The organism is Kaistia hirudinis (assembly GCF_014196455.1).
Classification (GTDB): Bacteria; Pseudomonadota; Alphaproteobacteria; order Rhizobiales; family Kaistiaceae; genus Kaistia; species Kaistia hirudinis.
On the sequence record NZ_JACIDS010000006.1, the window covers coordinates 285,054 to 341,920 of the forward strand.

Annotated in this window: 49 protein-coding genes (2 of these 49 cut by a window edge); 27 read left to right on the top strand and 22 right to left on the bottom strand. The window is 67.8% G+C overall.

Annotation, left to right across the window (positions count from 1 at the left end):
• The 5 genes from GGR25_RS22895 to GGR25_RS22910 all read left to right on the top strand — a co-directional run.
• A protein-coding gene (locus GGR25_RS22895) for an ABC transporter ATP-binding protein (RefSeq protein ID WP_183401200.1) crosses the window boundary here: on the top strand, nt 1-1,003 show its 3' portion. Its footprint begins 113 nt before the window's first position; only the last 1,003 of its 1,116 coding nucleotides appear in the window; its start codon lies off the left edge, out of view; its stop codon occupies nt 1,001-1,003.
• Nucleotides 1,004-1,190: 187 nt separating this feature from the next.
• Nucleotides 1,191-2,699: a GMC oxidoreductase gene (locus GGR25_RS24850; RefSeq protein WP_246410248.1), complete on the top strand. Its 1,509-nt coding sequence runs from the start codon at nt 1,191-1,193 to the stop codon at nt 2,697-2,699.
• Entirely contained in the window at nt 2,696-3,457 is a 762-nt protein-coding gene (locus tag GGR25_RS22900; protein ID WP_343068155.1) for a 3-ketoacyl-ACP reductase, read from the top strand. Before GGR25_RS24850 ends, GGR25_RS22900 begins: the two co-directional genes overlap by 4 nt.
• 67 nt (nt 3,458-3,524) lie before the next feature.
• Nucleotides 3,525-5,159: a GMC family oxidoreductase gene (locus GGR25_RS22905; RefSeq protein ID WP_183401202.1), complete on the top strand. Its 1,635-nt coding sequence runs from the start codon at nt 3,525-3,527 to the stop codon at nt 5,157-5,159.
• 20 nt (nt 5,160-5,179) lie between these two features.
• Nucleotides 5,180-5,488, top strand: coding sequence for a Dabb family protein (locus GGR25_RS22910; protein WP_183401203.1), 309 nt, complete (start codon nt 5,180-5,182; stop codon nt 5,486-5,488).
• 106 nt (nt 5,489-5,594) lie between these two features.
• Here the strand turns inward: GGR25_RS22910 and GGR25_RS22915 are convergent, their stop codons facing one another.
• From GGR25_RS22915 to GGR25_RS24585, 3 genes are read right to left on the bottom strand one after another with little or no spacing between them, the layout of a single operon-like run.
• Nucleotides 5,595-8,864: an error-prone DNA polymerase gene (locus GGR25_RS22915; RefSeq protein WP_183401204.1), complete on the bottom strand. Its 3,270-nt coding sequence runs from the start codon at nt 8,862-8,864 to the stop codon at nt 5,595-5,597.
• The gene (locus GGR25_RS22920; RefSeq protein WP_246410249.1) at nt 8,861-10,315 is read right to left on the bottom strand and encodes a Y-family DNA polymerase; all 1,455 of its coding nucleotides are present in this window, start codon (nt 10,313-10,315) and stop codon (nt 8,861-8,863) included. Before GGR25_RS22920 ends, GGR25_RS22915 begins: the two co-directional genes overlap by 4 nt.
• Complete coding sequence (locus GGR25_RS24585) at nt 10,281-11,159, bottom strand: ImuA family protein (RefSeq protein WP_246410250.1); 879 nt, start codon at nt 11,157-11,159, stop codon at nt 10,281-10,283. The genes GGR25_RS22920 and GGR25_RS24585 overlap by 35 nt, the downstream gene beginning before the upstream one ends.
• 189 nt (nt 11,160-11,348) lie before the next feature.
• Here GGR25_RS24585 and GGR25_RS22925 point away from each other — a divergent pair, with 189 nt between their 5' ends.
• Nucleotides 11,349-12,182 carry a sugar phosphate isomerase/epimerase family protein gene (locus GGR25_RS22925; RefSeq protein WP_183401206.1) on the top strand — a complete coding sequence of 278 codons (834 nt, stop codon included), beginning with the start codon at nt 11,349-11,351 and terminating at the stop codon, nt 12,180-12,182.
• Here the strand turns inward: GGR25_RS22925 and GGR25_RS22930 are convergent.
• Together GGR25_RS22930 and GGR25_RS22935 are read right to left on the bottom strand one after the other, a co-directional pair.
• Nucleotides 12,170-12,847: a DnaJ domain-containing protein gene (locus GGR25_RS22930; protein WP_183401207.1), complete on the bottom strand. Its 678-nt coding sequence runs from the start codon at nt 12,845-12,847 to the stop codon at nt 12,170-12,172. The two genes, GGR25_RS22925 and GGR25_RS22930, sit on opposite strands and share 13 nt — an antisense overlap.
• 95 nt (nt 12,848-12,942) lie before the next feature.
• The gene (locus GGR25_RS22935) at nt 12,943-15,378 is read right to left on the bottom strand and encodes a transglycosylase domain-containing protein (protein WP_183401208.1); all 2,436 of its coding nucleotides are present in this window, start codon (nt 15,376-15,378) and stop codon (nt 12,943-12,945) included.
• 185 nt (nt 15,379-15,563) lie between these two features.
• Between GGR25_RS22935 and GGR25_RS22940 the strand changes: the two genes are divergently transcribed.
• The 3 genes from GGR25_RS22940 (at nt 15,564) to GGR25_RS22950 (ending at nt 19,952) form a co-directional block, all read left to right on the top strand.
• The gene (locus tag GGR25_RS22940; protein ID WP_183401209.1) at nt 15,564-17,771 is read left to right on the top strand and encodes a primosomal protein N'; all 2,208 of its coding nucleotides are present in this window, start codon (nt 15,564-15,566) and stop codon (nt 17,769-17,771) included.
• Nucleotides 17,772-17,872: 101 nt separating this feature from the next.
• Nucleotides 17,873-18,850: a nucleoside hydrolase gene (locus GGR25_RS22945; protein ID WP_183401210.1), complete on the top strand. Its 978-nt coding sequence runs from the start codon at nt 17,873-17,875 to the stop codon at nt 18,848-18,850.
• 40 nt (nt 18,851-18,890) lie between these two features.
• On the top strand, nt 18,891-19,952 hold the full coding sequence (locus GGR25_RS22950; RefSeq protein WP_183401211.1) for a hypothetical protein: 1,062 nt from the start codon (nt 18,891-18,893) through the stop codon (nt 19,950-19,952).
• Nucleotides 19,953-19,961: 9 nt separating this feature from the next.
• Here GGR25_RS22950 and GGR25_RS22955 read toward each other — a convergent pair whose 3' ends face one another.
• Entirely contained in the window at nt 19,962-20,864 is a 903-nt protein-coding gene (locus GGR25_RS22955; protein ID WP_183401212.1) for a carbohydrate kinase family protein, read from the bottom strand.
• A 139-nt stretch (nt 20,865-21,003) separates the two neighbouring features.
• Here GGR25_RS22955 and GGR25_RS22960 point away from each other — a divergent pair, with 139 nt between their 5' ends.
• The 4 genes from GGR25_RS22960 to GGR25_RS22975 all read left to right on the top strand — a co-directional run bounded on the left by GGR25_RS22960 (nt 21,004) and on the right by GGR25_RS22975 (nt 24,811).
• A complete protein-coding gene (locus tag GGR25_RS22960) occupies nt 21,004-23,052 on the top strand; it encodes a M3 family metallopeptidase (RefSeq protein WP_183401213.1) in 2,049 nt (682 codons plus the stop codon).
• A 93-nt stretch (nt 23,053-23,145) separates the two neighbouring features.
• Nucleotides 23,146-23,349, top strand: a complete 204-nt coding sequence (locus tag GGR25_RS22965; protein ID WP_183401214.1) for a hypothetical protein — start codon at nt 23,146-23,148, stop codon at nt 23,347-23,349.
• Nucleotides 23,350-23,406: 57 nt separating this feature from the next.
• The gene (locus GGR25_RS22970) at nt 23,407-23,739 is read left to right on the top strand and encodes a hypothetical protein (RefSeq protein WP_183401215.1); all 333 of its coding nucleotides are present in this window, start codon (nt 23,407-23,409) and stop codon (nt 23,737-23,739) included.
• A 115-nt stretch (nt 23,740-23,854) separates the two neighbouring features.
• Nucleotides 23,855-24,811 carry a YihY/virulence factor BrkB family protein gene (locus tag GGR25_RS22975; RefSeq protein WP_183401216.1) on the top strand — a complete coding sequence of 319 codons (957 nt, stop codon included), beginning with the start codon at nt 23,855-23,857 and terminating at the stop codon, nt 24,809-24,811.
• Nucleotides 24,812-24,817: 6 nt separating this feature from the next.
• Here GGR25_RS22975 and GGR25_RS22980 read toward each other — a convergent pair whose 3' ends face one another.
• Both GGR25_RS22980 and GGR25_RS22985 read right to left on the bottom strand, forming a co-directional pair.
• Nucleotides 24,818-25,249 carry a type II toxin-antitoxin system HicB family antitoxin gene (locus GGR25_RS22980; RefSeq protein ID WP_183401217.1) on the bottom strand — a complete coding sequence of 144 codons (432 nt, stop codon included), beginning with the start codon at nt 25,247-25,249 and terminating at the stop codon, nt 24,818-24,820.
• 8 nt (nt 25,250-25,257) lie between these two features.
• A complete protein-coding gene (locus tag GGR25_RS22985; protein ID WP_210300068.1) occupies nt 25,258-25,530 on the bottom strand; it encodes a helix-turn-helix domain-containing protein in 273 nt (90 codons plus the stop codon).
• Nucleotides 25,531-25,704: 174 nt separating this feature from the next.
• On the opposite strand from GGR25_RS22985, the gene GGR25_RS22990 reads away from it, so the two are divergent.
• Nucleotides 25,705-26,574 (top strand): NAD(P)-dependent oxidoreductase, encoded by an 870-nt coding sequence (locus GGR25_RS22990; protein WP_183401219.1) that lies wholly within the window; start codon nt 25,705-25,707, stop codon nt 26,572-26,574.
• Between the two features lie 63 nt (nt 26,575-26,637).
• On the opposite strand, the gene GGR25_RS22995 is transcribed toward GGR25_RS22990, so the two are convergent.
• Complete coding sequence (locus GGR25_RS22995) at nt 26,638-28,062, bottom strand: mannose-1-phosphate guanylyltransferase/mannose-6-phosphate isomerase (RefSeq protein WP_183401220.1); 1,425 nt, start codon at nt 28,060-28,062, stop codon at nt 26,638-26,640.
• A 255-nt stretch (nt 28,063-28,317) separates the two neighbouring features.
• Here GGR25_RS22995 and GGR25_RS23000 point away from each other — a divergent pair, with 255 nt between their 5' ends.
• From GGR25_RS23000 to GGR25_RS23010, 3 genes are all read left to right on the top strand, one after another.
• A complete protein-coding gene (locus GGR25_RS23000) occupies nt 28,318-30,378 on the top strand; it encodes an ATP-dependent helicase (protein ID WP_183401221.1) in 2,061 nt (686 codons plus the stop codon).
• A gap of 61 nt (nt 30,379-30,439) precedes the next feature.
• A complete protein-coding gene (denD, locus tag GGR25_RS23005; RefSeq protein ID WP_183401222.1) occupies nt 30,440-31,423 on the top strand; it encodes a D-erythronate dehydrogenase in 984 nt (327 codons plus the stop codon).
• 156 nt (nt 31,424-31,579) lie between these two features.
• Nucleotides 31,580-32,356: a hydroxypyruvate isomerase family protein gene (locus tag GGR25_RS23010; protein ID WP_183401223.1), complete on the top strand. Its 777-nt coding sequence runs from the start codon at nt 31,580-31,582 to the stop codon at nt 32,354-32,356.
• Here GGR25_RS23010 and GGR25_RS23015 read toward each other — a convergent pair.
• Genes GGR25_RS23015 through GGR25_RS23025 form a run of 3 tightly spaced genes read right to left on the bottom strand, consistent with a single transcriptional unit; the run spans nt 32,346 to nt 33,903 of the window.
• On the bottom strand, nt 32,346-32,786 hold the full coding sequence (locus tag GGR25_RS23015; RefSeq protein ID WP_183401224.1) for an EVE domain-containing protein: 441 nt from the start codon (nt 32,784-32,786) through the stop codon (nt 32,346-32,348). The genes GGR25_RS23010 and GGR25_RS23015 overlap by 11 nt on opposite strands.
• A 1-nt stretch (nt 32,787) precedes the next feature.
• The gene (locus GGR25_RS23020; RefSeq protein WP_183401225.1) at nt 32,788-33,156 is read right to left on the bottom strand and encodes a VOC family protein; all 369 of its coding nucleotides are present in this window, start codon (nt 33,154-33,156) and stop codon (nt 32,788-32,790) included.
• A 48-nt stretch (nt 33,157-33,204) separates the two neighbouring features.
• Nucleotides 33,205-33,903, bottom strand: a complete 699-nt coding sequence (locus GGR25_RS23025) for a helix-turn-helix transcriptional regulator (protein ID WP_183401226.1) — start codon at nt 33,901-33,903, stop codon at nt 33,205-33,207.
• A 204-nt stretch (nt 33,904-34,107) separates the two neighbouring features.
• On the opposite strand from GGR25_RS23025, the gene GGR25_RS23030 reads away from it, so the two are divergent.
• From GGR25_RS23030 to GGR25_RS23060, 7 genes are all read left to right on the top strand, one after another.
• Complete coding sequence (locus tag GGR25_RS23030) at nt 34,108-35,460, top strand: extracellular solute-binding protein (RefSeq protein ID WP_183401227.1); 1,353 nt, start codon at nt 34,108-34,110, stop codon at nt 35,458-35,460.
• Between the two features lie 123 nt (nt 35,461-35,583).
• Nucleotides 35,584-36,468, top strand: coding sequence for a carbohydrate ABC transporter permease (locus GGR25_RS23035; RefSeq protein WP_183401228.1), 885 nt, complete (start codon nt 35,584-35,586; stop codon nt 36,466-36,468).
• Nucleotides 36,469-36,475: 7 nt separating this feature from the next.
• Nucleotides 36,476-37,390, top strand: a complete 915-nt coding sequence (locus GGR25_RS23040) for an ABC transporter permease subunit (protein ID WP_183401229.1) — start codon at nt 36,476-36,478, stop codon at nt 37,388-37,390.
• A 16-nt stretch (nt 37,391-37,406) separates the two neighbouring features.
• A complete protein-coding gene (ugpC, locus tag GGR25_RS23045; RefSeq protein ID WP_183401230.1) occupies nt 37,407-38,507 on the top strand; it encodes a sn-glycerol-3-phosphate ABC transporter ATP-binding protein UgpC in 1,101 nt (366 codons plus the stop codon).
• A 20-nt stretch (nt 38,508-38,527) separates the two neighbouring features.
• A complete protein-coding gene (locus GGR25_RS23050) occupies nt 38,528-39,445 on the top strand; it encodes a sugar phosphate isomerase/epimerase family protein (protein WP_183401231.1) in 918 nt (305 codons plus the stop codon).
• A gap of 11 nt (nt 39,446-39,456) precedes the next feature.
• Nucleotides 39,457-40,494 (top strand): endonuclease/exonuclease/phosphatase family protein, encoded by a 1,038-nt coding sequence (locus GGR25_RS23055; protein WP_183401232.1) that lies wholly within the window; start codon nt 39,457-39,459, stop codon nt 40,492-40,494.
• Nucleotides 40,495-40,580: 86 nt separating this feature from the next.
• The gene (locus GGR25_RS23060) at nt 40,581-41,678 is read left to right on the top strand and encodes a choloylglycine hydrolase family protein (protein WP_183401233.1); all 1,098 of its coding nucleotides are present in this window, start codon (nt 40,581-40,583) and stop codon (nt 41,676-41,678) included.
• Between the two features lie 6 nt (nt 41,679-41,684).
• Here the strand turns inward: GGR25_RS23060 and GGR25_RS23065 are convergent, their stop codons facing one another.
• The 3 genes from GGR25_RS23065 to GGR25_RS23075 all read right to left on the bottom strand — a co-directional run bounded on the left by GGR25_RS23065 (nt 41,685) and on the right by GGR25_RS23075 (nt 44,483).
• Nucleotides 41,685-42,377, bottom strand: coding sequence for a M48 family metallopeptidase (locus GGR25_RS23065; RefSeq protein WP_246410203.1), 693 nt, complete (start codon nt 42,375-42,377; stop codon nt 41,685-41,687).
• 172 nt (nt 42,378-42,549) lie between these two features.
• Nucleotides 42,550-43,014 carry a DUF2852 domain-containing protein gene (locus GGR25_RS23070; RefSeq protein WP_183401235.1) on the bottom strand — a complete coding sequence of 155 codons (465 nt, stop codon included), beginning with the start codon at nt 43,012-43,014 and terminating at the stop codon, nt 42,550-42,552.
• A 107-nt stretch (nt 43,015-43,121) separates the two neighbouring features.
• Nucleotides 43,122-44,483, bottom strand: a complete 1,362-nt coding sequence (locus GGR25_RS23075; protein WP_183401236.1) for an aminotransferase-like domain-containing protein — start codon at nt 44,481-44,483, stop codon at nt 43,122-43,124.
• Nucleotides 44,484-44,589: 106 nt separating this feature from the next.
• Here GGR25_RS23075 and GGR25_RS23080 point away from each other — a divergent pair, with 106 nt between their 5' ends.
• Complete coding sequence (locus GGR25_RS23080) at nt 44,590-45,006, top strand: DUF983 domain-containing protein (RefSeq protein WP_183401237.1); 417 nt, start codon at nt 44,590-44,592, stop codon at nt 45,004-45,006.
• 211 nt (nt 45,007-45,217) lie between these two features.
• A complete protein-coding gene (locus tag GGR25_RS23085; protein ID WP_183401238.1) occupies nt 45,218-46,603 on the top strand; it encodes an FAD-binding oxidoreductase in 1,386 nt (461 codons plus the stop codon).
• A gap of 45 nt (nt 46,604-46,648) precedes the next feature.
• On the opposite strand, the gene gyrB is transcribed toward GGR25_RS23085, so the two are convergent.
• The gene (gene gyrB / locus GGR25_RS23090) at nt 46,649-49,105 is read right to left on the bottom strand and encodes a DNA topoisomerase (ATP-hydrolyzing) subunit B (protein ID WP_183401239.1); all 2,457 of its coding nucleotides are present in this window, start codon (nt 49,103-49,105) and stop codon (nt 46,649-46,651) included.
• 237 nt (nt 49,106-49,342) lie between these two features.
• Between gyrB and GGR25_RS23095 the strand changes: the two genes are divergently transcribed.
• Nucleotides 49,343-49,939 (top strand): DedA family protein, encoded by a 597-nt coding sequence (locus tag GGR25_RS23095; RefSeq protein WP_183401240.1) that lies wholly within the window; start codon nt 49,343-49,345, stop codon nt 49,937-49,939.
• A 4-nt stretch (nt 49,940-49,943) separates the two neighbouring features.
• Here GGR25_RS23095 and recQ read toward each other — a convergent pair whose 3' ends face one another.
• The 6 genes from recQ to GGR25_RS23125 all read right to left on the bottom strand — a co-directional run.
• Nucleotides 49,944-51,749, bottom strand: coding sequence for a DNA helicase RecQ (recQ, locus tag GGR25_RS23100; RefSeq protein WP_183401241.1), 1,806 nt, complete (start codon nt 51,747-51,749; stop codon nt 49,944-49,946).
• 347 nt (nt 51,750-52,096) lie between these two features.
• A complete protein-coding gene (locus GGR25_RS23105) occupies nt 52,097-52,720 on the bottom strand; it encodes a LysE family translocator (protein WP_183401242.1) in 624 nt (207 codons plus the stop codon).
• A gap of 57 nt (nt 52,721-52,777) precedes the next feature.
• A complete protein-coding gene (recF, locus tag GGR25_RS23110; RefSeq protein ID WP_183401243.1) occupies nt 52,778-53,935 on the bottom strand; it encodes a DNA replication/repair protein RecF in 1,158 nt (385 codons plus the stop codon).
• Nucleotides 53,932-55,053 carry a DNA polymerase III subunit beta gene (gene dnaN / locus GGR25_RS23115; protein WP_183401244.1) on the bottom strand — a complete coding sequence of 374 codons (1,122 nt, stop codon included), beginning with the start codon at nt 55,051-55,053 and terminating at the stop codon, nt 53,932-53,934. Before dnaN ends, recF begins: the two co-directional genes overlap by 4 nt.
• A gap of 227 nt (nt 55,054-55,280) precedes the next feature.
• Nucleotides 55,281-56,792 (bottom strand): chromosomal replication initiator protein DnaA, encoded by a 1,512-nt coding sequence (gene dnaA / locus GGR25_RS23120; protein ID WP_183401245.1) that lies wholly within the window; start codon nt 56,790-56,792, stop codon nt 55,281-55,283.
• A gap of 28 nt (nt 56,793-56,820) precedes the next feature.
• Nucleotides 56,821-56,867: the 3' end of a rhodanese-like domain-containing protein gene (locus GGR25_RS23125; protein WP_183401246.1), read on the bottom strand. It continues 400 nt past the right edge of the window; the window shows 47 of its 447 coding nt (coding positions 401-447); the start codon falls outside the window, past its right edge — the gene reads right to left on this strand; its stop codon occupies nt 56,821-56,823.

Consider the following 56,867-nt stretch of genomic DNA (forward strand, 5'->3'; position numbering starts at 1 on the left):
CGGCTGCGGCAAGTCGACCCTGCTCTCCATGATCGCGGGTCTCGATTCCATCTCCGAAGGCGAGGTGCGGATCGCCGGCAAGCGCATGAACGAGCTGCACCCCTCGCAGCGCGACATCGCGATGGTGTTCCAGTCCTACGCGCTCTATCCGAATATGAGCGTCGCCGAAAATATCGCCTTCGGCCTCGAAATGCGGAAGGTGCCGAAGGCCGAGCGCGACAAGGCGGTCGCCGAGGTCGCCGAAATCCTGCAGATGGGCCATCTCCTGAAGCGCAAGCCGAGCCAGCTCTCCGGCGGCCAGCGCCAGCGCGTCGCCATGGGCCGCGCCCTCGTGCGCAACCCGCAGGTCTTCCTGTTCGACGAGCCGCTCTCCAATCTCGATGCCAAGCTGCGCGTCGACATGCGCACCGAGATCAAGCGGCTGCACCAGCGCATGAAGACAACGATCGTCTATGTGACGCATGACCAGATCGAGGCGATGACGCTCGCCACCCAGATCGCGGTGCTGCGCGACGGCGTCCTGCAGCAGTTCGGCACGCCGGCCGAGGTCTACAACAATCCGGCCAATGTCTTCGTGGCCGATTTCATGGGCTCGCCGTCCATGAACCTGATCCCCGCCGCGGTCCGCGCCGAGAACGGCAAGACCGTCGTGGCATTGCAGCGCGAGGGCGAAGGCGATCTGGTGCTCGATCCCGGCCAGGCCGGCGAGAAGCTCTCCGCCGTGCTCGGCAAGACGGTGCTGTTCGGAATTCGGCCCGAGGCGATTACCGACCATGACGGCGCGGATCGCAACGCCCGCACGCTGGTCGATGCCGAATGCCAGGTCGAGGTCGTGGAGCCGGCCGGCTCCGACACCTTCGTCGTGGCGCATCTCGGCGGCAAGCACGTGATCGCGCGCATGCGCTCCGACGTGCCGGTCCGCGCCGGCCATCGCGCGCCGTTCACCTTCAACATGGACAAGGCCGTGTTCTTCGACCCGCAGACCGAGCAGCGGGTGGCATGAGAATGGCTGCCTCGCTTTTCCATCTGCCGGGCGCGGCACCGGCCCGCCCTCTCCCCCCTTGTGGGGGAGAGATGGAGAGGGGGGCCTTTGCCCGGCACAGAGCGACGCTGTTCCCGATTTTCGCGCGGGCAGCGGGTTCCTCCTCCCCGACCCTCCCCCGCAAGGGGGGAGGGGTTAAGCCCGAGACCTGCCCATGACCCCCGACATCGTCATCATCGGCTCCGGCATGGGTGGCTCGACTCTGGCGGCGGGGCTGGTTGGCTCGGGTGCGAAGGTGCTGATCCTCGAAAAGGGCCAGCAGCTTCCCGATACGCCCGAAACGCGCGATCCGCGCGCCATCTTCCAGCGCGGCTTCTTCCGCCCGAAGGAGGTCTGGTACGACGCGGCCGATGGTTCGACGTTCAATCCCGGCAATTACTATTATGTCGGTGGCAATTCGAAGTTCTATGGCGCGGTGCTGATCCGCTATCGCGCCGAGGATTTCGCGGCGATGGAACATGAGGGCGGCGTCTCGCCGGCCTGGCCGATCGCCTATGACGTGATCGAGCCCTGGTACAGCCGCGCCGAGCAGCTCTACCGCGTGCGCGGCGCGCTCGGCGAGGATCCGACCGAGCCCTATCACTCGCAGCCCTATGCGTTCCCCCCGGTTCCCGACGAGCCGGCGCTCGCCGAGGTCCGCGCGCGGCTGAAGCAGCAGGGGCTGCATCCGGCCTCGCTGCCGCTCGGCGTCGATCACGAAGCCTGGCTCCGCCGGGCGAAGACGCCCTGGGACGCTTTCCCGGATACGCGCAGCGGCAAGATGGACGCGGAGACATGCGGCCTCGCTGCGGCGCTGAAGGATCCCGACATCACCATCGAGACCGGCGCCGATGTGGTCCGCCTGGTCGCCGGCGCGGGCGGGCGGATCGAGAAAATCGTCTATCGCAAGGATGGCGAACTGCGCGAACTGGCGCCGAAGCTCGTCGTGCTCTCGGCGGGCGCGGTGAAGTCCGCAGCGCTGCTGCTCGCCTCGAAGGACGAGCGGCATCCGAACGGGCTCGCCAATTCCTCCGACGTCGTCGGCCGCTATTTCATGAACCACAATTCGACGGCCATGATCGCCGTCGATCCGCGCTTCCGCAACGACGCCATTCATCAGAAGACGTTCGGTTTCAACGACTTCTACCTCTCCGACGGCAAGGGCGGCCGCCCGCTCGGCAATATGCAGCTGCTCGGCCGCGTCTCAGGCCCGGTCATGAAGGCCGGCGCACCGCGCGCGCCGGAATGGGCGCTGTCGCTGCTCGCTCGCCACGCGGTCGATTTCCTCGCGATGAACGAGGATCTGCCCGACCCCGAAAGCCGCATCCGCGTCGATGGCGAGAAGGTCGTGCTGCAATGGAAGCGCTCCAACATGGCGGCGCACCAGAAGCTGATCGACGTGATGAAGGAGCGCTTTCGCGCTGCCGGCTTCCCGATCGTGCTGACCAAGCCGTTCGACCGGCGCACGCCCTCGCATCAATGCGGCACGATCCGCTTCGGCTCCGACCCGGCGCAGGCGGCGCTCGACACGGATTGCCGCGCCTTCGACCATCGCAATCTCTTCGTCGTCGACGCGTCCTTCCTGCCGACTTCGGCCGCGGTCAATCCGGCGCTGACCATCGCGGCGCAGGCGCTGCGCACCGCCGATCACATCCGCCGCACGGAGCTCGCATCGTGAGCCGGCCCGTCGCGCTCGTCACCGGCGCCGCGCGCGGCATCGGCCGCGCCATCGCGCTCGCCCTCGCCGAGGGGGGCTACGACATCGCCGTCGCCGACCGGGCGGAAGCCGACCCCACTGCAACGCTCGATGCCATCGAGGCAGTCGGCGCGCGCGGTTATTTTGCCGGATTCGATTTGGCCGATCTCTCTGCGCATGAGGCGGCGCTCGCCGCGATCCGGGATGCGCTCGGACCGGTCGATCTGCTGGTCAACAATGCCGGCATGGGCGCCGTGGTGCGGGGCGACCTGCTCGATCTTGAGCCGGCAAACTTTGACCGCATCATGGACGTGAACCTGCGCGGCACGCTGTTCCTCACCCAGCGCGTCGTCGCTTCCATGCTCGCCGCACCCGCGGCGCATCGGCGCGCCGTCGTCACGGTCACCTCGATCTCGGCGAGCCATGCCTCGCCGGAGCGGACGGACTATTGCATCTCCAAGGCGGCGCTTTCGATGTTCGTCCAGAACCTGGCGCTTCGCCTCGCGCCGACCGGTATCGGCGTCTACGAGATCCGCCCCGGCATCATCCGCTCCGACATGACGGCGGCGGTCGCCGAGAAATATGACCGCCGCATCGCGGACGGGCTCGTCCCGGCCGGGCGCTGGGGCGAGGGCTCGGATGTCGCCGGCGCGGTCGTCGCGCTCGCCTCGGGCGCCTTCGCCTTTTCGACCGGCGCCGTGATCGGAGTCGACGGCGGCCTCGGCTTGGCGAGGCTCTGATGTTTCATTGGAACGTTCCAATTTCGCCAATGGCGGCTTGCGGGCGAAAGCGCCCGGGAGGTTTGAGATGACGGATTACATCATCGTCGGTGGCGGCCCGGCCGGCTGCGCCATCGCGGCGCGCCTCTCCGAGGATCCCGCGGTCAAGGTCGTGCTGCTCGAGGCAGGCCCGCGCGACAACAACCCGCTCTATCACTGGCCGGCGGGATTCGCGAAGATGACCAAGGGCATAGGCTCCTGGGGCTGGTCGACCGTGCCCCAGCGCCACATGAAGGACCGCGTCCTGCGCTATACGCAGGCCAAGGTCATCGGCGGCGGCTCGACGATCAACGCCCAGCTCTATACGCGCGGCAACCGGCTCGACTATGACGAGTGGGCGCAGGCCGGCTGTCGCGGCTGGTCCTATGAAGAGGTCCTGCCCTATTTCAAGCGAGCTGAGGACAATCAACGCTTTAGCGATGATTTCCACGCCTCGGGCGGCCCGATCGGCGTCTCCATGCCGGTCGCCCCGCTGCCCATTTGCGATGCCTATATGCGGGCGGCGCAGGAGATGGGCATCCCCTACAATTACGACTTCAACGGCGCCCATCAGGCCGGCGTCGGCTTCTATCAATTGTCGCAGAAGCATGCCCGCCGGTCCTCCGCCGCCACCGGCTATCTGAAGCCCGCCGCGGGTCGCGCCAATCTCACCGTGCGCACCGGCGTCCAGGTTCTGCGCATCCTCGTCGAGAAGGGGCGGGCGGTCGGCGTCGAGATTGCGGAAAACGGCGTCAAATCAAGGATTTCGGCGAATAGCGAGGTGATCGTCTCCTCGGGCGCTATCGGTTCGCCGCGCCTCTTGATGCTGTCCGGCATCGGCCCGGCGGATCATCTGCGCGCGGTCGGCGTCGATGTGGTGCATGACCTGCCGGGCGTCGGCGGCAATCTGCAGGATCATCTCGACCTCTTCGCGATCTGCGAATGCACCGGCGACGATACCTATGATTCCTATGCCAAGTGGTATCGCTCGGCCTATGCCGGGATCCAATATCTCCTGTTCAAACAAGGGCCTGTCGCCTCCTCGCTCTTCGAGACCGGTGGCTTCTGGTATGCCGATCCCGAGGCGCGCTCGCCCGACATCCAGTTCCATCTCGGCCTCGGCTCCGGCATCGAGGCGGGCGTCGCGAAGCTCCGGAATGCCGGCGTCACGCTGAACTCCGCGTTCCTCCGCCCCCGCTCGCGCGGCACCGTGCGCCTCGGTTCGGCCGATCCCGCCGCGGCGCCGCTGATCGACCCGAACTATTGGGAGGATCCCTATGATCGCGAGATGTCGATCAAGGGGTTGAAGCTGGCGCGCGAGATCTTCCGGCAGAAGGCGTTAGCGCCCTTCATCCTGGCGGAACGGCTGCCGGGGGACGGCGTTAGGACGGACCAGGAATTGTTCGACTATGGCTGCCGCCATGCCAAGACCGATCATCACCCCGCCGGCACCTGCAAGATGGGCGTCGACGAGCATGCCGTCGTCGATCCGCAGCTCAAAGTCCGGGGGATTGAAGGGCTCCGCGTCGCCGATTCCTCGATCATGCCGCAGGTCAATTCGTCCAACACCAATGCGCCCACGATCATGATTGGAGAGAAGGCGGCTGATCTTATCCGTGGCGCAATTCCTCTGCCGCGGGTTAGCATTGCGCCTGTCGAAGAAGCGCGGCCGCGAGTCGCCTGAGGAAAAGGGTAGGAACGCCAATGATCAGCCACTGCGTCTTCATCCGCTATCGCAAGGATGCGACGGACGCCATGCGCGATGATATCTACAAGGGCCTGCAGGCCCTGAAACCGCGCATTCCCGGGCTGGCCAGCATCGTCATCGGCGCCAATTCGAGCCCGGAAGGCCTCGACAAGGGCTTCTCGGAAGGCTTCATCGTGACGTTCCGCACGGCCGAGGCGCGCGACCGCTATCTCGCCGACGAGGAGCACGCCAAGGTCGGCGCCAAGATCGTCGCGGCGGCCGAAGGTGGCATCGAGGGCATTCTGGTCTACGACCTCGAATCCTGAGGGCGCTGGCGCGTCTTTGCTTGGGCGGGACGCCGGTGCGTGCTGAATCATCCAGACTATTCAAGGAGTTGTCAGTGCCAGCCGTCTCGATGGCGGCTGCAGTGCCTCAGTGAAAATCCCGCGATTTCGGGATGATCCGCACGTCGCGTGGATGGGCACCGCCATGCGGGCGCTTCGTTCCGCGCGGATATTGCGGATGCACGAACTCGTCCGCGCGGGAGAGGGTGAGCTTCGGCTTGTCGGCCTCGGAGAGGTGCCGGAGGTCGTCGGTGCGGTCGACGAGGTGGCCGGCCACCAGATGGATGATGCCTTCCGTGCTCTTCTGGATACGGCCCTCGACCAGCAGCAGGCGCGAGCCGAGGATCTGGCGGCGATATTCTTCGAACATCCGTGTCCAGATCACGACATTGACGATACCGGTCTCGTCCTCGAGCGTCATGAACACGACATTGCCCTTGCCGGGCCGCTGGCGCACCAGCACGACGCCGGCGCTGCGCGCCCGCGCGCCGTCGCGCAGCGCCGTCGTCTCGGCCGCGCTGAGAATCCCCTCCCGCGCCATCCGCGCGCGCAGAAACGACATGGGATGCGCCTTCAGCGAGAGGCGCAGCGTCTGGTAATCCGCAACGACATGCTCGGAAAGCGGCATGGCGGGCAGCGGCGCATCGCTCTCCTCGGCGAGTTCCGCGGCATCCGCGGCGGCGAAGAGCGGCAGGAGGCGTGAATCCGGCAGCCGCCGCACCGCCCACAGCGCCTGACGCCGGTCGAGGCCGAGCGAGCGGAAGGCGTCGGCATCGGCGAGCTTCTCATAGGCGCGCCGCTCCAGCCCCGTACGGCGCACCAGCGTTTCGAGATCGACGAAACCCACGCCGCGCGCCGCCGCGATACGTTCCGCCCAATCCTCGCGAAAGCCGTCGATCTGGCGAAAGCCGAGGCGCAGCGCGAGGCCGTCCGCCGTCGGCTCCAGGGCGTTGTCCCAATGGCTGGAGCCGATATCGACGGGGCGGATCGGGACGTCATGCTCGGCCGCATCGCGCACGATCTGCGCCGGTGCATAGAAACCCATGGGCTGCGAATTGAGCAGTGCCGCCGCGAAGGCGGCTGGGTGGTGGCATTTGATCCAGGCCGAGATGTAGACGAGCTTGGCGAAGCTGGCGGCATGGCTTTCGGGAAAGCCATATTCGCCGAAGCCCTCGATCTGCGAGAAGCAGTTTTCCGCAAAGGCCGGCTCATAGCCACGCGCGATCATGCGGCCGACCATCTTCTCCTTGTATTTGTGGATCGTGCCATTGTGACGGAAGGTGGCCATCGCCTTGCGCAGGCCATTCGCCTCGTCGCCGGTGAACTTCGCCGCCACCATGGCGAGCTTCATCGCCTGCTCCTGAAAGATCGGTACGCCGAGCGTGCGTTCCAGCACCTCTTTCAGTTCGTCCGGGTGGCCGTGCTCGGGCGCGGGCGCGGGATAATTCGCGGCTTCGATTCCCGCGCGGCGCTTCAGATAGGGATGCACCATATTGCCCTGGATCGGACCGGGCCGGACGATCGCGACCTGGATGACGAGGTCGTAGAACTTCCGCGGCTTCATGCGCGGCAGCATGTTCATCTGCGCGCGGCTCTCGACCTGGAAGACGCCGATCGAATCGCCCTTGCAGAGCATGTCGTAGACGACGGGATCCTCGGCCGGCACGGTGTGGAGCTCGTAATGGCCGCCGCCCGCACCCTCGATCAGGTCGAAGGCCTTGCGGATGCAGGTCAGCATGCCGAGGCCGAGAATATCGACCTTCATCATCTTGACCACGTCGATGTCGTCCTTGTCCCACTCGATGAAGGATCGGCCCTCCATCGCCGCCGGGCCGGTCGGCACGAGATCGCCGAGGAGCGCGCGCGTCAGCACGAAGCCGCCGACATGCTGCGAGAGATGACGCGGAAAGCCGCGCAGTTCCATGGCGAGGTCGATGGCGCGGCGGATCATCGGATTGGCCGGGTCGAGCCCCGCCTCGGCCACGAATTTCTCCTGGATCCCCGAGCCCCAGCCGCCGCCCCAGATGGTGCCGCCCAGCGCCAGGATCACGTCCTCGGACAGGCCGAGCGCCTTGCCGACCTCGCGGATCGCCGCCTTGGAGCGATAGGAGATGACCGTCGCGCAGATCGAGGCGCGCAGCCTTCCATAGCGGCGATAGATGTACTGGATCACCTCCTCGCGCCGCTCATGCTCGAAATCGACGTCGATATCGGGCGGCTCCTTGCGCTCGGGCGACAGGAAGCGGTCGAACAGCAGCTGATGCCGGACCGGGTCGACGGCCGTCACGCCGAGGCAATAGCAGACGGCGGAATTGGCGGCCGATCCGCGGCCCTGGCAGAGAATGCCGATCTCGCGCGCATAGGCGACGATGTCGTGCACGGTGATGAAATAGGCCGGGTAATCGCAGCGTTGGATGAGATCCAGTTCCATCGCCAGGGTTTCCCGCACCTGCTGCGGGATGCCGCCGGGATAGCGCTCCGCCGCGCCCTTCCAGGTGAGCGCTTCGAGATGCTGCTGCGGCGTCAGGCTGGGCGGCACCGGCTCGCGCGGATATTCATAGGCGATCTCGTCGAGCGTGAAGGTGATGCGCGCCAGAAGGCGCGTCGTCTCGTCGAGCGCTTCAGGGTGATCGCGAAAGAGACGCGCCATCTCGGCAGGCTTCTTCAGGTGCCGCTCGGCATTCGCCTCCAGCCGCCGCCCGACCTTTTCGATCGTGGTCTTCTCGCGGATGCAGGTGAGCACATCCTGCAGCGCCCGCCGTTCGGGGGCGTGGTAGAGCACGTCGCCGACGGCAATGAGCGGCACCCCGGCGCGTTCGGCAAGGCTTGCAAGCGCGGCGAGACGGCGGCGGTCATCGCCGCGCCGGTGCATGGCGGCGGCGAGCCAGACCCGTCCCGGCGCCAGGGCGGCGAGCCGGTCGAGCGCCGCCGCCGCGCCGTCGAGCGGGCCCTGCGGCGGCATCAGGACGAAGAGCGAGCCTTCCTGCGCCAGAGCGAGATCCGCGAAGAGGAGCTCGCATTCGCCCTTGATCGTCCGCTTCTTGCCGAGGCTCAAGAGGTGGGAGAGGCGGCTATAGGCCGGCCGGTCGGTCGGATAGGCGATGATATCGGGCGTGCCGTCGGCAAAGACGAGGCGCACCCCGACGACGAGGCGAAAGCCGCTCTGCCTTATGCCGTTTTCTTCCGAGCACCAGGCATCATGCGCCCGCACGATGCCCGCGAAGGTGTTGCGGTCGGCGATCCCGATCCCGGCCAGCCCGAGCGCCGCCGCGGTCTCCACCAGTTCGCGCGCATGCGACCCGCCCTCCAGGAAGGAGAAATTGCTGATCGCGGCGAGCTCGGCATAGGGCGCGCTCATGCGAACAGCCCGTGCATGTACCAGCGCGGCTGGGTGTTCGCGCTTTCATAGAGGCCTTCGCGATAGAGCCAGAAGCGGCGGCCGGTCTCGTCCTCGACGCGGTAATAGTCGCGCGTCGTCGCGGCGGCGTTCTCGGCCCTCGGGTCATGCGCCATCCGCCACCATTCCGGCGCGATTCGCTCCGGCCCTTCCGCATGGGCGATGCGGTGCAGCGCGCGGCGCCAGCGGAACTGGAAGGGCGGTCCGTCCGGCACCTCGGCGAGCGCCTCGACGGGCTCGGGCGGGTCGAGCAGCGTCAGGGGACGCAGCGGCGGTTCGCCTGGCAGCGGCGGCTCGCCCGCTGCGTCCTCGGCCTTGGACGGCGCGCCGTCGGCGAAGCGGATGGCCGGTACGAGGCGGGAGCGTCGCTCGGGCATATGGGTGTCGTCGCGCAGGAAACGCAGGATCGGCGCGGTTCCGAAGCGCGCGCCGAGCTGGTCGATCAGCTCGAAGAGGGCGCCTTCATCCTCGTCCGTGCCGTCGAGATCGCGCTGCACGGCGGCGATCGCCTCCGTGCGATAGGCGCCGAGCCGCACGAGGTCGAAGCCGAAGCCGGCATCGAGCGGATCGGACAGGGCATCGAGCCGTTCGGCGAAGAGGCGCATGAGCGCGCGCGGATCGCGGCTCGGCCGCGTGGTCGCGACGGCGATGCGACGGACGGCGCCGTCGACGCGGTAGAAGGACGCCTCGAAGCCGCGCCCGCCTTCGCCGCGCGCCTCAAGCCGCCAGCCGAGATCCTCCGCGAGGAAGCGCAGCGTCGCGGCGATGTCCTCCGTGCGCACGATGGGCTCGAAGAAGATCCGCTCGACGAGCAGTGCGGCGACGGGCCGGCGGGGCGAGATCGGGTGCTCGGCCGCGGCGGTGAGCTGGTCCAGCCGGGTCACGATCTGCGATCCGAAGCGGGCGGCGAGCGGCGCGCGCGGCCTTTCCAGCAGATCGGCGATCGTCTTGAGCCCGGCGCGGGTGAGCGCGAGGATCTCGTGGGGTTCCAGTTCCAGCGCCGCGACGGGGAGGTCGCGCACGGAAGCCGTCTCGTCGCCCGGCGCCACGATGCGCGGCTGCCCGGTACGGGCGAGGGCGCGGGCCGTCTCGCTCGCTCCGGCGATCGCGCCATGGGCGGTGAAGCCGGCCCGGGCGAGGCGGCCAAGCGCATCGCGCAGAAGCGCCTTCTCGCCCCCGAAGAGCGCGGCGACGCCCGTCAGATCGAGAACGAGTTCATTCCCGCCCCGCCGGGCGACTAGCGGCGTATAGCGGTCGCAGCCATCCGCCAGACGCTCCATCAATTGGTCATCGGCCGCGCTGTCGAAATCGGCGATGGCGGGATCGGCGATGCGGGCCCGGGCTTCGGCAAGCGCCAGCCCCGGCGTGAGGCCACATTCAAGCGCCGCCGGATCCGGCGCGGCGATGCGCATCGCGCCCTTGACCTTCTCGACGATCAGGAGCGGCGTCGTGGCCGGCAGATCGCGGAACGGCGCCCGCGGCAGGCGGCGCAGCCGGTCGGAAGCGAGGAAGGGAAAGCGGATCGCGCCAAAGCGGCGCGGGGTTGAAGCGGCTTTCATCGCGGCTCCATTCGAGGCGCCAGGGACCACCGGACGGCCCGTGGCGATGGCGCAGCAGCGTCAGGTCGAAAGTGGGGTGGCCCGGCGCGTTCATGGCCAGCGCGCGGGCCGGGGCGGCGCGCACCGTCCAGCGCGTCTCGGCGCTGCCGGGCGCGGGCTCTGCGGCGGGGCGCAGGAGAAAGAGCGTGACGCCGGAGGCCTCCGCGGCCAGCACGAGGCGGCGCTGCGTGGTCAGGTCGAGTTCCTTGGGCGAGCCCCAGGGCTCGATCAGCGCCGCGCCGACCGCGGTCGAGCGCGCCACCTCGATCCCCGCGCGCAGCACCGAGACTGCGTGCCGCAGGCGGACGAGCACGAGGCGCGCCGGATCGATGCCGAGCGCGGCGAGGCCGTCGGCGTGGAGTTCGCCGCCTTCGCGCATCGCCTGCTCCTGGCGGATCCAGACGACCGGCATCCCGGGCGGCGCGCAGGCGAAGGCGAGCAGCGCGGCGAAGCCGTCCGCCGCGGCCTGGTCACCGGCGGCGGCGGGGTAGAATTCATGCATCGCGCCGCAGGCAAGCCCGCCGCCGAGCTGCGCATCCACATCGCCGCGATCGACCGCGACGAGGCGCGCGGCGGATGGCCGCGCAACCTCGCCCGCCGCCTCGATCGCCGCAATGCGCTGCCGCAATGCGGAAAGGGTCGCCGCCTCCAAACCCATCCTCGTCACACGTCCTTCGTTCTCATTCATGTTCATGATTTGTTCTATAACGACTCCGGATGAGGAAAGAGTCAACGTGGCTCATTGTGCTCCAGGCGGGTCTCGCTCAATATCGCCGAGCCCCTGAGGCCGCCGAGCCATGATCCGTCTTGCGGGGGCAGCCGCCCACCTCCGTCCGAGAGAAAGCCGATGACGGCCCTTTCGCCGCCCCTCGCCGTTTCGAGCTGGAGCCTGCACCGGGCGCTTGGCCTCACCTTTCCTAACCGGCCTGACGCCGATGTCGCGATGCCCGCGCCGCAGCCGACCGATGGGAACGGCCGGATCTCTCTGTTCGGCATGCCCGATGTCGTGCGGAAGCTCGGGATCGATCGCGCCGAAATCTGCTCGTTTCATATTGCGAGCCGCGATCCCGGCTATCTGGCCGAACTGCGCGCCGCGTTCGCGGCGGGCGGCGTCGCGCTCCAGACGCTGCTGGTCGAATATGGCGACATCACCGATCCGGCCACCGCCGAGCGCGATCTCGCCTGGATCGGCCGGTGGATCGAGACGGCCGCCGAACTCGGTGCCGAGCAGGCGCGCGTGATCGCCGGCAAGGCGCTGCCTTCCGCGGAGGCGCTGGACCGCAGCGCCGCCGGACTGAGGCGTCTGGCGCGACAGGGTGAGGCGCTCGGTGTGCGGATCGTCACCGAGAACTGGTTTGATCTTCTTTCCAATCCCGCCGACGTGCACGGCCTGTTCGATCGGCTGGACGGCGCGGTCGGGCTGAACGGTGATTTCGGCAATTGGTCGGGGCCGGGCAAATATGAGGATCTCGAAGCGATCTTCGGCCTTGCCGTCTGCTGTCATGCAAAGGGAGATTTTTCTGTCGGCGCGCTCGATACGGAGGACTATGCGGCCTGCCTGGCCGCCGCGACAGCAGCCGGCTTCCGCGGACCCTACACCTTGATCTATGAAGGCAGCGATCCGGACGAGATCGCCAATCTGGCGATCGAGCGGGATTTCATCCGCGCCTATTTCGCCTGAGATCCGGCGGCGGGCCGGTCGGCGTTCGGGGAAGGCGCCGGGCGGCGGGCGAATGTCTCGGCCGTCCGCGGCGCCGGCTTTTCATGGTCGAAGGAATAATCGGCCAGAAGCTCGATCGCCTTGGCAAAGACGGCCTCTTCCTGGCGTGTCTTCTCGGCGTTCTGGCGCGTGTCGGCGGCGCGGCGCTCGAGCAGGCCACGGATGAAATTGTCGCCGGATCCCTTCTTGAAGCGCGTGGCGAGCGCTTCGGCGCGCTTCGCCTGGCGCTCGAGCTTCTTCACGCCGCTGGCGATCTCCGCCTTCTGCTTCACCAGCGTGTCGCGGATCGCGGCGACCAGGTCGACACCCTCGAAGGGCAGCTCGCTGTCGAGCACGGAGGCGACGAGCTCGTGGATCCGCTCCATGGCGCGGGCGGCGATGTTCTCGGAGATCAGCTCGCCCTCATAGCCGGTCTCGTCATAGGCCTTGCGGCGCTCGGGATCGGACAGCACGGCATGGGCATGCGACAGCGCGTGAAAGGCCTCTGAGCTGCCGCCGGTATCGGGATGCGCCTTGCGCGCGCGCTGGCGATAGGCCTTGTCGATCTCAGCGGCGCTGGCGCTCTGCTCGATCCCGAGCTCGACATAGAGGCTGGGCTTTTCGGCCAGATTGGACTTTTCGGCCAAGGGCGGCTCCGGATAGGCGGCGACGGAATCGGCGGACCGGCGCAGAAAGTCACGCCGCGCGCCGAAAGTCCACCGTCAGGCCTCTGGCGAAGGCGTCAGCCGCCGAAGAGGCGGCGGAGGAAGCCGCCCTGATGCTGCGGCGGCGCATAATAGCCGTCCTGGCCGGCATCGCCCACTGAAGCCGGCGGAACCGGCCCCGTCTGCTGGTCGCCGCCGAAGATCGATTCGCGATGGATCGGCGGCGAGCCGTTGGCGCGATATTCCGGATCGTTCTGGACGGCGGCGCTGCCATAGTCGCCCGCCTCGGGATCATAGGCCGGCCTCGTGCTGCCGGTCGTCTGCGCATCGGGGCTCATGAGACCGCCCGCGCCCGGCGCCGGCGCCTCGGTCAGCCCGTCCTGGCTCGCCTGCTGGCCGCCATAGGTCTGGTCGTGGCTGGCGCTCAGGAAGGAATAATCTCCCGGAAGCTGCGCGACCGCGACGCCCTGATGCGCCTCCGTCATGAAGCGGTTCCAGATCTGCGCCGGCAGGCTGCCGCCCGTCATGCGCTTGGTCGGCTTGAAATCGTCATTGCCGAGCCAGACGCCGGCCGTCAGGTTGGCGGTATAGCCGACGAACCAGGCGTCGCGGGAATCATTGGTGGTGCCTGTCTTGCCGGCGGCCGGCCAGCCGGCGATCGCCGCCTTGCGGCCGGTGCCGCGCGAGAGCGTGTCGGAGAGCATGGTGTTCATCATGCCGACATTGGTCGGGTCGATGACCTGCGTCGCGCGATATTCGGGCCGCTGATAGAGCACCTGGCCGTCCATGCTCTTCACCGCGTCGATGACATGGGGCGGCACCGCGAAGCCGCCATTGGCGAAGGGCACATAGGCATCGGTGAGCTCGAGCAGGCTGACCTCGGAGGTGCCGAGCGCGATCGAGGGATTGGGCTGCAATTGCGAGGTGATGCCGAGGCGGTGCGCTGTCGCGACGACGGCATCCGGCCCGACCTCGTTGGCGAGCTGGGCGGCGATCGTGTTGATCGAAAGCGCCAGTGCCGTCTGCAGCGTGACGGGACCGCGATAGGTCTTCTCGTAGTTCTTCGGCTCCCATTTGCCGATCCGGGTCGGCTGATCGACGCGCACCGTGTCGGGCGTCATGCCGAATTCGAGCGCGGTCAGGTAGACGAAGGGCTTGAAGGCCGAGCCCGGCTGGCGCTTCGCCTCGACCGCGCGGTTGAACTGGCTCTTCTGGTAATCGCGCCCGCCGACCATGGCGCGCACCGCGCCTGTGCCGTCGATCGCGACCAGCGAGCCCTGGCTGACGCCATAGGTCTTGCCGCTCTTGTCGAGGCTCTCGGTGATCGCCCGCCCCGCCGCGTCCTGGAGATGCGAATCGATCGTCGTCTGGACGATGACATCCTGGTCGAGCGCGCCGACGACGTCCGGCACGAGATCGGCGACCCAGTCGGCGATATAGCGCCCGCTGCCGCCTTCGCCCTCGGCCTGCGCCACGACGGGCGCGGCGATCGCCTGCTTCTCCTGCTCGGCCGTGATGAAGCCCTGCTCCTGCATGGCTTCCAGCACCAGCTTGGCGCGGGCGTCGGCCGCGTCGGGATCATTGGTCGGTGCATAGCGCGACGGCGCCTTCAGCAGCGCCGCCAGGACCGCTGCCTCCTTGAGGGTCACGTCGCGGGCCGACTTGCCGAAATAGCGCCGCGCGGCGGCGTCGACGCCATAGGCGCCGGCGCCGAGATAGACGCGGTTCAGATAGGCCTCGAGGATCTGCTGCTTGGAATATTTCGCCTCGAGCCAGACGGCCATCATCGCTTCCTGCAGCTTGCGCTCGAAGGTGCGCTCCGGCTTCAGGAAGAGGTTCTTGGCGAGCTGCTGCGTCAGCGTGGAGCCGCCCTGTACGACGCCGCCGGCGCGTGCATTGGTGTAGAAGGCGCGGACGAGGCCGACCGGATCGACGCCGAAATGCGAATAGAAGCGCCGGTCCTCGATCGCCACCACCGCCTCGGGCAGATAGGGCGGCAGCTCCTCGATGCGCACGAACTCGCCGCCCGTATCGCCGCGATTGGCGATGAGCGTGCCGTCATTGGCGAGGATCTTGATGTTGGGCGGGCGCTTCGGCAGCACCGACCAGTCGGCCGAGGACGGCATCTGGCTGGCATAATAGGCGAGCGCGCCGACCAGCGCGACGGAGCCCCAGACGGCGAGGATGATGCCCCATTTCACCGTGCGGCGGAAAAGGCGGAAGAGCGAAAACGGCGTCGCGGAACTCGATCGCCTGCGCCGCTCGGCCTTCGCCCTGTCCTTCGCCTTGGGCTTCCGCCGTTCGCGCCGGCGCGGCTCGTCGTCCTCGATGTCGTAGAACTCGGCGTCCTCGACCTCCGCGCTGCGGTCGGCCCGTGCGCGCCTTCCGCGACGCGAAGCGCCACCCGGCCGGTCGTCCTCGCTGAGGCCGATGTCGAGATCGTCCTCCGAGCGCTCGCGGGGCCTGTCCAGCACCGGCTCGATGCGGTCGCGGCGCGTGAGCGGTCTCGCCATGCTCGTCCTGCGTTTCCTGACTATGGCGGCCGGGGCATCCGACCCTTTCCGAGCGAGTGACCGACGAATGCGGCGATTTCGCGGGAATGGTCTGATTCGCCCAACGATAGCACGACAGGTCCGGCGAATTCCTTAAGAACGCTGGCCCGCCGCGCCCGCCCTTTTCTTTCGCCGGGGGGGAGGCCATGGTGCGCCCTTCCAGCAAGGGGACCGGAGCCTTGGACGGCGTCCCGACCGTATCCGTGCTGCTGCCGCTGGCGGTGGACGGGCCCTATACCTATCGCGTGCCGAACGGCGTGACCCTTTCGCCGGGCGATATCGTGCGCGTGCCGCTCGGCCCGCGCGAGATCATCGGCGCGGTGTGGGACGACGTGCCGGACGGCTCGGTCGGCCATAATCGCCTGCGGCCCGTGGCGCATCGCTATGACGCGCCGCCGCTCGATCCGACGATCCGCAAATTCGTGGACTGGGTGGCGAATTATACGCTGACGCCGCGCGGCATGGTCTTGCGCATGGTGCTGCGCGCGCCCGGCGCGCTGGAGGCGGAGCACGACATCGAGGCCGTCATGCTCTCCGGCAAGCCGCCGGAGCGGATGACCGATGCGCGCCGCCGCGTGCTGGAGCAGGCCGGCGATGGCGCGCCCTGGTCGCGGGCGGCGCTGGCGGCGGCGGCGGGCGTTTCGCCGGGCGTCGTCTCCGGCCTCGTGGAGCAGGGCAGCCTCACGCTCGTGCATCTGCCGCCGACCCCCGTCGCCCTGCCGCCCGATCCGGACCATGCGCCGCCGCGCTTCGACGACGGCCAGAGCGAGGCGGCGGCCGAGATGCGGCGCATCGCCGATGCCGGCCTTTTCGGCGTGACGCTGATCGACGGCATCACCGGCTCGGGCAAGACCGAAGTCTATTTCGAGGCCGTCGCCGAGACGCTGCGCCGCGGTCGGCAGGCCCTGATCCTCCTGCCCGAAATCGCGCTGACCACGGATTTCCTCGACCGCTTCGCGCGCCGGTTCGGCGAGCGGCCGGCCGAATGGCATTCCGAAGTGCCGCCGCGCCAGCGCGAGCGCACCTGGCGCGCGGTTGCCGCCGGCACGGTGAAGGCCGTGGTCGGCGCGCGCTCGGCGCTGTTCCTGCCGTTTCCGGAGCTCGGCCTTGTCATCGTCGACGAGGAACATGACAGCGCCTACAAGCAGGAGGAGGGCGTTACCTACAATGCCCGCGACATGGCCGTGGTGCGCGGCCATCTCGGCAGCTTCCCCGTCATCCTCTCCTCGGCGACGCCGTCCATCGAAAGCCGCGTCAACGCCGATCAGGGGCGCTATCGGCGGATCGAGCTCACATCCCGCTTCGCCGCGGCGAAGCTGCCGGAGATCCGGGCCGTCGACATGCGGGTCCATCCTCCGGAGCGCGGCTTCTTCCTCTCGCCCGTGCTGGTGCAGGCGATGGAGGCGACGCTGGCGGCGAAATCGCAGTCGCTCCTGTTCCTGAACCGTCGCGGCTATGCGCCGCTCACGCTCTGTCGCCATTGCGGCCACCGCTTCCAGTGCCCGAACTGCTCCTCCTGGCTGGTCGAGCACCGCTACCGCGGCCAGCTCGTCTGCCATCATTGCGGCCATCATGAAGCGCGGCCCGAGCGCTGCCCCGCCTGCGGCACCGAGGACAGCCTCGTCGCCTGCGGACCCGGCGTCGAGCGCATTGCCGAGGAGGTGGCGCAGCGCTTCCCCGAGGCGCGCTGCACGGTTCTGTCGAGCGACATGCTCGGCGGCGTTCCGAAGATGCGAGCCGAACTCGAGACGATCCGCAGTGGCGGGACCGACATCGTCATCGGCACGCAACTCGTCGCCAAGGGCCATAATTTCCCGCTGCTGGCGCTGGTCGGCGTCGTCGATGCCGATCTCGGCCTCGCCCAGGGCGATCCACGCGCGGCGGAGCGCACTTTCCAACTGCTCGCGCAGGTCACCGGCCGCGCGGGCCGAGCCGGCGGCGACAGCCAGGCGTTGCTGCAGACCTATGCGCCGGACCATCCGGTGATCGCGGCCATCGCATCGGGCGATCGCGAAGCCTTCTATGCCCGCGAGATCGAGGCGCGGCGCACGGCCGGCCTGCCGCCCTTCGGCCGTCTGGCGGGCATCGTCATCTCGGCGGCCGAGCGGGCGAGCGCGCAGGCCTATGCGATGGTGCTCCGCCGGGCCGCGCCCGAGGAGGGGCCGGCCATGGTGCTCGGCCCGTCCGAGGCGCCGCTTGCGGTCCTGCGCGGCCGCCACCGCTTCCGCCTGCTGGTGCGGGCGCCGCGCGGCTTCGACCTGCAGGATTTCCTGCGCAGCTGGCTCGCCGCCGCGCCGCCGCCGCGCGGCAATGTCCGCGTGCAGGTCGATATCGACCCGCAGAGCTTCCTTTAGAGCGTCTATGGGTTGCGGTTCCGGGCCGGGCGGGTTAGCCCATTGCCCTTGCGCCGCTCATGCGGCGTCCTCGCGGAACAGGCATGTCGAAGCAGGTCTCCATGGCACCCAAGAAAGTCATCTACGATACGGATCCCGGCGTCGACGATGCCATGGCGCTGCTCTTCCTCGAATATTCGCCCGATGTCGATCTCGTCGGCATCACCACAGTGCTCGGCAACCACACCATCGAGACCACGACGCGCAATGCGCTGTTCCTGAAGGATTATTTCGCCATTGCCGCGCCGGTGGCGCAGGGCGCCGGCCGCCCGCTGGTGCTGGAGCCGACGGTTCCGCCGACCTATGTCCATGGCGAGAACGGCCTCGGCGACATTCCGCTTCCCGACGTGATCCAATCGCGCGTCCACGACCTCCCGGCGCATGAGTTCATCATCAAGACCGTGCGCGACAATCCCGGGGAGATCACGATCGTCGCCGTCGGCCGGATGACCAATCTGGCGCTGGCGCTGCGTCAGGATCCGGGCATCGTGCCGCTGGTCCGCGAGATCGTGATCATGGGCGGCGCCTTCGGCTTCAAGGGCCATTCCGGCAATGTGACGCCGGTCGCCGAGGCGAACATCATCGGCGATCCCCATGCCGCGGACGAGATCTTCGCCGCCGCCTGGCCGATCGTCGTCGTCGGCCTTGACGTCACGCAGGAAGCGGTGATGACCACCGCCTATCTCGAAGCGCTGCGCGACGCGTCCGGCCGCGCCGGCCAGTTCATCTGGGATATTTCGCGCTTCTACGAGACCTTCTATCGCACCACGACCGGGCTCGAGGGCATTCCGGTGCATGATTCCTCGGCCGTCGCCTATCTGCTCGATCCCACGCTGTTCACGACGCGCGGCGGGCCGATCCGGGTCGTCACCGAGGGCATCGCGATCGGCCAGACGATCCAGCAGCCCAACACGCGCAAGTTCCGGCCGAACGCCTGGAGCAACCGTCCCGACCATGCGATCTGCATCGACGGCGACGCCGAGCGCTTCCTGAAGCTCTATTTCGACACCATTGTCGCCGGCGCTGCGGCGCGGGCCTGAGGAGACAAGCGCGGGCGCGGCCCGCGTTCTGGGGCAAGATATGACGAGCGATCCAGACGGCGGCCGCCTAGTTCTCGTGACGTCGATACCGCCGCGCTTCGGCGGTAGCGACGAGGCGCGCCAGCTGGCACGCGTCGGGCTCAGCATTGCCGATGCGGTCGCCTCCTTCGAGGCGAACGGCTTTCGCGTCGTCTCGATCAACCGCCAGGGCGAGGCGGCCGGGATCAAGGGCTATCCGAGCGTCGAGATCGTCGAGGTCCCGCCGGGCGGCGTCTATCCGAACAAATACGGCCCCAATTTCGAGCAGCTTCTCGCTTTCTTCGGCGATGCGCCGGGCGCGATCGTGAATGCCGATATCTTCATGCTGGCTTCCGACGTCGCCGCGGTGATCGCCGCGCAGCCCGGCAAGGTGCTGCTCGCCCGGCGCCTCGACGTCTCGTCGGAGGCGTCGAGCGTGATCGGCTCGTATAATCGCGGCATTGACGGCGTCTTCTTCTCGGCCGGCGCGCTCGCGGAAATCGCGGCCGATCCCGATGTCGGCGCCTTCCAGCTCGGCACGCCCTATTGGGATGCGCTGATCCCGGTGGTCGCCTCGCTGCATCGCGAGGTCGAGTTCGTCGCCGCGCCCTTCCTGCTGCACGAGATCCACCCCGCGCGCTGGAACAAGGTCGAGTACAAGGCGCTGCGCGAAAAGGCCGTGCGTGCGGCGATCGCCCATGCGACGCGCTGGCGCGCCAGCCGCCCGCGGGCCGACGAATTTCTCAAGGGCCTCGACGCCTATCTCGGCGGGCCGTTCGAGCCGGCCAGCGAGCGCAAGATCAAGGATGCCGCGGTCTATATGAACCTGTGGCTCGCCAAGATCGAGACGAGGCCGTCCGAGACGGTCCGGGTCGATTTCAACGATCCGGTCATCGCCCGCTTCGTGCGCCAGATCTTCTCCCATACGGCCGAGGCGCTCACCATCGCCAAATGGCTCGATGCGCGCGAGGCCGATGGCGAGACCAACCTGTTCCAGAAGGCGCGCCGCTTCGTGAAGATGATGCTGAAGACGCGCAAGGCGCAAAGGCGCGCCGCCAAGGTGCGCACGCTGTTCCGGGACTGAGAGCCTGCTTCAGCCTTTGCCGGGCCGCCCGCCTAAGCGGGTCGTCGCGTCCGCGCCGGCCTCGACGCCGCGCTTGAGGCACACATCGATCGCCGCATTCTCGAGGCGTGCCGTGAGGAAGGCGGCGAGGAACGCATCGCCCGCGCCGGTCGTATCGATCGCCTCGACCGCGGGCGCGGCCGCACGGAGCCGTACGGCCGGCGTCGCCGCCTCCGCCCCTTCCGCGCCGCGTTTGACGACGACCAGGCCGTAGCGCTGGACAAGGAAGTGGATCTGCGCGGTCGGGTCGCTGCGGCCCGAGAGGCACGCGGCCTCGTCGGCATTGGGGAAGAGGACGGCGGCGTCGCGCGTCCAGCCGAGGAAATTGTCCGGGCCGACCTCCTCGAGGAAGCCGACCGAGCCGGGATCCACGGTGACGGTGATTCCGCGCGAGCGGGCGACGGCCATGAACGACATCACGGCGGCGCGAGGTCCCGGCGCGAACAGCGCGTAGCCGGAGACATGGACGAGGTCGAGGCCGGCGAGCAGCGAGAGCGGCAGGTCGCTGGCGGAAAGGTTCTCATTGGCGCCGCGGTCGGTCAGGAAGGAGCGCTCGCCATTCGGCGCGATGATGTTGATCAGCATGCCGGTGACGCGCGTCGCGTCGCCCGAGAGCAGGGGCGTCACGCCGGCCGCGCGAAGCTGCCCCTCCTGATGCGCGACGTCGTCCTGGCCGACGCGGGCCGAGAGCGCGACGGGGAGGCCGAAATGGGCGAACCAGGCGGCCTGGTTCGAGGCGGAGCCGCCGGGGTGCAGCTCGATCTTGGCGCGACGGTCGGAACCGAGCACGATCGGCCCTTCCGGGCGGACGATGACGTCGGTCATGACGTCGCCGATAACGAGGACGCGCGGCTTGGCTGCGGATGAAGTCATGATGGGCTCGAATCGGCTGCGGGTGGCGTTCTCCTATAGAGGCGAACGGGCCGTCCGATAAGCGGCTGGTCGCTCATTGTCCTTGCATGGCTCGCCCCTTCGCGCCATCTGAAGGCGACGCCCGCCCGGAGACCCTTGCATGACCGCCGCCAATCCGCTGCTCGATTCCTGGACGACGCCCTTCGGCGTGCCGCCCTTTGCCGCGATCGAGACCGCGCATTACCGGCCGGCCTTCGAGGCCGCGCTCGCCGCGCATGTTCGCGAGATCGCCGCAATCGCGGAAAATCCCGAGCCGCCGAGCTTTTCGAACACGATCGACGCCTTCGAGCGGTCCGGACACGCGCTCGACCGCATCGCCTCGGTCTTCTTCAACCTGACCGGCGCGCATACCAATGACGAGCTCGACGCGATCGAGACGGAGATCGCGCCGAAGTTCTCGCGTCACTACAGCGCGATCTACCTGAACGACGCGCTGTTCGCCCGGATCGACGCCATCGCCAAGGCTGCCCCGGCCGACCTGACGGATGAGCAGAAGCGTGTGCTGGAGCGCTATCACACCGCCTTCATCCGCTCCGGCGCCGGCCGGCCGGCGGAGGTCAAGGAGCGCATCGCCGCGATTTCGGAGCGGCTTGCGAGCCTCGGTACCAATTTTGGCCAGAACGTGCTCGCCGACGAAAAGGGCTGGATGCTGGTGCTGGACGGCGGCGACGACCTCGCCGGACTGCCCGATTTCCTCGTCGCGGCGGCGGCACAGGCGGCGAACGATCGCGAGCTTCCCGGCAAATATGTCATCACGCTCTCGCGCTCGTCGATTGAGCCCTTCCTTCAGTTCTCCGCGCGGCGGGACCTCCGCGAGCAGGCGTTCCGCGCCTGGGCGGCGCGTGGCGAGGCGGGCAAGACCGACAATCGCGGCATCATCGCCGAGACGATCGCGCTCCGCGCCGAACAGGCGCGCCTGCTCGGCTATCCGACCTTCGCGCATTTCCGCCTCGACGATTCGATGGCGAAGACGCCGGAGGCCGCGATGGGACTGCTGAATTCGGTCTGGAAGCCGGCCCGCGAACGCGCGGTGGTCGAGCGCGAGGCGCTGCAGGCGCTGGCCGATGCCGAAGGCGCGGCGATCGAGATCGAATCCTGGGACTGGCGCTTCTATTCCGAGAAGCGGCGCAAGGCCGAGTTCGATCTGGATGAGAGCCGCCTCAAGCCCTACCTGCAGCTGGACAAGGTGATCGAGGCCGCCTTCGATACCGCAACGCGCCTCTTCGGCATCACCTTCACCGAGCGCTTCGATATCCCCGTCTATCATCCCGACGTGCGGGTCTTCGAGGTCCGCGACGCCGATGGCGCGCTGACCGGCATCTTCCTCGGCGATTATTTCGCGCGGCCCTCCAAGCGCAGCGGTGCCTGGATGAGCAGCTATCGCTCGCAGGAAAAGCTCTCGGCCGAGGTACGGCCGATCATCGTCAACGTCATGAATTTCGCCAAGGGCGGCGCGGGCGAGCCGACGCTGCTCTCCTTCGACGATGCGCGGACCTTGTTCCACGAGTTCGGCCACGGCCTGCACGGCCTGCTCTCGAACGTGACCTATCCGCTGCTCGCCGGCACCAATGTCGCGCGCGATTTCGTCGAATTCCCCTCGCAGCTCTACGAGCACTGGTTCGACCGGCCGGAGATCCTGCGGAAATTCGCCGTGCATTATCGCACCGGCGAGCCGATCCCGGCGGAATTGCTGGAGCGGCTCAAGGCGAGCCGTACCTTCAACCAGGGATTCGCCACGGTCGAATATGTCGCCTCGGCGCTGGTGGATCTCGAGATGCATCTGCTGCCGGACGGCGGCAATCTCGATGCGGTCGCGTTCGAGAAGAAGGTGCTGAACGATATCGGCATGCCGCGGGCCATGGCGATGCGCCACCGCACGCCGCATTTCCAGCATGTCTTCGCCGGCGACGGCTATTCCTCGGCCTATTACAGCTATCTCTGGTCGGAGACGCTGGACGCCGACGGGTTCCGCGCCTTCGAGGAGGCCGGCGATATCTTCGATCCTGAGACGGCCCGCCGGCTGCGCGATTTCGTCTATGCGGCCGGCAACCGGCGGCGGCCGGATGAGGCGTATCGGGCGTTTCGCGGCCGCGATCCCGATCCTTCGGCCCTGCTCGAGAAGCGCGGGCTCATGGAAACGGCCGTCTGACGCCGACGCGGCGCGGCGCTTTTCGCTTGACGGCGGCGCGTCGCTCGCCAAGGTGCGCGGTTCGCTAAGAGCAATGCTCGGAAGGAACACATCATGACCGACGCCACGCCTGCCACCACCAAGGCCGATCTCGCCCCGCTCGAGCTCAAGATGCTGATCCGTGTCTCGCGCCCCGGCCCCTATGTCGGCTTGAACGGCAAGGCGGTCCAGCGCCTGATCGAGCTCGGCCTCGTGAAGACCCGCGTCGCCGGCTACACGCTGACCGACGAGGGCATGCGCCTGCTGCGCGAATCCTGAGGGCAACCCTCCCGCATCTCGCGCGTTGGTCTTGACCAACAACGGGAGATACGGACCATGGTTCGCAGAGCAACGTTCGAGACGGTCGCCGGCGACGTGACGGAAGCGGTCAGCGCGGCGTCCGGCCATGCGCGCGACGCCGCCCACAAGATGGCGGCGGAAGGGTCCGATGCGGTGCGGAGCGCCGCCGGTGCTTCGCGCAACATCTTCCACGATCTGGCCGAGGCCGCTGAGGCGCGCCTTGCCGAACAGGAGCGGAGCGCCCGCCGCTATGGCGCGATCGTCGCGCGCGAGGTTCAGGCGCGGCCGGGTCTCACCCTCCTCGCTGTCGTATCGGCTGCGGCCCTGGCCGCTTCCTTCGCCGGCTGGGCGCTGGCGCGGCGCCGCTGAGCGCCCTTTGCCGTCCTGCCGACGTATCGGCGGGCTTGCCCGTGCCCCCGTGACCCGGCTATCAGGTCTGACGTGGACAGGAAGGGTTGGCCGCCACGGTCGATCGGGGTGACGTATGAACGATGCGAGCCTCAGCGCGTCGGCGCCCGATATCACGGGCGATGCCGCGGCGCCGATGCGGGCCGAGCCGAAGACCTCTAGCAGCAGGCCGCCGCACATGACGGCCTGGAAGCTGGTCTCGACGGTCGTCAAGCGCTTCATTGCGCATGACGACGCGCTGATCGCGGCGGGCGTCGCCTTCTACGGCTTTCTGGCCGTCTTCCCGGCGCTCGCCATCTTCATCTCGGTCTATGGCATGCTGTTCGACGTGTCCGACGTGCCGCGGCGCGCCGGACAGATCGCTTCCGTCCTGCCGGAGGAAGCGCGGCCCATCGTGCTGGACATGCTGACCTCGCTGGCGAACAAGGGGCCCGCCAAGCTCAATACGGGCCTGCTGGTTGGCCTCGCCATCGCGCTGTGGAGCTCGCGCGCCGGCATCGCCGCGCTGATGAGCGGCGTTAACTTCGCCTATGAGGTGAAGGACGACCGCAACATCTTCGTCTCGATCGGAATCTCCATCGCGCTGACGCTCGGCGCCGTCGTCTTCGCGGTGCTGGCCCTCACGGCCATTGCTGCGCTGCCGGTGGCGCTGTCGCTGCTCGATGTGCGCCATGCCGGCGCGACGGCGGTGCTCTTGGTGCGCTGGCCCATCCTGGCGTTGATCGCGTTCGCGTCGATCTCGACGATCTATTTCTTCGTGCCGCATCGCAAGCCCGGCGGCCCCTGGCGCCGCGCGCGCCGCATGCTGCCCGGCGCGATCGCGGCAACGCTGATCTGGCTGCCGGGCTGTTCGCTGTTCTCGTTCTATGTGACGCGCTTTGCCGTGTACGACGTCACCTATGGCTCGCTCGGCGGCGCCGTCGTCTTCCTGCTCTGGCTCTGGTTCACGGCGCTGGTCGTGCTCGTCGGCGCCGAGATCAACGCCGCTTGGTCCGGGCTGCGCACGCCGCGGCACCACTGGCACAGCCCGTAAGCCGCGTCAGGCGTCGTCGGCCTGTTCGCTCAATTGCTCGCCGATCGCGCCGAGGGCGGCGGCGAGCATGCCGATATCCGTCTCCTGCTTCGGGTCGAGGATCTTGCGCACCTCGCCCTCGGGGAGGCCCATGCGGCGCGCGAGATCGCTGGTCGGCAGATCCGAGGCGGCGAAAGCGGCGACGACCGCGAGCTTGGCCAGAACGTCATGCGGGACGGAGATCATGTCCCCGTCGCCCGCGCTCGCCGGCGGCAGTTGCTTGCCACTGGAGAGAAACGCACGCAGCGCCGCACCGAGCTTGGACGATGCGTCCATGCGGACCCGGTCGGGGTCATCGCCTTCGCAGAGCAGATCCGGAATATCCGGGAATGTCGCGACGAAGAGGCCGTCCGTCTCCCGCGGACGGATCAGCACGCGATAGGCGAGGACCCCCTGCATGGTGCGGCCTACGCCTTGATCATGTCGGCCGGCACGTCGAGCGCGGCGGCGAGCGCCTGGCGCTCGACCACGCCGATCGGCTTGCCGCTTTCGGCCGCGACGATCTCGTCATGCGCAACGCCCGAGAGGCGGGCGAGCGTGGTGGTCGAGAGAGCGCGCGCCTCGCGCAGTGCCTGCAGCGCCGAGACGCCCTGCAGGCGGCCCGCCATGACGCGATCCGCCAGCGCGGGATCTGTATCGCCTTCGACCACGGTCGTGGTCGGAACATCGACGAAGCTCATCATGCCCTCCTTCACGTCAGTTGAGGCTGTCTGAAGGGGTCAACGCGGCGGGACGGAATTCGATCCCCCGGCAAGGCTTCGCCCCCATGTCTGCTTGCCCGCAGCCGGTTCCGGCGCTACTGCCTCGACGACAGGCAGCCCGGCGGACGGACCGGCAGCGAAGGAGCGGATCGTATGGCGAAGGTGGCGTTTCTCGGGCTCGGCGTGATGGGCAATCCCATGGCGCGGCATCTCAAGTCGGCCGGGCACGAGGTCACGGTCTATAATCGCACGATCGAGAAATCCGAGCGCTGGGTGGAAGCGCATGGCGGACGCCTCGCGCCGACGCCGCGCGAGGCCGCGCTGGGGCAGGAGATCGTCTTCGCCTGCGTCGGCAATGACGATGATCTGCGCCAGGTGACGCTCGGCGCGGATGGCGCCTTTGCCGGCCTTTCCGCGGGCGCGGTCTTTGTCGATCACACGACGGCGTCGGCCGATGTCGCGCGCGAACTCGCCGCCGTGGCGGATGAGAAGGGCTTCGGCTTCATCGATGCGCCGGTCTCCGGCGGGCAGGCCGGCGCCGAGAACGGCGTGCTCACCGTGATGTGCGGCGGCGATCCGTCGGTGTTCGCGCGGGTCGAGCCGGTGATCATGAGCTATGCGCGCGCCTGCCGCCTGCTCGGCCCGGTCGGGTCCGGCCAGCTCGCCAAGATGATGAACCAGATCTGCATCGCCGGCGTCGTGCAGGGCCTCGCCGAGGCGCTGCATTTCGGCAAGCGCGCCGGGCTCGACGTCGAGGCGGTGGTCGAGGTGATCTCGAAGGGCGCGGCCCAGTCCTGGCAGATGGAAAACCGCTACAAGACGATGAACGCCGGCCAGTTCGAATTCGGCTTCGCGGTCGACTGGATGCGCAAGGATTTGGGCATCTGCCTCGACGAGGCGCGCCGCAACGGCGCCAAGCTGCCGGTCACCGCCCTCGTCGACCAGTTCTATGGCGACGTGCAGGCGATGGGCGGCAATCGCTGGGATACGTCCAGCCTGATCGCCCGTCTCGAGAAGAAGTAGCACCGGAAACGAAAACGGCCGGCGGGGAGACCGCCGGCCGCGAAAGACGCCGAACAGCCGCGCTCAGGCGCGGTTGTAGATGTCCTCGTAGCGGACGATGTCGTCCTCGCCGAGATAGGAACCCGTCTGCACCTCGATCAGCTCCAGCGGGATCTTGCCGGGGTTGGCGACGCGGTGGATCTCGCCGACCGGATGGTAGGTCGACTCGTTCTCGTTGACGATGTAGGTGCGCTCGCCCTGCGTCACCTCGGCCGTGCCCTTGACCACAACCCAGTGCTCGGCGCGATGATGGTGCTTCTGCAGCGACAGCGTCGCGCCCGGCTCGACGACGATCTTCTTCACATGAAAGCGATCGCCCCGGCAGATCGTCTCATAGGTGCCCCAGGGCCGATGGATGCGGATGTGCTCGTTGGCCTCGTTCCGCTTCTCGGCCTTGAGCCCGGCGACCAGGTTCTTGACGTCCTGGCTGCGATCGGAGGGCATGACGAGGATCGCATCGTCGGAGGCGACGATGGTGATGTCGTCGAGGCCGATGCCGGTGACGAGCGGACCTTCCGAATGGACGAAGGCGTTGCGGCTGTCGAGCAGCGAGACCGGGCCATGCGTGACATTGCCGTCCTCGGCCACGGGTCCGAGCTCGCGGACGGCGTCCCACGAGCCGATATCCGACCAGGCGAAGCGGCCTTCGATCACGGCGGCCTTCTTGGTCCGCTCCAGCACGGCATAGTCGATCGACTTGGCCGGGATCGTCAGGAACGCGCTCTTGTCGAGGCGGATGAAGCCGAGGTCGGTCTTCGCCGCGCCGATCGCCGCATCGACGCCCTCGAGGATTGCCGGCTCGAAGCGCTCGGCCTCGGCGAGCATCAGCGATGCCGGGAAGATGAAATTGCCGGAATTCCAGAGATAGCCTTCGGCGAGATAGCGCTCCGCGGTCGCCGCATCCGGCTTCTCGACGAAGGAATCGACGCGCGAGGCGCCGGCGACGCCGAGCGCCTCGCCGGTGCGGATATAGCCATAGCTCGTGCGCGGCTCGGTCGGCTTGATGCCGAACGTCACGATGTAGCCCTTGGCAGCGACCTCGGCCGCGGCGAGGAGCGCGTCACGGAAGAGCTCGACATCGGGGACCAGATGGTCCGCTGCGAGCGCCAGCACCAGGCTGTCCTCGCCATAGCGCTCGGCCGCGATACGGGCGGCGGTGAAGATCGCGGCGGCGGAATCGCGGCGCGCCGGCTCCAGCACGATGGTGGCGTCGATGCCGAGTTCGGCTGCCTGGCGACGGGCGAAGAAGCGGAAATCCTCGCCGGTGACGACGATCGGCGCCGTCACGCTGTCGCCCGCGGCCGGAACCCTGAGCAGCGTCTGCTGGTAGAACGTCCGAGTCCCGCCGAGGGACAGGAACTGCTTGGGCAGGCTGTCGCGCGAGATCGGCCAAAGCCGCGTTCCGGAACCACCAGCCAAAATCACCGGAACGATCTTCGGGTTCGACATGAAATCCTCTTTGCGTGCCGCACGCGACAGGAGGCCGCCGGGCTCGGAAAAACGCGCGGATCGTCGCATGCTGCGGTGCAGAGATCAACGTGCCCGCAGTCGCAGGGTGAACGGGGAATGCACGTCTGCCCGACAATTCCGGCTTCCCCCTGAGGCTCCGTATCGGCGCGGTGAATGACGCGCCGATTGCGAACAAAACGCGAAACTGCTCCATTCGGTGGAATGCAGCGATTCGCTCCAGTCTCGGATCGGGACATGTCCGCCCCCCATCTCGCCCGTCTCAATGACGATCAGCGCCGCGCCGTCGAGTTCGGCATCACGGCGCCCGGCGACGGGCCGCTGCTCGTCATCGCGGGCGCGGGCTCCGGCAAGACGAATACGCTCGCCCATCGCGTCGCCCATCTGATCGTCAACGGCGCCGATCCGCGGCGGATCCTGCTGATGACCTTCTCGCGCCGCGCGGCGGGCGAGATGGCGCGCCGCGTCGAGCGGATTGCGGCCAATGTGCTCGGCGACAAGGCGGCGGCGATGACCGATGCGCTCGCCTGGTCCGGCACCTTTCACGGCATCGGCGCGCGGCTGCTGCGCGATTATGCGCCGTCGATCGGGCTCGACCCCGCCTTCACGATCCATGATCGGGAGGATTCGGCGGACCTGATGAATCTCGTCCGCCACGATCTCGCCCTCTCGGCGAAGAGCAGCCGCTTTCCCGCCAAGGGAACCTGCCTCGCCATCTATTCGCGCATCGTCAATGCGACCATGCCGATCGAGGAGGCGCTGCGCGACGTCTTTCCTTGGTGCGCCATGTGGAAGGACGAGCTGACGGCGCTCTTCGCCGCCTATGTCGAGACGAAGCAGGCGCAGAACGTCCTCGATTACGACGATCTGCTGCTCTATTGGGCCGCGCTGATGGGCGAGGCGGAGATCGCGGCGGATCTGGCCGGCCGTTTCGATCATGTCCTCGTCGACGAATATCAGGACACCAACCGCCTGCAGGCGTCGATCCTGATTGCGCTCAAGCCCGAGGGCGCCGGCCTCACCGTTGTCGGCGACGATGCGCAGGCGATCTATTCGTTCCGCGCCGCCACCGTGCGCAACATCCTCGATTTCCCGCAGAGCTTCACCCGGCCGGCGACGCTGGTGACGCTGGAGCGCAATTATCGCTCGACCGCGCCGATCCTCGCCGCCTCCAATGCGGTGATCGCGCGCGCCAGCGAGCGCTTCGCCAAGACGCTGTGGACCGAGCGCCAGTCCGGCGGCCGTCCCCGCCTCGTCACCGTGCGCGACGAGGCCGGCCAGGCGCTCTATATCGTCGATGCGATCCTGGAGGCGCGCGAGCGCGGCGTTCCGCTCAAGGAACAGTCGGTCCTCTTTCGCGCCTCGCATCATTCCGGCCCGCTCGAGGTCGAGCTGACGCGCCGCAACATTCCCTTCGTCAAGTTCGGCGGCCTCAAATTCCTCGACGCGGCCCATGTGAAGGACGTGCTGGCGCTGTTGCGGCTGGCGGAGAACCCGCGCGACCGCGTCGCCGGCTTCCGCGTTCTCATGCTTCTGCCCGGCATCGGGCCGGCGACGGCCGGACGGCTGCTCGGCGCCATGGCATCCGCAGCGGATCCGCTCGCCGAAATCGCCGCCTTCACGCCGCCGGCCCGCGCGGCCGAGGACTGGCCGGGTTTCGCCGCGCTGCTCGGCGCGATGCGAACCCGCGCGGCCGGCTGGCCGGGCGAGCTCGAAGGCATTCGCGCCTGGTATCAGCCCTATCTCGAACAGGTCCATGAGGACGCGGCCGTGCGGATGGCGGACCTCGCGCAGCTCGAGCAGATCGCCGCCGGCTATGCCTCGCGCGAACGATTCCTGACCGAGCTGACGCTCGATCCGCCGGCCGCGGTCAGTGACGAGTCCGGCGTGCCGTACAAGGACGAGGACTATCTGATCCTTTCGACCATCCATTCGGCCAAGGGGCAGGAATGGCGCCAGGTCTTCGTGCTCAACGTCGTCGACGGCTGCATCCCGTCCGATCTCGGCACGGGCACCTCGTCCGAGATCGAGGAGGAGCGGCGCCTGCTCTATGTCGCCATGACTCGGGCCAAGGACGATCTCCATCTCGTCGTGCCACAGCGCTTCTATGTCACCCAGCAGGGCAGGGGCGGCGATCGCCACCTCTATGCGAGCCGAACGCGCTTCATTCCCGAGGCGATCACCGGCCTGTTCGAGACCACGACCTGGCCGCGCATGGCGAGCGCCGGCGCATCGGCCGCCACGCCTCCGGTCGCGCCTGTGGACCTCAAGGCGCGTATGCGTGGCATGTGGCGCTGAGCCCGCTTGCATCGGCGCGCCGGCTGTGGTCAAGCGGAGGAAAAGCGGGAGGAAATTCGATATGCATGTCCTGATCATCGGTGCCGCCGGCATGGTCGGCCGCAAGCTGACCGACGCGCTCGTCGCGGATGGCGGCATCGGCGGCCAAGCCATCGAGCGTTTGACGCTGGTCGACGTCATCGAGCCGTCGGCGCCGGCCGGTTTCACCGGGCGCGTCGACCGGATCGCGGCCGACCTCTCCACCCCCGGCACCTCCGCGAAGCTGGTGGCCGATCGTCCCGGCATGATCTTCCATCTCGCCGCGATCGTCTCCGGCGAGGCCGAGGCCGATTTCGACAAGGGCTACCGGATCAATCTCGACGGCACGCGCGAGCTGTTCGATGCGATCCGACTGATCGGCGACGGCTACAAGCCCCGCATCGTCTTCACCTCGTCGATCGCCGTGTTCGGATCACCGTTCCCGCAGACCATCCCCGACGAGTTCTTCACGACGCCGCTGACGAGCTATGGCACGCAGAAGGCGATCGGCGAGCTGCTGCTTTCCGACTATTCGCGCCGCGGCTTCTTCGATGGCATCGCGATCCGCCTGCCGACGATCTGCGTGCGGCCGGGCCGGCCGAACAAGGCGGCCTCGGGCTTCTTCTCCAACATCATCCGCGAGCCGCTGAACGGCGAGGAGGCGGTGCTCCCGGTCTCCGAGAGCGTGCGCCACTGGTTCGCCTCGCCGCGCGCCGCCGTCGGCTTCCTGAAGGATGCCGCGACGCTGTCGGGCGATGCCATCGGCCCGCGCCGCGCCATCTCGATGCCGGGCCTCTCCTGCACGGTTGGCGACGAGATCGAGGCGCTGACCCGCATTGCCGGGCCGAATGTCGCGGCGCGGATCAAGCGCGTGCCCGATCCGGTCATCATCAAGATCGTCGATGGCTGGGCGACGAATTTCGACACGCGCCGCGCGCATGAGCTCGGCTTCCGCGCGGAAAAGAACTTCGACGAAATCATCCGCGCCCATATCGAGGACGAACTCGGCGGAACCTTCGTCGCTTGAGGTCCATTCCGCCGTCATCCCGGCGAAAGCCGGGATCCATTCAGCCTGAGGCGTCTGATCGTATCGCACCTCGGCTGTATGGATCCCGGGTCAAGCCCGGGATGACGCCGGAACATGGGGCGAGGTTCGCGAAACGACCAATCGAAAGGGGCTGTCATGAAGGGCTTCAGCGCCAATCTCGGCTTCCTCTTTCCCGAGCTGCCGCTGCTCGGCCGCATCGAGGCGGCGGCGCGCGCGGGTTTCCGTGCGATCGAGCTGCACTGGCCTTACGACGTGCCGGCGGAGACGCTTGCCGCCGCCTGCGAGGCGGCGGATGTCGTGCTCACCGGCATCAATACGGCGCCGGGCGATCGTGCCGCGGGCGAGTTCGGCCTCGGTGCGGTTCCCGGCCGCGAGGCGGCCTTCGAGGCGGTTGTCGGCCAGTCGCTCGCCTATTGCGCGGCGACCGGCACGACCATGGTGCATGCCATGGCGGGCGTCGTGCCGGCGGGGGGCGAAGCTCGCGCCACGCTGGTCGCCAATCTGAAGCGGGCCGCGGCGGAGGCGCAGCGCTCCGGCGTGACGCTGCTGCTCGAGCCGCTCAATCCCCGCGACGTGCCCGGCTATTTCTATTCGACCGTCGAGGAAGCGGCTGAGATCATCGACGCCGTCGGCGCGCCGAATGTCCGGCTGATGTTCGACGTCTATCATGTCGGCGTCGCGAGCGGCGACGTGATCATGCGGCTCCGCCGCTTCTTCCCGCTGGTCGGCCATGTGCAGATCGCGGCGGTGCCGAGCCGCCACGAGCCGGACGAGGGCGAGATTTCCTATCCCGCCATCTTCCTGGAGCTCGAGGCGCTCGGCTATGCCGGCTGGGTCGGCTGCGAATACAAGCCGCGCGGCGACACGCTGGAAGGGCTCGTCTGGACCGAGCGGCTCGGCGTCACGCTGTGACCGCGTCGACGGGCCAGTTCGCCGCCATCGCCGCGGCGATGAGGCGGAAGTCCGCCTCGTCGATCTCGACCAGCCCGAAGCGGAAGGCATAGCCCCAGTTCCGCTTGCCCTTGGTCAGAGCGAGGCTTTCGAGCAGCGGTGCGATCGGCGCCTCCTGGCTCTCCAGCCAGTCGATATCGCGGCGCGAACAGACGAAATCCTCGCCCATCACGGCGGGATAGATCTCCCCGGGCCGCACGATGCCGATGGCCGTGAAGGCCTGGACGCGCTCCGTGCCGCCGAGCTTTCGCACCGGCGAATAATAGGCGATGCCGTCGCCGGGCCGGAGGCGCTTCAGCGGTGCCGCCTTGCCATGTCCGAGCTGCGCAAAGCCGCCGGCCCGGCCGATGGCCACATGATCCGCCGAAGCGACGCCGATCCAGGTGCGCATGTCAGTTGTCGAACAGGCAGACGCGGATGCGATGGCCATCCGGGTCGCGCGCGACGAAGGTGGGGCCGAAGTCGAGCGTGACCAGATCCTCCTCGATAGAAACGCCATCCGCCTTCCAGCGCTGGAAGCAGGATGCGATCGCGTCGGCGTCGCGCAGCATGATGCCGATCTCGTTGGCGGCGCCCGAACCCACCGGCTCCGGCTTCACATGGCTCTTGCGCCAGAGGCCGAGCGTGCCGTCGCCCGCCATGGGGAAGGCGTAGAAATTGGGGCTCACCGCCGCGGGCGTGGCGCCGAGCAGCTTTTCGTAGAAGGCGGCGCTCGCCGCCGGATCCTCGACATAGAGAACGATGAGATTGAGATTTGCCATGACCGGCCTCCGTCGTTGCTGACGGGATGGATCTACGCGGTCCTGCTGTCAGTTTCTGTCAGCATGATGCTGGATCCCCTCCTTCTCGCGCCAGGTCTTGAGCAGCCCGGCGCGGCGGCTCGGATAGCGCTCGTCGAGAATGGTGAAGCGCTCGATCCGGTCGGTGCGGAAATGGCGGAAGTCCTGCCGCAGCTCGCACCAGGCGACGAGAACCCTCACCTTTTCGAAGAAGCCGAGCGCGAAGGGCCAGATCGTCCGCTCGCTCGCCTGTCCCACCCCGTCCGCATAGGCGATCGTGAGCTTGCGCTCGGTGCGGATCGCCTTGCGGACCAGAGCGAGATCGATGCGTTCGCCGGTCTGCTTCAGGCCGCTCGCGAGCAGCGTCGAGCCGTCCAGCCCGGCCTTCAGATCCGCCGGCAGCACGGTCGCGACCTTCGCCAGCACGCCTTCCGCCGCATGACGCAGCGCCGCATCGCCATGGCTCGCCACGAAGCGCATGCCGAGCACGAAGGCCTCGATCTCCTCCTCCGAGAACATCAGCGGCGGCAGCATGAAGCCGGGCTTCAGCACATAGCCGACGCCGGCCTCGCCCTGGATATCGGCGCCCTGCGCCTGCAGCGTCGCGACGTCGCGATAGAGCGTGCGCACGCTGACGCCGAGCTCCTCCGCCAGCGCGCGCCCGCTCACGGGCAGGCGGTGGCGGCGCAGGGCCTGGAGCAGGGTGAGCAGGCGTTCGGAGCGTGACATGGCCGGTTCCGGAAGGGGCCGCCATGGTGCCACGGGCGCCGCCCGCTGTCTCGCCCGAGTGCCTCCGGCCGTTCGAGCGACGAAATGAAGCCGGCTCATAATTAGCCGGGATGTCATTGAAACTTCATTACTATCAGGCGACCGGATGAGCTAAGCGGTGGCCGTCGCGCCGAGAGCGGCGCTCCATCCCTTCGCGAGGTTCTCATGAACGCCAAGATTCTCGGCGCCGTCAGCGCGTTTGCGCTGAGCGCTCTCCTGGCCGGTCCGGCCGCCGCCGAAAAGCACAAGATCGACTTCTGGTTCGGCAATTCGGGCGATATCGCCAAGCGCGTCCAGGAGCAGTGCGACCGCTTCAACGCTTCGCAGTCGGACTATGAGGTCGTCTGCACCTCGCAGGGCTCCTACGACGCCTCGCTGCAGAACACGATCGCGGCCTTCCGCGCCGGCCAGCAGCCGACCATCGCGCAGGTCTCCGATGCCGGCACGCTCGACATCATGCTTTCGGGCGCCTTCTATCCGGCGAACAAGCTGATGGCCGACATGGGCTATACGGTCGACTGGAACGACTATTTCGGGGGCATCAAGGCGTATTACGCCACCTCGAAGGGCGACATGTACTCGTTCCCCTTCAACTCCTCGACCGCACTGCTCTACTGGAACAAGGATGCCTTCGCCAAGATCGGCAAGGATCATGCGCCGGCGACCTGGGAAGAGGCCGCGGACGACTTCAAGGCGCTGAAGGAAGCCGGCTATGCCTGCCCGCTCGGCTTCAACATCTCGCGTGACGAGGTGTGGCAGTTCGAGGAGCAGTTCAACGCCATCCATGGCGAGCCGATCGCGACCAAGCGCAACGGCTATGAAGGCCTCGACGCCGAGCTGGTCTTCAACAAGGGCAAGTGGGTCCAGTTCGTGAAGGACTGGAAGAACTGGTACGACAAGGGCTACGCCGTCATCAAGTCGAAGGAGACGGGCCAGACCTTCGTCGAGGCGTTCGCCGCCGGCGACTGCCAGGTGATCCTGACCTCGGTCGGCGACCACGGCAATATCGGCCGCACCGCCAAGGAAGGCATGAACTGGGGCGTTGCCATGCTCCCGGTCTATGCCGGAACCGAGCGCAAGCATTCCTTCGTCGGCGGTGCCTCGCTCTGGGTGCTCTCCGGCAAGCAGGACGCGGACTACAAGGCCGCCGCCGCCTTCTTCAACTTCATTGCGAAGCCGGAAGAGGCGCTGACCTGGTCGACCGTGACCGGCTACATCCCGGTCCGCAATTCCGGCTATGAGTATCTCGTCAAGCAGGGCTTCTACGACAAGGCGCCCTATGCCGGCCGCGAACTGGCGATCAAGAGCCTGACCGCCTCGCCCGCCGATGACGCGAATTCCTTCCCGGGCATCCGCCTCGGCGGCCTCCTCCAGATCCGCCAGGAAATCTCCAACGGCCTGCAGGCGATCTTCATCAAGAACGAGGACGTCCAGGCCTCGCTCGACGCGGCCGCTGCCCGCGGCAACGAGATCCTGCGCCGCTTCGAGCAGACCTACGAAGGCAAGCAGCTGCCGTAGACCCCACCCCGGCATCGCCCTCTCCCGCTCGCGTGGGGGAGGGCATTTCATTGGGGGATGCGGCTGCGACGGACATCCCGTCACGGGACGCCGCAAAGGCTCGGCGCCAGCGAGGGTTCGCGCATGGAAAAGCGGGTTACATTTTCATCGACGACCATCGGCCTGCTCTTCGCCTTCCCGATGCTGCTGCTCGTCTTCGTGTTCTTCTACTGGCCCGGCGGCCAGGCGCTCTTCTGGGCGTTCACGCTGGAACAGCCCTGGGGCGGCGGCAACAAATGGGTCGGCTTCCAGAACTTCGCCCATCTGCTGAAGGACCCGATCTACTGGAACTCGATCACCCGCAGTCTCGTCTTCGGCGCCGGCTCGACCGCGATCGCTATGGGCGTCGCGCTGGTGCTCGCCGTGCTGACGGATCGCGAGATGAAGGGCCACAGCGCCTATCGCTCCATCTTCGTCTGGCCATACGCGATCGCGGCACCGGCCCTCGGCCTCGCGTTCCGCTTCATCCTGGCGCCCGAGGCCGGCCTCCTGTCGATCCTCAACCGCGTCTGGCCCGATATCTGGAATCCCGCGCTCGACGGCAATGACGCGATGATCGCGATCATCGTCGCCTTCTCGTGGAAATATATCGGCTACAACTTCATCTTCTTCCTCTCGGCGCTGCAGGGCATTCCCCGCTCGCTGATCGAGGCGGCGGCCATGGACGGTTCCGGACCGCTGCGCCGCGTCTTCGACATCCAGCTGCCGCTCCTGACGCCGACGCTGTTCTTCCTGCTAGTGATCAACATCACCGAGAGCTTCCAGGACTCCTTCGGCATCGTCGATATCATGACGCAGGGCGGCCCGGCCCGGGCCACCGAACTCATGGTCTACAAGATCTATTTCGACGGCTTCAAAGGCCTCGACTATTCCGGTGCCGCCGCCCAGTCGATCATCCTGATGGTGCTGGTCATCCTGCTCACCATCCTGCAGTTCCGCTTCATCGAGCGGCGCATCCATTACAAATGAGGTCGTGATGGTCGAGCGCACGCCGATATTCAACGCCATCTGCCATCTGATCCTGTTTGTCGGCTTGCTGACGGCGCTGCTCCCCTTCGCGGTCGTCATCATCGCGGCGACGCACGACATCAAGACGGTCAACATCGTCCCGATGCCGCTGATGCCCGGGCACGATTTCATGGCCAATATCCACGAGGCGTGGGTGCGGGCGGACCTCGGGCGCAAGCTGTTCAATTCGGTGATCTTCGCCACCGCGGTCGCCTGCGGCAAGGTCATCCTCTCCGCGATGGCCGCGTTCTCGATCGTCTATTTCCGCTTTCCGGGACGCTCGCTGATCTTCTGGGCGATCTTCGTCACGTTGATGCTGCCGCTCGAGGTCCGCATCGTCCCGACCTATGCGGTGGCCGCCAATGTGCTGGCGCCGTTCCAGGCGCTGCTCGACGTCACCGGCGTCACCTGGCTCGCCGCCCATCTCGCTGGCCTGCAGATCAAGCTGCAATGGGGCCTGCTCAATTCCTATCCGGGCCTGGTCCTGCCGCTCGTCGCCACTGCGACCGGGACCTTTCTCTATCGCCAGTTCTACCTGACGGTGCCGGAGGAACTGGCGGAAGCCTCCAAGATGGACGGATCGGGGCCGCTGCGCTTCTTCTGGGACGTGCTGATCCCGCTCTCGCGCTCCAACATGATCGCGCTGTTCACGATCATGTTCGTCTGGGCGTGGAACCAGTATCTGTGGCCGCTGCTGGTCACCACCGATCCCAATTTCGGCATCGCCGTCACCGAGCTCAGGTCGCTGATTCCCTCGGAATTCGGCCTGCCCGACTGGAACGTCGCCATGGCCGGCACGCTCCTCATCATGACGCCGCCGCTCATTGTCGTGATCCTCATGCAGCGCTGGTTCGTGCGCGGCCTCATCTCCACCGAGAAATAGACGAAGGGGAACCAGGATGGGCTCCATCGCGATCCGCAATGTCCGCAAGGCCTATGGCAAGAACGCCGTCGTCCACGGCGTCGATCTCGAAATCGCTTCCGGCGAATTCATCGTCGTTCTCGGTCCGTCGGGCTGCGGCAAGTCGACCCTGTTGCGGATGATCGCGGGGCTGGAGGAGATCTCGTCGGGCGAGATCGCGATCGATGGCCGCGTGGTCAACAAGCTGGAGCCGCGCGAGCGCGGCTGCGCCATGGTGTTCCAGAACTACGCGCTCTATCCGCATATGAGCGTCGGCGAGAATATCGGCTATGCGCTCAAGGTTGCCGGTGTTCCGAAGGCGGAGCGGCTGCGGCGCGTCGCCGAGACGGCGAAGATCGTGGGGCTCGAGGCCTTCCTCGATCGCAAGCCCGCGGCGCTCTCCGGCGGCCAGCGCCAGCGCGTCGCCATGGGGCGGGCGATCGTGCGCGAACCCGGCGTCTTCCTCTTCGACGAGCCGCTGTCGAATCTCGACGCGAAGCTCCGCGTCGCCATGCGGGCCGAGATCCGCCGCCTGCATCGCCGCCTCGGCGCCACCTCCGTCTTCGTGACGCATGACCAGATCGAGGCGATGACGCTCGCGGACCGGCTCATCGTCATGAATGGCGGCCGCGTCGAGCAGGTCGGCACGCCGGCCGAGGTCTATAACCGCCCGGCGACACGCTTCGTCGCCGGCTTCGTCGGCTCGCCGGCCATGAACCTCATGGAGGGCGTCGTCGATGCGCATGACGTCTTCATCTATGACCAGACGCGGCGGGTCGCGTTGCCACCGAGCCTTGCTCCTGCCGGAGCGCGCGTCGCGCTCGGCGTTCGCGCCGAGGCCGCGCGCCTCGTGCCGGCCGGCACGGAGGGCTCGCTCGACGCGGTCGTGGATTTCGTCGAGGAACTCGGCGCCGGACGCGTGGTCCACACCGATCTCGACGGCCTCTCCTTCGCGGTCGCGATCGCCGAGACGACGACGCTGAAGGCGGGCGATGCCGTCGGCATCCGCATCGCGCCGCAGGACGTCCACCTTTATTCTGCCGAATCCGGACTGAGGATCGACGGCAAGGCCGCCGCCCCGGCGATGGCCGCCAACTGAAACACGCAAGGATGCTCCCCATGACCAAGGTCATCTCCCATGTCGGTTTCTCGACCACGGCGCGCGCCGGCGATCTCGCGACGCTCGAGGATTCGATCCGCCGCATCGTCGATCTCGGCGCCGACGTCGCCGAGCTCGCCCTCTTCGGCGAGGACCTGATCGCCGGCGGGCGCATCATCGAGAGCCGCGCCAAGCGCCTCGTCGAGATCTGCGCCAAGTTCGACATCCGCTATTCGGTCCATGGCCTCATCGTCTCGAACTTCATGGATGCGGCGCATCTCGACTGGCAGAAGGCAGTGGCGAAGGCGATGCTGGAGCTGTGCCGGCGCATCGGCGCCGACGTGCTGGTGCAGCACAGCGGCCAGATGCCGATCGGACCGCGGCCGATGCGCGAGCGCTATGACGCGCTGGAGCGCGAGGCGCTTTCCGAGATCGCCGACATTGCCGGCAAGGCGGGTGTCCGCGTCGCGCTCGAGAACATCTTCGCCGTCGCCGACACCGAATACCGCCAGACCCCGTCGGAGGTCGCGGAGACGGTGCGCGCGGTCAATCATCCCGCGCTGGTCGGCCTGATCGACTTCTCGCATGGCTATATCGAGACGACGCGCATCGGCGCCGATTTCCGCGCCGAGATCCGCGCGATGGCGCCGGTCGCGGGCCATCTGCACGTCCATGACAGCTTCGGCAGGCCCTACACCATGTCGAAGTTCTATTATACGAGCGAGGCGATCGCGCTCGGCATCGGCGACCTGCACATGCCGCTCGGCTGGGGCGACCTGCCCTTCGATGCGATCTTCGACGAGATCGACCCGCTGCCGGGGACGGCGCTGATCATGGAGATCGGCGAGCGTTTCGAGGCGGAGCGCGCAGATTGCCTCGCCAAGGCGCGCGACCTGGCCGAGCGGGTCAATCGCCGCTTCGCCGCTGACGCCGCCTGAAGCGACAGCCCATGGACCAGTTCAGCGGCGTTGCCCCTGTCGTGACGGCCACGGTGCCGGCCCTGCCGGCGCCGCACGCCGATCTGTTCACGGCGGCGCTGGCGGCCGAGCCGACGCGCGCGGCGCATGACTGCTTCGCGCTCGATCTGCCGGCCTTCAACGCGCTCGAACTCCGCGCGCCGCGGCCGCGGGATCTCGCCTCCGGTCCGCTCGTCATCGCCGCCTGGAATGCCGAGCGGCTGAAGCATGCCGCTCCCTCGGCCGATCTGGTCCGCGCCGCGGGCGCCGATGTGCTGCTGCTCACCGAGGCCGATGTCGGCATGGCACGCTCCGGCAACCGCCACACCGTCTCCGAACTCGCCGGTGCGCTCGGCATGGGCTACGCCTATGGCGTCGAATTCGTCGAGCTCGGCCTCGGCGACGCGCGCGAGCGGGAATGGCATCGCGGCGCGCGCAACCGCGTCGGCTTTCACGGCAATGCGATTGTCTCGCGGCTCGCCCTCTCCAAGCCGTCGCTGATCCGGCTCGACGACGGCGCGGTCTGGTGGATCGCGGCCAAGGACGACCAGCGCCGGCTCGGCTATCGCATGGCGGTCGCCGCCGAGATCGAGACCCGCGCCGGCCCGATCCTCGCCGTCTCCGTGCATCTCGAAAGCAAGTCCGACGCCGCCGATCGGGCCGCGCAGATGGGCCGTCTGGCCGATACGCTGGATCGGCTCTATCCCGGCCTGCCGGCCGTGATCGGCGGCGATCTCAACACCAAGGCGCTGCCGCTCGACCCGGCGACCTGGCTGAGCGAGCCCGATGCGCAGGAGCCGCTCTTTGCGCTGATGCGCGGCGCCGGCTTCGATTGGCAGGGCGCCAACACGGCCGAGCCGACGATCCGCACGCTGCCGGATGGCGAGCCGCAGCCGCCCTTCCGCCGTATCGACTGGCTGTTCACGCGCGGCCTCGAAGCTTCAGTACCCCGTACGATCGAGGCGGTCGATGCCGATGGCAGCGCCATCTCCGACCACGAAATGATCGCCGTCGATGTCGCACCGCGCTGATCGCTCTTCGATCTCTTAACGGTCCCGCGCTATGGTCGCGCGGGGCGTCGGGCGGAGGTCGGTCCGCCGCAAGGGAGATGAATATCATGTTGCGCATTGCTGCTGCGGGTCTCGCGGTGCTCGCTTCACTGAGCCAGGCACTGGCCTGCACGGCCGTCGACATCGTCGCGGCCGACAAAACGGTCATTGCCGGACGCACCATGGAATGGGCGTTCGACATGAAGTGGACGCTGAAGAGCGTTCCCAAGGGCACCGAGCTGACGCTGGCCGCCCCGCCCGAGCTGAAGCTGCCGGAGCACAAGGTCGCGACCAAATATGCCTTCGTGGGCATCAGCGCGGAGGTGTTTCCGGGCGGCGCCTTCATCGAGGGGCAGAACGCGGCCGGCCTCGGCATCAGCGGCAATTTCCTCCCCGGCTTCACGCAGTACCAGACCGTCACCAAGGACGATAAGGACTACGTCTCGGTGCTCGGCGCCGGCGCCTTCGTCCTCGGCACGGTCGGCAGCGTCGCAGAGGCGCGTGAGGTCCTGGCGAAGACGAAGGTGTGGACCGATCCCTCGCTGCCGAGCGGCCCGACCCCGCCGACCATCCATCTCGTCGTGACCGACAAGACCGGTGACAGCATCATCGTCGAATGGGTCGGCGGCGAGGTGCAGATCCACGACAATGTCGCGCATGTCCTGACCAATTCGCCGACCTATGACTGGCACATCACCAACCTCAGGAACTATCTCAGCCTCTCGACCGTGGGGGTCAATGAGCGCCAGATCGGTTCGGCCAATGTGACGGCGATCGGCCAGGGCGGCGGCATGATGGGCCTGCCGGGCGACTATACGCCGCCGTCGCGCTTCGTGCGCGCCGCGTTCCTGCGCCACTACATCACGCCGCCGAAGACGGGCGACGAGGCGATCCAGGCGATCGACCATATCCTGAACACGGTCGATATCCCCGTGGGCATCGCGCAGAGCAAGGACGGCGATCAGGTCGTTTCCGATTATACGCAGTGGGTCGCGATCAAGGACCTGACCAACAACAAGCTGCTGATCTCGGACTATGCGCACCGCACGTCCTTCCTGGCGATCGACCTCAACAAGGTCTTCGCGCAGACGACGCCCGCAGGCAAGCTGGTGACGGATCTGCCTTATCCGGCGGCCGTCGACGGCACCGCCGCGCTCCAGAACTGAGGACGGTCAGTCCTCCGCGCCGACCGCGTGCAGGCTCGCCCCATTGCGGGCGAGCCAAGCCTTCGATGATTCCATGCCCGGGCAGATGGTCCGCACCAGACGCCAGAAGCGCGGCGAATGGTTCATCTCGCGCATATGCGCCACTTCGTGTGCGACGAGATAGTCGAGTACGGCGGGCGGCGCCATGATGATGCGCCAGGAATAGGCGATCGTTCCCGACGAGGAGCAGGAGCCCCAGCGGCTGGCGGGATCGCCGAGGCGGATCGTCGCGACGCGGACGCCAAGCGCTGCGGCATGGCGCAGCGTGGCCGCCTCGAGATCGGCGCGCGCCTCGCGCTTCAGGAAATCGGTGACGCGGCGCTTGAGATGCTCGGCGCTGCCGCTGACCAGCAGGGCCGAGCCGTTCTCGTCCGTCTCGACGCGGACCAGCCCGCGCCCGCCGACATGGCGGATGGTGACGGGCGTGCCGCGCAGCGGGATGACCGCACCGTCGGCGATCGGCGTCGCGCTCGGCAATGCATCGAGCCGCGCCTTCAGCCAGCCACGATGACGGGTGAGGAAGCCTCGCGCCTCGGCCAGCGTCCCGCCCTGCGGGATGGTGACGACCGGCTCGCGCACCGACCCGCGCAGGCGCAGCGTGTAGCGGCTAGCGCGCGGGTTCCAGAGGATCGCGATGCGCACGGGGGCGCCGTCGTCCATATCAAGATGGCAGTGATCCGGTCTCGCGGCGGCGCTGTCGCGTCGCGCGCCGCCGATGCGCGGCAGGAAGCCCATAGGACGGCCTCGTCCCCGAATGATTCGTCGCGGTCAGTCTGACATGAAAAGGGCCGAACCTCGCGGCCCGGCCCTCATCGATACGGTCAGGGATCGATCAGAGATCGATGATCCGCTCGCTGCTGTCCTCGCCCTTGGCCGGGCTCTGCTCCGTGCGGCGGGCACGGTCGCGGTCGGCCTTGAAGCGGTCGAACTCTTCCTGGTCGCGGGCGCGGCGCAGGTTCTGGACGAAGCTCTCGAACTCGGCGCGCTCGTCCTCGAGACGGCGGCGCTCCTCGTCGAGACGGCGCAGTTCGGCCGCCCGATACTCGTCGAAGGCTGCATTGCCGCTCGACGCGCCCGTCGGGCCGTTCCAGCTGCGGCGTGCGCCGCAACCGCCGAATGAGCGGCTGAAATCGTCCTTCATGGCCCGCGCGCCACGGCGAAACTCTGGGATGCGATCGCCAAAGAGAATATAGGCGAGCATGGCCAGACCGAGCGGCCAGAAGAAGACGAAGCCGAGGACCATCAGCGCGATGGTGAGCGGCGTCCAACCGGGACGCAGGGCCTGTGTTTGGGTCATGTATCCTTCCTTCCTGGAAACTTCCCAACGCAAAGGGAAGTGGGAATGACCCAACCCCGGTTCAAGAAAAATCGGACCGGCCGTCCCAAAATCGGACAGGTGGCCCTTCATGCCGGCCGCGGCGCGGCGAGCAGCGAGGCGATGCGCTTGAGGCCCGAGACCAGCGCGATGCGGTCCGCCGCCGCGCCGAGCGAGAGGCGGACGGCATTCGGTCCGGTATTGCCGACGGCAAAGGCGGAGGCCGGCACCACGGCCACGCCGCTCGCCGCGGCTGCCGCCGCGAAGCGATCCGCCGTCCAGCCCTCGGGTAGCGTCAGCCAGGCATGATGGCCGGCGGGGTGGGCGCGGAGATCGGCGCCTGCGAGCAGCTTCGCCGCAATGGCCTGCCGGGCGCTCGCTTCCTCGCGCAGCGCAACGGTGATCCGCGCGAGGCTGCCATCGGAGATCCACCGTGCGGCGACGGCGGCCATGAGGGGCGGCGGCATCAGCTGCGTCGCGCGGAGGACGTCGCCGAGGCGGGCGAGCGCCGCCGCGCCCGGCGCCACGACATAGGCGATGCGCAATCCTGGCGTCGCGATCTTGGCGAGCGTCGCGATATGCCAGCTGCATTCAGGCGCGAAGACGGCGATCGCCGGCGGAGCGTCGGCGGCGAGGCGGCGATAGGGATCGTCCTCGATGATCGCGACGCCATGATGCCGCGCGATGCCGGCAAGCGCGCGGCGGCGCGCCTCCGGGAGCGTCGCGGTGGTCGGATTGTCAATCGTCGGCACGACATAGAGCGCCTTGGGCCGGCCCGCCCGGCACGCCGCTTCGAACGCCTCCGGCAGGATGCCGTCGCGATCCATGGCGATGCCGACCGCCCGCGCGCCGACCCGCTCCGCCGCGTCGCGCGCGCCCGGATAGGTCACGGCGGCCGTGAGCAGCGTGTCGCCCGGCCCGAGCAGGGTGGAAATGACGGCGAAGAGGCCGACCTGCGCGCCGCCGACCAGCGCCAGGCGCTGCGCGACGTCTTCCGCAAAAGCGTCGAGCAGGAAGGCCGCCCCCGCGGCGCGATCTCCCTCGGCGCCGATCGGGGGCAGATATTGCAGGACCGGCGCGGTTCCCGCGCGCAGCACCTCGGCGACGGCGCGGCCGATGCGCGTCGCGAGATCGGCGCGCGCCGGCTGCGGCGGGATGTTGAGGCTGAGATCGACGGGGCTCTCGGCCGTGCGGCGGGCCCGCGTCTCGGCGCTTTCCGCGACCCGCGTGCCGCCGCGTCCCGGCCGTGCCACGATCAGCCCGCGCGTCTTCGCCTCGTTATAGGCGCGCGTGACGGTGGTGAGGTCGATGCCGAGCGCATCGGCGACGCCGCGCTGCGGCGGCATGGGCTCGCCTTCGGCGATCAGGCCGGCGGCGATATCCTCCTCGATTGCGGCGACGAGGCCGAGAAATTTGGTGCCCGCCGTCCGCTTGATCCGCGGCTGCCACATGACGGCGCTCCGGCCCTACAAACGCATCCATACATTATGGGCGTTTTGGCCATTCAATCCAGACCGATCCATACAATATGAAGGGTGACCTTCCGGAGTTGCCGACATGATCGCGAATGCTGCCGAATATCCGCCCCTGTCACCGCTGAAGACGGGCATACGCGGCCGCTGTCCGCGCTGCGGCGAGGGGCATCTTTTTTCCGGCTTCCTGAAGCTCGCGCCGCGCTGCGAAGTGTGCGGCCTCGATTATTCCTTCGCCGATCCGGCCGATGGACCGGCCTTCTTCGTGATCTGCTTCGCCTGCATCCCGGCGGTCGTGCTGGCGCTGTGGATCGAGGTCGCGTTCCAGGCGCCCTATTGGGTGCACCTGTTCACGACCTTGCCCTTCCTGCTGCTGACCTGCATTCCACCGCTCCGCCCGCTCAAAGGCTGGCTGGTCGCGAGCCAGTTCTATTTCAAGGCCGGCGAGGGCCGCCTGGACGCCGACTACTACGCACGGAAAGAGGCCGAGCGGCAGGTGTGAGGCCGTAGCCATATGGCCTGCGCATCGAAGAGCCGCCGCAGGACGCCCATGACGGGTGTTGCGGCGGGGGACGATGCGGCTCGAATCCCGGCTGTTCGCTCATGCAGCACGTGCTTGGTCCGCATGGTGCGGCGCATTGCATCGGTTGCTTGATAGGTCGATGAACGAAGCGTAGAACTGCATTGTCAGAAGCATCAGTCAGGAGGAGACGATGCACGACAATGGTATTGACCAATTCCGACAGAATCTTCGTGGCCGTCTGATCGCGCGAAGCGATCAGGATTACGATGAAGCGCGCGCGCTCTACAACGGAATGATCGACAAGAAGCCGCTTCTCATCGCGAAGTGCGCGGATGTCGCCGATGTCGTGACATCCGTCAACTTCGGTCGCGACAACGGCGTTCTTGTCGCAATCCGCGGAGGTGGCCACAGCGGGCCCGGCCTCGGCAGCGTCGATGACGGCCTCGTTATCGACCTGTCGATGCTGAAGGGGATCCGGGTCGATCCGGCGAACCGCACGGTCCGGGTCGAGCCGGGCTGCACGTCAGGCGACGTCGATCATGCAACGCATGCATTCGGCCTCGCTGTACCGTTCGGCATCGTCTCGACGACCGGCGTCGCCGGGCTCACCCTCGGCGGAGGCTCCGGCTATCTGACCCGCAAGTACGGATTGACCATCGACAACCTGCTCGAGGCCGACGTGGTGCTCGCCGATGGCAGCTTCGTAACCGCGGGCCCACGGGAGCACACCGACCTCTTCTGGGCCCTGCGGGGCGGTGGCGGCAATTTCGGCGTCGTCACGAGCTTCCTGTTCCGCGCCCACCCGGTCGACATGGTCTTTGCCGGTCCGATCTTCTGGGACGCGAAGTATGGCAGAGAGATCATGGCGGCGTATCGCGACTTCCTGCCGACCGCACCTGAGGAATTCGGCGTTTTCGTCGGCCTGAAGACCGTGCCGTCGATGGATCCCTTCCCGCGCGAGGCTTGGGGGAAGCGCGCTTGCGCGATCATCGGTGCCTTCAACGGGCCCGAGGAGGAGGGCAGGAAGGCATTGGCGCCGCTGCTCGACAAGCTGCCCTCGCCGCTCTTCAACTGGATGGGGACCATGCCCTTCCCGTCGATCCAGGGCCTGTTCGACGCCTTCTTCCCTAAGGGCCTTCAATGGTACTGGAAGGGCGACTTCGTGACCGATCTGCCCGACGAGGCGATCGAGACATATGTCGCGCAGTCGGCCGAGGCGCCGAGCGAGCTTTGCCTCATGCATCTCTACCCGATCGACGGCGCGGTGCGCCGGGTCGGGCGTGGCGACACCGCGTGGAGCGCGCGGAACGCCACCTGGTCCATGGTGATCGCCGCGATCGACCCGGACCCGCAGAAGGCCGAGGCCCTGAAGCGCTGGGGGCGCGGCTACTGGGACGCGGTGCATCGCTACAATGCCGGCGGTGCCTATGTGAACTTCATGATGGACGATGAAGGCGACGCGCGCGTTCGGGCGAGCTACGGCGACAATTACGCGCGGCTCGCGGCCGTGAAGAAGCGGTACGATCCAGGCAACCTGTTCCGGGTAAACCAGAACATCAAGCCTGCAGCCGCCTGAAAGCGCTTTCGAGCGAAGCGGGACCCTCGTCGCTCGAAAGATGTTTCAGACGTCCAGATTGACCACCGACAGCGCGTTGTCCTGGATGAAGTCGCGGCGCGGTTCGACTTCGTCGCCCATCAGCTTGGCGAAGAGGTCGTCGGCGGCGTCTGCTTCCTTGATGCGGACCTGCAGCAGCGAGCGCACGTTCGGATCGAGCGTCGTTTCCCAGAGCTGGCTCGCATTCATCTCGCCGAGGCCCTTGTAGCGCTGCAGCTGGATGCCCTTGCGGCCCGCCGCGAATACGGCGTCGAGCAGCGAGCGGGGCCCAAAGATCTGCGTCTCGACATCCTTGCGGCGGAACAGCGACGGGGCGCCGTAGATCTCGCCCATGCCGGACGTCAGGCTGTCGATCTTGCGCGCATCGGCGGAGTCGACCAGCGCCGCGTCGATCATCGTCGCCTCGCGCACGCCGCGCACCTCGCGCTCGAACAGATAGCCGCCATCCTCGCCGCGCTTGCCGGTCCAGCCGCGCTCGATCTCGTCGGCGACCAGATCGAGGCGCTTGGCGACTTCCTGCACTGCAGCCACGGCGCGGTCGGGATCGTTCATGACCGCCGTGGACAGCGCGCCGGCGATGGCCGCCTGTTCGACGAGGTTGCGATCATAGCGCGTATGGACGCCGTCGATGATGTGCTTGACGGCGCGCGCCTCGCTGACGATCGCGGCGAGGTCGGCCCCGGCGATCACCTCACCATTCTCCAGCGTCAGCGACGCGTCCTCGACGCCCTGCGCGATCAGGTAATCCTCGAGCGCGCGCTCGTTCTTCAGATACTGCTCGGAGCGGCCCTTGGTGACCTTGTAGAGCGGCGGCTGCGCGATGAAGATGTGGCCGCGCTCGATCAGCTCCGGCATCTGGCGGAAGAAGAACGTCAGCAGCAGCGTGCGGATATGGGCGCCGTCGACGTCGGCGTCCGTCATGATGATGATCTTGTGGTAGCGCAGCTTCTCCGGCGCGAACTCGTCCTTCCCGATCGAGGTGCCGAGCGCGATGATCAGCATGCCGATCTGCTCGGAGGAGAGCATCTTGTCGAAGCGCGCGCGCTCCACGTTCAGGATCTTGCCGCGAAGCGGCAGCACGGCCTGGTTCTCGCGGTTGCGGCCCTGCTTGGCGGAGCCGCCTGCGGAGTCGCCCTCGACGATGAAGATCTCGGACTTGGCCGGATCGCGCTCCTGGCAGTCGGCGAGCTTGCCGGGCAGCGAGGCGATGTCGAGCGCGCCCTTGCGCCGCGTCAGCTCGCGCGCCTTGCGCGCGGCCTCGCGCGCCGTCGCCGCCTCGATCACCTTGCCGACGATCTGCTTCGATTCCGCCGGATGCTCCTCGAACCACTGGCCGAGCAGCTCGTTGACGAGGTTCTCGACCACGGGGCGCACCTCGGACGAGACGAGCTTGTCCTTGGTCTGCGAGGAGAACTTCGGATCGGGCACCTTCACCGAGAGCACGGCGGAGAGGCCCTCGCGGCAATCATCGCCCGAGAGCGTGACCTTCTCGCGCTTGGAGATGCCCTCGCGGTCGGCATAGCCGGTGACCTGCCGCGTCAGCGCCGCGCGGAAGCCGGCCAGATGCGTGCCGCCGTCGCGCTGCGGGATGTTGTTGGTGAAGCAGAGCACATTCTCGTGGTAGCTGTCGTTCCACCACATCGCGACCTCGACCGTGATGCCGTCGCGCTCCGCGGTGATCGCGATCGGGTTCGGCAGCAGCGGCTTCTTGGTGCGGTCGAGATAGCGGACATAGGCTTCGAGCCCGCCCTCGAAATGGAACTCCTCGCGTCGCGGCTCGACGCCGCGCCGGTCGGTCAAGAGGATGCGCACGCCCGAGTTCAGGAAGGCGAGCTCGCGCAGGCGGTGCTCCAGCGTGTCGAAGTCGAATTCGGTCCTGGTGAAGGTCTGCGGCGAGGGGAGGAACGTCACCTCGGTGCCGCTGCGGCCTTCGAACACGCCTGCCTCGTCGCGCGGCTCATAGGTGCCGGTCACGGCGAGCGGCGCATCGGCATTGCCATGGGTGAAGCTCATCTCGTGGATCCGTCCGCCGCGCCGGATCTTGAGCTTCAGCCAGATCGACAGCGCATTGACCACGGAGACGCCGACGCCGTGCAGGCCGCCCGAAACCTTGTAGGAGTTCTGGTCGAACTTTCCGCCGGCATGCAGCTGCGTCATGATCACTTCGGCGGCGGAAATGCCCTCCCCGGTGTGAATGTCCGTCGGGATTCCGCGGCCATTGTCGATCACGGTGCAGGAGCCGTCGGGGTTGAGCGTGACCGAGACGAGGTCCGCATGGCCGGCGAGCGTCTCGTCGATCGCGTTGTCGACGACCTCATAGACCATGTGGTGCAGGCCGGAGCCGTCGTCCGTGTCGCCGATATACATGCCCGGCCGCTTGCGGACAGCGTCCAACCCCTTCAGAACCTTGATGGAATCGGCACCGTAGGCTTCGGCGGCTTCGTCGCGGGCTGTCTCCGACATTCATTCTTCCTTGAGGTCGCGCGAAAAGGCGCGCGAGGCGTTCGAATCGTGAAGCTAATGTATTGCTTCGGCGTGCGAATTGCGAGTTTTCGACTATCAGGGAAAGACGGCGCGAAGGTGGCGGCGCTTCCCCGCGCGTCAGCCGCTCCGGCGGCTCGTCGCGCTGCGGCCTTGCGCAGGCGAACGGGAGCGTCGATCTTTGCCGTCTTGGCGTGAAAGAGGTTACCCGACAAGGCGATGATGCACGCGATCGACCATTTCCTGGCGAGCTACGGGCTCATCGTCGTCTATCTCGGCGTGATCATCGAGGGCGACAGCGTCCTGCTTGCTGCCGGGTTCCTGGCGCATCAGGGCGTGATGAACCCCTATGGCGTGTTTCTGGCGGCGTTCGCCGGCTCGGTGACGGCCGATCAGATCTTCTACTATATCGGCCGCTATGCGGCGGATGCGCGGATCGTGCGCCGGCAGACCGCTCGGCCCGTGTTCGCGCGGGTGCTGGAGCTGATCCATCGCCGGCGCGTGCTGTTCATCCTGTCGTTCCGCTTCATCTACGGCGTGCGCACGATCAGCCCGATCGCGATCGGCATCGCCGGCGTCTCGCCCTGGCTCTATACGCCGCTCAACATCGTCGCGGCGGCGATCTGGGCGGCGCTCGTCACGGCGATCGGCTATTTCTTCGGCCAGCTCATCGAGACCTATGCCGGCCGGCTGCACCATGCCGAGCACAAGCTCCTGGTGGCGCTCGCCATCGCGCTCGTCTCGCTGGTCGTGCTGCATTTCGCGCGAAATGCCTGGATCCGGCGTCAGGCGGCGCGGGGCACCGACAAGGCGTGAGGCCTCAGCCGACTTCGGCGATCTTTTCCAGGAACGCCTCGCCATAGAGGGAGAGCTTGCGCTCGCCGACGCCCTGCACCTCGCGCATCTCGGCGAGCGTCGCCGGACGCGTCTCGGCCATCTCGATCAGCGTGCGATCGGGGAAGACCATATAGGCGGCGACGCCCTCGTCGCGTGCGATCTCGCGCCGGAGCGCGCGCAGCGCCTCGAACAGGCTGGCTGCGTTCTCGTCGAGCCCGTCGGTCCGCGCCTCGCGCGCCGCCGAACGGCTGCGGCGGACGGGCTCGGCCTTGATCTTGCGCAGCGCGATCGTCTCGCGGCCGAACAGGATCGCCTCGCCGCTCTCGGTCAGGCAGAAGCCGCCATGCTCCTGGCTCGCCTCGGCGAGCGCGCCGGCCGCGAAGAGCTGGCGGATGACGGTGCGCCATTCATGGGCGCCTCGGGCCGCGCCGACGCCGAAGGTCTTGAGCTTGTCGTGCCCCTGCCGGCGCACGGTCTCGCTCGCCTCGCCGCGCAGGATGTCGACGAGATGGCCCGCGCCGTAGCGCTGGCCGCTGCGCACCACGGCGGAGAGCACCTTCTGCGCATCGACGCTGGCATCGACCAGCTCCGCGCCGCCCTGGCAGAGGTCGCAGGCGCCGCAGGGCCCGCTCGTCTCGCCGAAATAGGCCAGCAGCGCCTGCCGCCGGCAGGTGACCGCCTCGGCGAGGTCGATCATGGCCGAGAGGCGGCGATGTTCCAGCTTCCTCTGCGCCTCGCCGATCGCCTTGTCGTCGATCTGGCGCCGGCGGAAGGCGAAATCCTCGATGCCGTAGAGCGTCAGCGTCTCGGCCGGTAGCCCGTCGCGGCCCGCGCGGCCGATCTCCTGGTAATAGGCCTCGACGCCGGAGGGCAGGTCGGCATGGCAGACGAAGCGCACATCCGGCTTGTTGATGCCCATGCCGAAGGCGATCGTCGCGACGATCACGATGCCGTCCTCCTGCAGGAACACGTCCTGCCGGGCGGCGCGCGTCGCGGGATCGAGCCCGGCGTGATAGGCCAGCGCCCGCACGCCGCGGCCGGTCAGCCAGTCGGCCAGCTTCTCCGTCTTGTCGCGCGAGCCGGCATAGATGATGCCGTTCGAGCCGCGATGGCGATCGAGGAAATCGGCGATCTGGCTGCGCGGCTTGTCCTTGGCCTCGAAGCGCAGATGCAGGTTCGGCCGGTCGAAGGAGTGGACGACGATGCGCGGCGGGCTGGCGAAGAGCTGGTCGGCAATGTCGCTGCGCGTCGCCGCATCCGCCGTCGCGGTCAGCGCGACCACCTGAACATTGCCGAGCGCGGAGCGGAGCCGCGCCAGCTGGCGGTATTCGGGACGGAAATCATGCCCCCATTGTGAGACGCAATGCGCCTCGTCGATGGCGAGCCGCTTCACGGCGCTCGAGGCGAGCAGCGAGACGAGCCCGTCGCCCGCGAGCCGCTCGGGCGAGACGAAGAGCAGCGACACCTCGCCGGCGCGGATCCGCTTCAGCGTCTCGCGATTGGCCTCGTCGCCATTGCCGGAATTGAGCGTCGCCGCCGCGACGCCGACATGCGCCATCTGCTGCACCTGGTCGCGCATCAGCGCGATCAGCGGCGAGACAACGACCGTCAGCCCGCCATCGACGATGGCCGGCAGCTGGTAGCACATGGATTTGCCGGAGCCGGTCGGCATCACGGCGAGGACATCCTCGCCGGCCAGTACCGCCCCGATCACCTCGTCCTGGCCGGGACGGAAATCGTCATAGCCGAAGACTTGTTTCAGGGCCGCGCGGGCGCGCGCAAGAGGCATGGAGGGGCTCGAAGTGATTCGGATTCCCGGATGCTAGCCCCTCGGAATCGCGATGAACACCCGCAAGGCGGCAAGGCGCCGGTTTGGCCCCTTCCTGCGGCGCGCCCAAAGGGAGAGGCGAAGCGTACCTCGTCCCTTGCGGCTCCGCTCCGCCCGCTGCCGTACGACGGCGTCATCCCGGCGGAAGCCGGGATCCATTCAGCCTGAGGCGGTCCTCTCCTCGTCCGGCGCCTCAGGCTGAATGGATCCCGTGTCGAGCACGGGATGACGGCGGAGCAAGGGGCAATGCCGGAGATCGATGCTGAGCGGAACAAGGAGGAACGGCCACAGCGCCCCAGCCGTCTCGCTCACCGCGTCGCGATTGCGACCGCGGCGCTGGCCATGATCGCGCCGCTGCTGCGATTGACGATGCGGATCGCCTTCGGGCTGGAGATCAGGCGGCGGGCCCGGAGCGCCAGCGCGATGTAGAAGCCGAAGACGAGGGCGAGCACGGACAGCGTGACCAAAGCGAGCTCGGCGAAAGCGAGCGCATCCACGCGACCGAGATCGACGAGGTTCGGCAGCAGCGCGAGGTAGAACACCATGACTTTGGGATTGCCGAGGGTCACGGCGAGGCCGGCGAGGAACAGCGTCGACGTCTTCTCCTTCTTCACCGCCTGCCGCGCTTCGATCGCCGCGGCGGGGGCGGTCCACATCTTGACGGCGAGATAGAGCAGATAGGCCGCGCCGGCATATTTGATCACCGTGAACACGCCCTGGAAGGTCTGCGCGAGCACGGCGAGGCCGAGCACGGTGGCCGAAAGCCAGACGATGTCGCCCATGGCGAGGCCGGTGGTGAAGGCGACGGCGCCCGAGCGGCCGCGGCCAAGCACGCGGGCGACAATGGCGGCAATGCCGGGCCCCGGCGCGAAGGCGGCGACAGCCAGCGCGGCCGCGAAGATCGCAAGGCCCGAAAGCGTCAATCCATGCATCCCATTCCTCCCGCGACGGGCACCACCGCTGTTCTCGCGGCTCGATCTCGATCCGTCCTAAGGCGCGCCCCGTTCGATCCGGCCCGCCTTCACGGCCAGTATCTCGGCCGATTGCGGCAGTTCCGCGAAGAGGTTCGGGTCGGCGCCGGTCATGAAGACCTGGCTGCCGAGATCGGCGAGCCCTTCATAGAGCGCAGCGCGGCGGCGCGTGTCGAGATGGGCGCCGATCTCGTCGAGCAGCACGATCGGCGCGAGGTCGCTCGCCTTGGCGACGAGACGGGCATGGGCGAGGACGAGACCGACGAGGAGCGCCTTCTGTTCGCCCGTCGAGGCGCGATCGGCCGCGACGTCCTTCGAGCCATGGCGCACGAGCAGGTCGCTCGCCTGCGGCCCGGTGAGCGCGCGCCGCGCAGCGGCATCGCGCGACCGCCCCTCGCGGAGCGCGGCCCGAAAGCGCGGCTCGGCCGTGCCTTCGTCTTCGGCAAGCCAGCGATCGACATCGCCTTCGAGCGCCAGCACGGCATGAGGAAAGGGCGAGCCCTCGGAGCGGCCGGCCTCGATCTCCGCCGCGATCTGGCGGACGGTGTCGCCGCGAATGCGCGCGATCGCCGTGCCGAGCGCCGCCGCTTCGGCCTCGATGCCGTCGAGCCAGGCGCGGTCGGGATTCGGCTCCTCCAGCAGGCGGTTGCGCGAGCGCAGCGCCCGCTCATAGGCCGAGACGCGGCTGCCATGCTTCGGATCGATGGCGAGGACGAGGCGATCGAGGAAGCGGCGGCGGTCGCCGGCCGCGCCGGTGAAGAGGCCGTCCATCGCCGGGACGAGCCAGACGATGCGCAGATGATCGGCGAAGGCCGCGGCAGAGCCGACCGTATCGCCGTCGATCCGGTAGCGCCGGGTGAGCGGCTCGCCGGGCGCCGCGCGCTCCAAGCCCGTGCCGAGCCGCGTCTCCAGATCGTCGCCCGCCAGCGTCAAGGCGACCGCGAAGGCGCCACTGCCGCCGCTGCGCGCCATTTCGGAAAGCTCGGCGCGCCGCAGGCCCCGCCCGGGCGTGAACAGCGAGATCGCCTCGATGAGATTGGTCTTGCCGGCGCCGTTCTCGCCCGTCAGCGCGACGAGATCCGCGCCGACGGTAAGGTCGAGCGCGGCGTAGGAACGGAAATCGGAGAGCGCGATGCGGGTGATGCGCGGGGCGTGCGCGCGCCCGGAAGCGGTCACACGCGCATCGGCATCAGGACATAGAGTGCGCTGTCGTCGCCCTCGTCCTGGATCAGGGTCGGCGAGCCCGGATCGGCGAAGCGGAACTCGGCCCGCTCGGTCTTCAGCTGCCCGGCGATATCGAGCAGATATTTCGAATTGAAGCCGATATCGATCGGGTCGGACGTGTAGTCGACGTCGAGCTCTTCGGTCGCCGAGCCCGAATCCGGATTGTTGACGCTGAGGGCCAGGCGGCCTTCCGGCGAGAGCGCCAGCTTGACGGCGCGGCCGCGCTCGCTCGCCACGGTCGAGACGCGGTCGACGGCGGCGGAGAAGGCGCCGCGCTCGACCTTGAGCAGCTTGTCATTGGTCTGCGGGATGACCCGAGCATAGTCGGGGAAGGTGCCGTCGATCAGCTTCGAGGTCAGCACCACCGAGCCGAAGGTGACGCGGATCTTGGTCTCGGAAATCTCGATCGTCGCATTGCCCTCGCCGCCCTCGAGCAGCTTCTGGATCTCGCCGACCGTCTTGCGCGGAATGATGATGCCCGGCATGCCGTCGGCGCCGTCGGGCACAGCGGTCTGCGCGCGGGCGAGGCGGTGGCCGTCCGTCGCTACGGCGCGCAGCAGCGTGCGGCCCTCGATGGTCGGCGTGTGCAGATAGATGCCGTTCAGATAGTAGCGCGTCTCCTCGGTGGAGATCGCGAACTGCGTCCGGTCGATCAGCGCCTTGAAGCTCGCGGCGGGCAGCTCGAAGCGGACGGGGAATTCGCCGATGGTGAGATCGGGGAAATCGCTCTCGGGCAGCATCTGCAGCGAGAAATTGGACCGGCCGGCGCGCACGGTGAGCGTCTGGCCGTCGACGGCCGTCTCCAGCGCGACCTCGGAGCCATCGGGGAGCTTGCGGACGATGTCGTAGAGCATATGCGCCGGAACCGTCGTGCCGCCGGCGCGGCCGACATCGGCCGGCACGGTTTCCAGCACCTCGAGATCGAGATCGGTCGCCTTCAGCGTCAGCGCCTGGCCGCTGGCGCGGATCAGCACATTGGAGAGGATCGGGATCGTGTTCCGCCGCTCGACGACCCGGTGCACATGCGCCAGGGACTTCAGAAGATTGGATCGTTCGAGGGTCGCTCTCATGAAACGCGGAACCTTGACGGAGGGCCGAGACAGCGGCGGCTGAGTAGGACGGGCGCGGGCCGGAGCCCGCCACGGACCGTGGAAATTGGCGGTTTTGAGGCCGAAAGGCAAGGGGCGGAACGCGCGTTTCGCCATCGGCGCTGCCACGCCGCCGCCACCGGGCGCTCCCGAAACGAAAGGCGCCGCCCGGCCGGGCAGCGCCTCTTTCGTTCCGTTCCTCGACGCGCTTATTCGTCGATCATGCGCTTCAGCAGCTCGATCTCCTCGGCGAGGGTGCGATCGCCCTGCATGAGTTCCTCGACCTTGCGCACGGCGTGCAGCACCGTGGTGTGATCGCGTCCGCCGAAGCGGCGGCCGATCTCGGGCAGCGAGCGCGGCGTCAGCGTCTTGGAAAGATACATCGCGATCTGGCGCGGACGCACGATGGTGCGCGTGCGCCGGCTCGACAGCAGGTCCGCCTTCGAGACGTTGTAATGGCTCGCGACGACCTTCTGGATGTCCTCGATCTTGACGCGGCGCGGCTCGCGGGCGCCGATCAGGTCGCGCAGCGTCACCTCGGCCGAGGCCATGGTCACGGCCTGGTTGGTGAACTGCCACTGCGCGACGAGGCGGTTGAGCGCGCCTTCGAGATCGCGGCCGTTCGAGACCACCGACTGGGCGACATATTCGAGAATGGTCTCGGGGATGTCGAGGCCGGGGTTCTGGGCCTTGGCGACGGCATAGCGGGTCGCGAGGATGTGGCGGCGGAGGTCGAGCTCCGGCGCGCCGATCTCGAAGGCGACGCCGCCGCGCAGGCGCGAGCGCACGCGCTCGTCCAGCGTTTCGAGATCCGCCGCCGGCCGGTCGGCGGCAACCACCACCTGGCGCGCCCCGTCGATGAGCGCGTTCAGCGTGTGGCAGAACTCCTGCTGGACCGACTTGCCCTGCAGGAACTGCAGATCGTCGATCAGCAGCAGGTCGATCTCGCGCAGGCCCTCCTTGAAGGCGATCGCCGACTGGTTCTTCAGCGCCGCGACGAAGCGGAACATGAAGTGCTCGGCCGTCAGATAGACGATGCGGCGGTTCGGATCGGCGCGGCGCGCGGCCTGGGCGATGGCATGCAGCAGATGCGTCTTGCCGCGCCCGACGCCGGCATGGATGTAGAGCGGATTGAACGGCGTCGGCCGGCCGGAGATCGACTCGGCGACGGCGCGTGCCGCGGCATAGGCGACGCGGTTGGCCGCGCCCTCGCAGAAGGTCTCGAAGGAGAGGCGCGGATCGACCGGCGAGCCGGCGGCGTCATTTTCCATGCGCGGCGCAGCCATGGCGGCGGGTGCTGCGGCAGCGGTTGGGGCCACGGCCGGCGCAGGAGCGCCCTGCGTCGTGACGGCCGGCTTGTCGGTCTTCGGCTGGACGCGAGGCCGCGAGGCGCCGCGCACGATCAGCTCGACCCGGCGCACGCTGGCGAGATCGGCCGCCCAGAGCGTGAGCAGCTTCTCCTGATAATGGGCCTGGATCCAGGATTTGAGGAAGCGCGTCGGCACGGAGAGCGTGACGGTGGCCCCGTCAGCGCTTTCGAACTCGACACGGGCGAACCAGCTCGAGAAGACGTCCTCGCCGAGCTCCGTCCGCAGCCGGCGCTTGACCCGATCCCAGAGGAGGGCGTCCGCACGGCCGCTCATCGTGCCGCCATCCTCGCCGACGACGGTCCGCAGCGCAGACGTTCCCGCACCGATATCCCCCGTTCTGTCATCGCGCATCGCAGCCCCTTTTCTCTGAACTTCTCAATCAAGACTGAACCCAGGGCAGGCCGGCGGCCTTCCAGCCGTCTACCT

Bases quoted from the DNA above. Each gene is read 5' to 3' on its own strand.
- GGR25_RS22905 (WP_183401202.1), top strand. From the start codon at position 3,525: ATGACGGATTACATCATCGTCGGTGGCGGCCCGGCCGGCTGCGCCATC.
- GGR25_RS22910 (WP_183401203.1), top strand. From the start codon at position 5,180: ATGATCAGCCACTGCGTCTTCATCCGCTATCGCAAGGATGCGACGGAC.
- GGR25_RS22915 (WP_183401204.1), bottom strand. From the start codon at position 8,864: ATGAGCGCGCCCTATGCCGAGCTCGCCGCGATCAGCAATTTCTCCTTC.
- GGR25_RS22920 (WP_246410249.1), bottom strand. From the start codon at position 10,315: ATGCGCATCGCCGCGCCGGATCCGGCGGCGCTTGAATGTGGCCTCACG.
- GGR25_RS24585 (WP_246410250.1), bottom strand. From the start codon at position 11,159: ATGGGTTTGGAGGCGGCGACCCTTTCCGCATTGCGGCAGCGCATTGCG.
- GGR25_RS22925 (WP_183401206.1), top strand. From the start codon at position 11,349: ATGACGGCCCTTTCGCCGCCCCTCGCCGTTTCGAGCTGGAGCCTGCAC.
- GGR25_RS22935 (WP_183401208.1), bottom strand. From the start codon at position 15,378: ATGGCGAGACCGCTCACGCGCCGCGACCGCATCGAGCCGGTGCTGGAC.
- GGR25_RS22940 (WP_183401209.1), top strand. From the start codon at position 15,564: ATGGTGCGCCCTTCCAGCAAGGGGACCGGAGCCTTGGACGGCGTCCCG.
- GGR25_RS22945 (WP_183401210.1), top strand. From the start codon at position 17,873: ATGGCACCCAAGAAAGTCATCTACGATACGGATCCCGGCGTCGACGAT.
- GGR25_RS22950 (WP_183401211.1), top strand. From the start codon at position 18,891: ATGACGAGCGATCCAGACGGCGGCCGCCTAGTTCTCGTGACGTCGATA.
- GGR25_RS22955 (WP_183401212.1), bottom strand. From the start codon at position 20,864: ATGACTTCATCCGCAGCCAAGCCGCGCGTCCTCGTTATCGGCGACGTC.
- GGR25_RS22960 (WP_183401213.1), top strand. From the start codon at position 21,004: ATGACCGCCGCCAATCCGCTGCTCGATTCCTGGACGACGCCCTTCGGC.
- GGR25_RS22965 (WP_183401214.1), top strand. From the start codon at position 23,146: ATGACCGACGCCACGCCTGCCACCACCAAGGCCGATCTCGCCCCGCTC.
- GGR25_RS22970 (WP_183401215.1), top strand. From the start codon at position 23,407: ATGGTTCGCAGAGCAACGTTCGAGACGGTCGCCGGCGACGTGACGGAA.
- GGR25_RS22975 (WP_183401216.1), top strand. From the start codon at position 23,855: ATGAACGATGCGAGCCTCAGCGCGTCGGCGCCCGATATCACGGGCGAT.
- GGR25_RS22980 (WP_183401217.1), bottom strand. From the start codon at position 25,249: ATGCAGGGGGTCCTCGCCTATCGCGTGCTGATCCGTCCGCGGGAGACG.
- GGR25_RS22985 (WP_210300068.1), bottom strand. From the start codon at position 25,530: ATGAGCTTCGTCGATGTTCCGACCACGACCGTGGTCGAAGGCGATACA.
- GGR25_RS22990 (WP_183401219.1), top strand. From the start codon at position 25,705: ATGGCGAAGGTGGCGTTTCTCGGGCTCGGCGTGATGGGCAATCCCATG.
- GGR25_RS22995 (WP_183401220.1), bottom strand. From the start codon at position 28,062: ATGTCGAACCCGAAGATCGTTCCGGTGATTTTGGCTGGTGGTTCCGGA.
- GGR25_RS23000 (WP_183401221.1), top strand. From the start codon at position 28,318: ATGTCCGCCCCCCATCTCGCCCGTCTCAATGACGATCAGCGCCGCGCC.
- denD (WP_183401222.1), top strand. From the start codon at position 30,440: ATGCATGTCCTGATCATCGGTGCCGCCGGCATGGTCGGCCGCAAGCTG.
- GGR25_RS23010 (WP_183401223.1), top strand. From the start codon at position 31,580: ATGAAGGGCTTCAGCGCCAATCTCGGCTTCCTCTTTCCCGAGCTGCCG.
- GGR25_RS23015 (WP_183401224.1), bottom strand. From the start codon at position 32,786: ATGCGCACCTGGATCGGCGTCGCTTCGGCGGATCATGTGGCCATCGGC.
- GGR25_RS23020 (WP_183401225.1), bottom strand. From the start codon at position 33,156: ATGGCAAATCTCAATCTCATCGTTCTCTATGTCGAGGATCCGGCGGCG.
- GGR25_RS23025 (WP_183401226.1), bottom strand. From the start codon at position 33,903: ATGTCACGCTCCGAACGCCTGCTCACCCTGCTCCAGGCCCTGCGCCGC.
- GGR25_RS23030 (WP_183401227.1), top strand. From the start codon at position 34,108: ATGAACGCCAAGATTCTCGGCGCCGTCAGCGCGTTTGCGCTGAGCGCT.
- GGR25_RS23035 (WP_183401228.1), top strand. From the start codon at position 35,584: ATGGAAAAGCGGGTTACATTTTCATCGACGACCATCGGCCTGCTCTTC.
- GGR25_RS23040 (WP_183401229.1), top strand. From the start codon at position 36,476: ATGGTCGAGCGCACGCCGATATTCAACGCCATCTGCCATCTGATCCTG.
- ugpC (WP_183401230.1), top strand. From the start codon at position 37,407: ATGGGCTCCATCGCGATCCGCAATGTCCGCAAGGCCTATGGCAAGAAC.
- GGR25_RS23050 (WP_183401231.1), top strand. From the start codon at position 38,528: ATGACCAAGGTCATCTCCCATGTCGGTTTCTCGACCACGGCGCGCGCC.
- GGR25_RS23055 (WP_183401232.1), top strand. From the start codon at position 39,457: ATGGACCAGTTCAGCGGCGTTGCCCCTGTCGTGACGGCCACGGTGCCG.
- GGR25_RS23060 (WP_183401233.1), top strand. From the start codon at position 40,581: ATGTTGCGCATTGCTGCTGCGGGTCTCGCGGTGCTCGCTTCACTGAGC.
- GGR25_RS23065 (WP_246410203.1), bottom strand. From the start codon at position 42,377: ATGGACGACGGCGCCCCCGTGCGCATCGCGATCCTCTGGAACCCGCGC.
- GGR25_RS23070 (WP_183401235.1), bottom strand. From the start codon at position 43,014: ATGACCCAAACACAGGCCCTGCGTCCCGGTTGGACGCCGCTCACCATC.
- GGR25_RS23075 (WP_183401236.1), bottom strand. From the start codon at position 44,483: ATGTGGCAGCCGCGGATCAAGCGGACGGCGGGCACCAAATTTCTCGGC.
- GGR25_RS23080 (WP_183401237.1), top strand. From the start codon at position 44,590: ATGATCGCGAATGCTGCCGAATATCCGCCCCTGTCACCGCTGAAGACG.
- GGR25_RS23085 (WP_183401238.1), top strand. From the start codon at position 45,218: ATGCACGACAATGGTATTGACCAATTCCGACAGAATCTTCGTGGCCGT.
- gyrB (WP_183401239.1), bottom strand. From the start codon at position 49,105: ATGTCGGAGACAGCCCGCGACGAAGCCGCCGAAGCCTACGGTGCCGAT.
- GGR25_RS23095 (WP_183401240.1), top strand. From the start codon at position 49,343: ATGATGCACGCGATCGACCATTTCCTGGCGAGCTACGGGCTCATCGTC.
- recQ (WP_183401241.1), bottom strand. From the start codon at position 51,749: ATGCCTCTTGCGCGCGCCCGCGCGGCCCTGAAACAAGTCTTCGGCTAT.
- GGR25_RS23105 (WP_183401242.1), bottom strand. From the start codon at position 52,720: ATGCATGGATTGACGCTTTCGGGCCTTGCGATCTTCGCGGCCGCGCTG.
- dnaN (WP_183401244.1), bottom strand. From the start codon at position 55,053: ATGAGAGCGACCCTCGAACGATCCAATCTTCTGAAGTCCCTGGCGCAT.
- dnaA (WP_183401245.1), bottom strand. From the start codon at position 56,792: ATGCGCGATGACAGAACGGGGGATATCGGTGCGGGAACGTCTGCGCTG.